The sequence below is a fragment of the Lawsonibacter faecis genome, from assembly GCF_014287675.1.
Classification (GTDB): domain Bacteria; phylum Bacillota; class Clostridia; order Oscillospirales; family Oscillospiraceae; genus Pseudoflavonifractor; species Pseudoflavonifractor faecis.
In genome coordinates this window covers 57,672-115,342 of sequence record NZ_JACOPQ010000003.1, presented here as the reverse complement: position 1 = coordinate 115,342, position 57,671 = coordinate 57,672, and the positions used below count along the sequence as shown (strand labels likewise).

Here is a 57,671-nt window from a genome sequence, read left to right as displayed (position 1 = left end):
GGGCCGAAGCAGGTGAAGCCGGTAAAGTAGGCGTAGAACAGTCCGGCGGAGCCTCTGCTCTGATTCTCATAGCCCATGGTGTCGCTGATCTGCTTGGCAATGGGCCCCATGATGGCCGCCTTGGCGGCCGTGCTGGGCACAAGGGGGGAGATGATCAGGCCAGAGGTCAGCAGCGCCAGCACCTGACCTTGAAAATTTGAGGGAAAGACCCGAAGGACCGCCAGGGCAATCCGCATCAGCAGGCCGCTCTTGCTCCCCGCGACACCGATGACCATGGCGCCCAGCAGCAACCAGAAGGACGTGCCGGAAAAGGCCGAGAACGCCGTGGCAAAGGGCAGGATTTTCAGTACGACCCAGGCCGCCAGCATGGCGATCATCACTGCAAAGTCGGGAAATACCGCTCCGACCATCCAGATGATGCCGCACAGAAGAATGCCGATGCCCTGCATTGCCTCCGCGGTCAGCCCCGCGGGGGGCGGGATAAGAAAGAACGCGATTGCGGCGATCACGCCGAGCGCCAGGCAGGCGATGCGCTTTTTGCTCATGTTGTACCTCCTTACCAATCCTTATAAAACCGCTCCGTCTCTCTGCATAGACTGGATCTCTGCTTTTGAATAGCCGTACTCTTCCAGTACCTCACAGGTGTCCCTGCCGACGGCGCCGGACATACGCATCCCGGAGACCGGATATTCGGAGAAGCGCACAGGCACTGTGGGGAAGGCGGCACTCATGCCGGACGCGGGGTAGTCCACCCGGTGGAGGCACCCGTTGTCCCAGGCCTGCCGGTCGTCCACCACGTCTCTCTGGTGCAGCAGCCGCTCGCAGGCGATGTCCGCCCGGGCAAAGGTCTCCATCCACTCATCGCGGCTCTTTTCCATAAAGCGGACATTCAGGATGGAGATGAAGTCACGCAGGTTGTCTCCGGCGAAAAGCCCCTGAGGCGTTCGCCTGCAGTACCTGGGGTCGTCACAGTACTGCTCCAGGCCCATGGCCTCCATCACCCGGTTGAAATTCGCGTCGTAATTGGGCACCGTGGTGATGAGGTACTCGCCGTCCCCGCACTGATAGATATGCGTAAAGGGGTTGCGGGCCTCCTTGGGGGAGGGCGGGTATTGATTGCCGTACTGCGCGGAGAGAATGCCGGTCTGGTTGTACCAGAGGCCGCAGGCGTGCAGCGAGGAGGTGACGAAGGTTCCCTTGCCGGAGTTCTGACGGCCGATGATGGCCGCCAGAATCCCTGTGGTAAAGGCGGCGCTGGTGGCGGCATCCCCGAAGCCCCCGGGGGGCTTGAAGGGGAAGCCCTCCGGATCCGACCAGTCCCGCATGGCTCCGCAGCGGGCCCAGAAGGAGGACATGTCGAAGCCGGGCTTGGAGGCCTCTGCCCCCTCGGTGCCATAGCCGGTAAAGTGGGCGTAGATCAGGGTGGGGTTGAGCTGCCTGAGGGTCTCGTAATCCAGCCCCATCTTGGTGAGAGAGCGCATCCGCACGTTGCTCATAAATACGTCCGCCTTAGCCACCATACGCAGGAATACGGCCTTGCCCTCCCCGGACTTCAGGTTCAGTGCGATAAGGCGCTTGTTGGCGTTCTGCTCCTGAAACAGAGGGTTTTCCTCGTCCGTCATGGGCGTGCAGTAGGACGGGCCCACCTTTCTCCACTCCTCGCCCGCGGGAGCCTCGACCTTGATTACATCGGCGCCCCAGTCGGCCAGAAAACGGCCCGCGTTGGGTACGACCACGTGGGTACCCAGTTCAATGACAGTAAAGCCTTCCAATGGCAGTTTCACGATTTTCACCTCTTCTCCTTTTGATTTGTCTCAGCGCCGCTCAAAGATGGTTGCCAGGCCCTGGCCGCCGCCGATACACATGGTCACCAGACCCAGCTCATAGTCCCTGCGGAGCATCTCGTAGAGGAGCTTCACCGTCAGGATGACACCGGTGCCGCCCAGAGGATGGCCGAAAGCGATGGCGCCGCCGTTGGGATTGGTGCGCTCCGGGTCCAGGCCCAGGTCCCGCACACAGGGCACCACCTGGGGCGCGAAGGCCTCGTTCAGCTCGACCACGTCCAGGTCCTTCACCGTCAGCCCCGCCCGCTGCAGGGCCTTCCGGGTGGAGGGGACGGGGCCGTAGCCCATAATGTTGGGGTCCAGGCCGGCCGCCGCGAAGGTCTTGAAATACCCCAGCGGCTCCAGACCCAGGGCCTTGGCCCGCTCCTCCGACATCAGGACCACCGCGGCCGCTCCGTCCGACCGGGGACAGGCGTTCCCGGCGGTGGTGAGTCCACCCTCGAACAGGGGCGGCAGCTGAGCCATCTTCTCCAGGGAGGCGTCCATGCGGACGCACTCGTCCGTGACGATGCTTTTCAACCCTGCCTTGGTCTTGACCTCGACGGGGACAATCTGCTCCTTGAACAGCCCCTCGGAGATGGCCCTGGCTGCCCGCTGCTGGGAGTGGAAGGCCCACTCGTCACAGGCTTGGCGGGTAATGCCCAGCCGCTTGCCCAGTATATCCGCCGTCATGGCGAAGGGCGGGTTGCCCGCCTCATCGGTGGAGACACGGTTGGTCAGGAACTGGGGCGGCGCGTAGCTGTAGTTGGGGACCTTCGTCACCTGGTAGGGATTGAGCGTCATGTGCTCCACACCGCAGGCAACCATGACGTCCCCATAACCGGCGGCGATGTTCAGCGCCGCATAGATGATAGCCTGGGAGCCGGAGCCGCACTGTCGGTCCACGGTGACGGCTCCCGCCTCCAGGGGGAGTCCTGCCGTCAGGGAGGCGATCCTGGCGTGGTTGCCGTGGTGGGCGTGGAGGTTGCCCATCACCACATCCTCTATCTCCGCCGGGTCGACGCCTGCCCGGGCCACAGCCTCCTTGATGACCGCCGCCGCCAGCTGCTCGGAGGGGGTCCTCACCCACTGCCCGCCGTATTTTCCAATGCCCGTCCTCACTGCGGACACGATTGCGACACGTCTCATTTCACTCGTTCCTTTCTGTTTGGTTTTTCGGCCGGAGGGCTTGTCCCGGTCATAGGCCGTAGATCACAGGGATTGCCGCGGCAGCGAAGAGCACCGTAACCACATTCAATACGCCTCCCACCTTTGAGTAGTCAAGAAAGCGATATCCCGCGCAGAGGGTCATGGTCAAGGGCGGTGTGGCAATGGGGGTGGCGAAGGCCAGGTTGGAGCCGATGACTACCCCAATGACATAGGTGATAGGCTGGGTTGAGAGGGCCGCCGCCAGGGAGAGGGCGATGGGAGTCAGTACCGCCACCGTGGCCGTGTGAGACATCACATTTCCCAAAATGCTGGCCAGTATGATAAGTGCGGCGCACATCAGCGCCGGATTGGCCTCCGGGCCGCCGAAAAGCGCCAGCATGCGTTCTGCGATTAAATCCACCGCGCCGCTCTTTTGAAGCCCCTTGGAAAACCCCATCGCTCCGGCCAGGACCGTAATGGTGGACCAGTCCATGGACTGGAACGCCCTCCTGCATGTGATACACCCCGTCAGGATGCACAGGCAGGCCCCCAAGAGGGCCACTGTGCCCAAGGAAAACACGCCCGCAGCGAAAGCCGCCATGCAGGCGAGCAGGATTATGCCTGAGAGCAGGGCCTTGTTTCCCGCGTCACGATTTTCCCTTATCTCCCGGCCCGGCCCCTCGTCCACGGGTTCCGGGAAGAGGAAGACCTTCTCCTGCAGCGTGGCGCCCACCGTGGCGTAGTAGAAAAGCATCAGCAGCACCAGGGGCACGCCTATATAGGCCAGCTCGAAAAAGGTGAGCGTCCGCACGCCCGGAGTGTTCTCCAGGATGCCCTGGGCGGTAAGCTGCGGGGTGGAGCCGGCCAGCGTACAGTTTCCGCCCAGGATGGAGGCGATACCCATGGCCATGAACAGGTTTTTCTTTTTAATCCTCCCGTTGGACGCCCGGGCCACAGAGGAGACCAGCGGCATGAACATGGCCACGGCGGCGGTGTTGCTCATAAAAGCGGAGAGAAAGGCAATCAGCGCCAGGATGATTACCATAAAGCAGCGTTCACTCCGGGCTGCGGGTCTGAACCGGAGAATGGCGTCCCCCAGCCTCTCAGCCAGCCCCGACTCAAAGACGGCGTTCCCGATGACCATTACTCCCGCTACCATGATTACCGCATCCGACCCGAACGAGGAAATTGCCTCAGAGGGTGTGAGAATGCCAAAGGCCATCATGGCCAGAGCGCCCAGCAAAGCCGCTACAGAGACGGGCAATTTCTGTGAAACAAAGGCGCAGACAACAATGAGCAGAATAAGGATTGCAAGGACGGAATGGGGCATTGAATCACCTCCTATCCCAAATTGTGTAGTAAAGTCGCCTGCTGTCGATTTCTGCCTGTTGGTCCCTGCACTTGTGATATTACCGTAGGCTGGCTTGAATTACGAGAACAGATTTGGGCAATGTGTTTAATGTTTGACACATCCCGCCAACTTGTTTAACTCATCCAAAGCTTTCAACTTGCGCCAGAATCCAAGGGTTGTTATAATGGCCTCAGCAGCCGGACGGCAAGGGGGGATTATTGTGGAGCAGACAAACGTTCCCGAAAGCGGGAGCCGGGCCAAAATCCGTGAATCATTTCTTCAGCTCCTGTCAGACAAAAAGCTGGAGGCCATCACGGTGAAGGATATCTGTGGCCGGGCCAACGTGAGCCGGGGCATTTTCTATATCTATTACGACAGTAAGTACGAGCTTTTGGAGGAAATCGAGCGCCATCTTACGGATGGATTTATTGAAATCATGCTGGAACTGCGCAGTGCAGGAATTTACGAGTTCCGCGACAGTGTCCGCCACAGTAACAATGTCTACTTTGAAAAGTATTTTCGCTATATCCGTGCAAATGAGACCGAATTCCGGGCGCTGCTCTGCTCCAAATATCAAAACGGCTTCTCCTCCCGCTTTGCAAGAGCAATTATGAAGACCCGGCTGGAGACCTTCCGCCTCTGGAATTATCCTACTATTAACAGTCCCGTGGAGATGTACCGGGAGGAGGTCCTCAGCTCACTGTACGTCAGTCTCTTTACCAGCTGGCTGAACAACGGCATGAATCTCTCCGAGATGGAGATGGCCAGGCTGCTGGTTGCACTCTGGCGCCCCCTCTCGAATTTTGTCAGCAAGCCCGGCGGCGGCCATGATAAGTAAAACATAAAATTTGCTTCTTTCATTTTCATATGGTTCGGGCGTCAATTGCTGAAGACGGTGCAATCTGAGTGGAATGCTCCATGAGCAGCAGCTCAGCGTGCCGCCATCCCCTGCCATTGGAGGCCGGAGCGCGCGGCGGGGGTCCGAAGGACGCCGCGCGGCGGGCGGGAGCGCGGCCCCACGCACGGGTGCGCCCCAAAGCGGTCTCTCTTGCCCTTTGGGGCAATTCACCTCCCAGTATCCCCATTAATAGGAGTATCAGCCCCAAAGCACCTGTAAGCCTTAATTGAATGATATTGGGCCGCTCCTTGTGGATTTTCACAAGGAGCGGCCTTTCTCTGAAAGAATACTATTGACTTTTACCAAACAACATGGTACAGTAAAAGCAAGAAAAAAATGTTAACGTTACCATCGGCCTGCGGGCCGTTCTTTTGTCCCGGGGATGTTAACGTTAACATAGAAATGGGAGGAAAGCCCATGGCCACGGTCAAGGATGTCGCCAGAGCGGCGGGGGTCTCCGCCATCACGGTCTCACGGGTGGTCAATACGCCGGAGAGCGTCAGCCCCCGGACGAGGGCACGGGTGGAGCAGGCGATGGCGGAGCTGCACTACGTGCCCAACGCGGCGGCCAAGAATCTGGTGACCAACCGCTCCGGCGTGGTGGACGTATACGTTCCGGAGAGCATCGACCTCTCCAACCCCTTCGTGATGCATCTCATCGCAGGCATCAGCAAGGTGCTCAGCGAGCATATGTACTCCTTCCTCATTCTGCGCAGCCGCAGGCGGGAGCACCGGTGCGACGGGTACATCGTCACCGGCCTTCTGAAGGACGAGATCAACGAGTTCGCCCGCTACGCGTCGGAGCGGGGACGGCCGGTGGTGCTCTTCGGCCACACGGAGCTCCCCGGCGTGGACTGCATCGACGTGGACAACGTGGCGGGGGCCAAGATGGGCGTGGAGCACCTCATCACCCTGGGGCACCGGAACATCGCCATGATCAACGTGGACGAGGACAAGGACTACACCACCGACCGTCTGGACGGCTACCGCCTGGCCCTGCTGGAGCACGGTCTTTCCCCGGAGGATGGGCGGGTGATCTACGCCCCCAACAGCGTGGATGGGGGGGCGGGGGCCGTCCGGCGCATCCTGGAGCTGGAGGGCTGTACGGCGGCCTTCTGCGCCACGGACACCATTGCCATCGGCGCCGCCTCCGAGCTGGCTCGGGCGGGCCGGACCGTCCCGGAGGACTTCTCCCTGGTGGGCTTCGACGGCCTGGGGCACCAGCTCCTCGCGACTCCGCCGCTGACCAGCGTGCAGCAGCCTGTCTATGAGATCGGCGAGCAGCTGGCCCGGGCCCTGCTGGACCGGCTGGACGGCCGTGGGGAAACATGCAAGCGACTGGTGGAGCCCGCCCTGCTCCAGGGCCGGTCCGCCGCCGCGCCCAGGTAACCGCCCACCCCTTTCCCGCGCGCAAACCCAAGGAAGATCAGGGTCAATATAGAAGTGGAGGTTCCTCATGAAAAAGAAACTGTTAGCCATGCTCCTGGCGCTTTCCGTGGTCCTGGCCCTCTGCGCCTGCGGCGACGCCGACGGCACGCCCTCCGGCTCTCCCGCCGCGTCCCCAGCGTCCTCTCCGGCCGCCGCCCCCAGCGGCGAGCCCGTCCCCTCCGAACCAACTCCCTCTGATTCAGCCGGGCTGTCCGGCACCCTGGAGGTCTGGTCCTCCGGAGAGGAGCTGGGCCGCTTTGTGGAGGGCTTCAACCAGGTCCACCCCGACGTGACGGTGAACATCACCGTGGTGCCCAACGCCGACTTCATCGCCAAGCTGACCCCCACCCTGGCCAGCGGCCAGGGCGCGCCGGACATCTTCACCGGCGAGTCCGACTACGTGAAGTATCTGGTTGACTCCGGTTTCTGGGACGACCTGCGGCAGGCGCCGTACAGCGCCGACACCTCCGACGTGTGGGACTATGTGGCCAGCGTGGGCACCGACGCCTCCGGCGCCCTCCGTGCCCTGAGCTGGCAGGCCAGTCCCGGCTCGATCATGTACCGCCGGGACATGGCGAAGGAGGTGCTGGGCACCGACGATCCCACCGAGGTGGCAGCCCTGCTCTCCAGCAATGACGCCATGCTGGACGTGGCCGCCAAGCTGAAGGACAAGGGCATCAAGATGTTCGCCAGCTGGCAGGACATTATGAACATGCAGTTCTCCAACCGGGCCCAGCCCTGGGTGGTGGACGACAGGCTGGTCATCGACGAATCCATGCTGGACTTCATGGATATGGCCAAGACCATCGCCGAAAATGGCTACGACCTGAATGTGGACCCCTGGGCCCCGGAGTGGAGCGCCGCCGTGGAGAGCACCGACACCTTCTGCTACGTGCTCCCCTCCTGGGGCTACCAGTTCGTGGTGAAGCCCGCCGCCGACACCACCAAGGGCCAGTGGGCCATGTGTCAGGGCAGTGTGCCCTATGTCAAGGGCGGCACCTGGCTGGGCATCTACAAGGACAGCCCCAACAAAGACCTGGCCTGGGCATTCCTGGAGTACTGCTGCCTGAACAGCGAGGCCCAGCAGGCCTACGCCGCCGAGTACGGCGAGTACGTCTCCCTCAAGTCCGCCGACCAGGCCCTGGCCGCCGGCGCGGGGGAGGAGGTCCTGGGCGGACAGAACCCCTTCGCCTTCTACAACGAGCAGATGGAGAAGATCCCCAGCGACCTGATGACCGCCTATGACGGCACCATCAACACCGCCTTCCTCTCCGCCGCCAAGGCATACGCCACCGGCGTGCTGTCCAAGGATGACGCGCTGCAGCAGTTCAAGGACGACGTAGCCAACGCCTACCCGGAGCTCACTATCGATTAAACGACTGAGATGGCCGGCGGACACACCGTGCCCGCCGGCCATTTTCATGGGAGGGATCGCCATGGCGAAGCCAGGGCCCAACAAATTGAACAAAAGCCGGTATGGCTACCTCTTCATCGCGCCCTTCTTCGTGGTGTTCGCCATATTCGGCCTCTATCCCATCCTCTACACCGTCTTCCTCAGCTTCCAGAAGTGGGACGGCCTGGCCCCCCTGGCGGGAATAGGGCTGAAAAACTTTCAGCGGCTGGTGACGGACAAGGTGTTTTACCTCTCGCTGTGGAACACCTTTCGAATCTGGCTGATGAACTTCCTGCCCCAGATGGGCGCCGCTCTCATCCTGTCCGCCCTCTTTACCTTCAACAAAATCAAGGGTATGAAGTTTTTCCGTGCGGCCTTCTACCTGCCAAACCTCATCACCGCCGCCTCGGTGGGCCTGCTCTTCAACCTGCTATTCAACGGCGACAAGTCGGTGGCCAACTACATCCTTACCGGCCTGGGCGTGCCCGGGGCCCCTTTCAGCTTCTTCAACAGCGGGCCCTTCACCTCGGGCCTGGTGTCCTACATCCAGTGGTGGATGTGGTTTGGGTATACCACGGTCATCATCATGGCGGGCATCACCACCATCGACTCCGGCGTCTACGACGCCGCACTGGTGGACGGAGCCACCAAGCTGCAGACCTATACCAAAATTACCCTGCCCCTCATCAGGCCCACCCTCATCTATATGACCATCACCTCCATCATCGGCGGGATGCAGCTCTTCGACGTGCCGGCCACCCTCACCAACGTCCAGGGCGACCCCCGGAAATCCATCCTCACCACGTCCATGTACCTCTACAACCAGGGCTTCAAGAACCACAACTACGGCTACGCCTCGGCCATTTCGGTGGGGCTGTTCCTCCTCATCGCCGTCCTCAGTGTGCTGGCACTGAAGGCCATGCGGAAGAAGGGGGGCATGTACGATGACTAAGGTCCGCCGGGCGGCGCCCAGGGCGCTGATGTACGCCTTCCTCATCCTGCTGCTGCTGCTGTCCGTGGTGCCCTTCTATCTGGTGGTGGTCAACGCCACCCACTCCAGCTTCGATATCGTCACCAAGCTCAATCTGCTGCCCGGCGCGGCCACGGCGGAGAATTACGCCACGATGCAGTCCCATGTGAACATCTGGCGGGGCTTTGCCAACAGCCTGCTCATCGCCGTCCCCTACACCGCCTTCACGGGATACTTCGGCGCCCTCACCGCCTACGGCTTCGCCAAATACAGCTTCAAAGGGAAGAACGTGCTCTTCGGCATCGTCCTGTGTTCCATGATGATCCCCTCCCAGGTGAGCATCATCGGCTTCTACCAGCTCAACCTGAAGCTGCACCTGCTGAACACCTACTGGCCCTTCATCCTGCCGGGCATCGCCAACGCCACCTCCGTCTTCTTCCTGCGGGGCATTATCTCCCAGAGCATCCCCACCTCCATGATGGAGGCCGCCCGGCTGGAGGGCTGCTCGGAGTTCAAAATCTTCAACCGCATCGTCTTCCCCTGCGTCATCCCGGGCGTGGTGACCATGTGCATCTTCAACTTTGTGGCCTGCTGGAACAACTACATGGGCCCCCTCATCATCATGTCCAAAACGGAGATGTACACCATGCCCGTGATGATCGCCATGATCAAGGGCCTCTACCTCACCAACTACGGCGCCATGTACCTGGCCATCGCCATCTCGGTGGTGCCCATCATCGTGGTGTTCTGCTTTCTCTCCCGGTATATCATCAACGGCCTCACCGTGGGCTCGGACAAGTAGGTGCAGCATATGAAAAAAATCGATTGGCGCTGGTCCAATGAGAGCGCCCAGTGGGCCGCCAAGGCCCCCTCGCCCTCCGGCGCGGACGCCGCCCTCGCCCTGGACGGGCGGGAGTACCAGACCATGCATGGATTCGGCGGCTGCTTCAACGAGCTGGGCTGGAGGGCCCTCCAGTCCCTCACGGCGGCGGACCGCTCCGCCGTGCTGAAGACCCTCTTCTCCCCGGCGGGGGCGGGGCTGAACTTCTGCCGCCTGCCCATCGGCGCCAACGACTACTCCTTCGACTGGTACAGCCTGGACGAGACGCCGGGGGACTACGCCCTGGAGCACTTCTCCCTGGAGCGGGACCGACAGGCCCTCATCCCCTATATCAAGGAGGCCCTTGCCCTGAATCCGGACCTGCGGCTCTTCGCCTCCCCCTGGTCGCCCCCCACCTGGATGAAGGACCCGCCGGTCTATAACTGGGGCAAGCTCATCCCCGCGCCGGAGAACCTCCGGGCCTACGCAAATTATTTTGTAAAGTTCATTCAGGGCTACGCCGCCCTGGGCATCCCCGTTGAGCAGGTCCACGTCCAGAACGAGCCGGTGGCCAACCAGAAGTTCCCCTCCTGCATGTGGACGGGGGAGGAGCTGCGGGACTTCATCCGGGACTACCTGGGCCCCGCCCTGGCGCGCTCGGGCCTGGACACCGAGCTGTGGCTGGGCACCATCAACGCCCCCGGCTGCGACTATATCCGCCTCATCTTTGACAAGTGGGCCACAGAGGACTACGACTACTTTGCAAACACCGTCCTCTCCGACCCGGAGGCCCTCAGATACCTCTCCGGCGTGAGCTACCAGTGGGGCGGCAAAATCGCCATCCAGCGGACCTTTGAGAGCTGGTGGCCGCGCCTTCGGCTCATGCAGTCGGAGAACGAGTGCGGCTTCGGGGACAACACCTGGGAATACGCCCGGTATATGTGGACCATGCTCAAGCACTATATCTCCAACGGCGCGGAGAGCTACCTCTACTGGAACCTGGTCCTGGAGCCCATGGGCCGCAGCACCTGGGGGGACCCCCAGAACGCCATGGTCACTGTGGACCCCGCCGCCGGAGCCGCAGTCTGCAACCCGGACTTCTACGTGATGAAGCACTTCTCCGCCCCCATCCGCCGGGGGGCCGTGCGGCTGGGGGCCCGGGGCAGCTTCGCCGGGGACAGCCTGGTCTTCCGCAACCCGGACGGCTCGGTGGTGCTGGAGCTCTTCAACCCCTTCGACCGGGTCTTCACCGTGGGGGTGGAGCTGGAAGGGGAGACCTATCACTTCCCGCTGGAGCCCAGATCGGTCAACAGCATCGTCCTGGCGGACGGGGGAAGGGGGGGCTGCGCGTGAGAGCCACCGTCCACACCACCGCCTTTGACGGCGCGGAGGCAATCGCCCGGGAGCAGTCCGTCTCCTTCCGCCCGGACACGGGGGGACAGGAGCTGGGGCTGGTGAACCTCTACCCGGAGATGGGATACCAGGAGGTCTCCTTCTTCGGCGGCGCCATCACCGACGCGGTGGGCGCCGTCCTGGAGGGGATGCCGCCGGAGAAGGCCCGGGAGGTCATCGACGCCTGCTTCGGACCCAGGGGGCTGGGCTACCGGGCCATCCGTACCCATATCGACAGCTGTGACTTTGCCACCGGACAGTACTCCGCCGTCACCGACCCGGGGGATAAAAGCCTGCGCACCTTTTCCCTGGCACGGGACGAGCGGCGGATCCTCCCCTGGATCCGGGCGGCCTGCGACGCGGCGGGGGAGAATCTCCCCGTCATGCTCTCCCCCTGGTCTCCACCCCCCTTTATGAAGACCAACGGCAGCCGAAACGGGGGAGGGCACCTGAAAAAAGAGTGCTACCCCCTCTGGGCCAGGTATTTGTGCCGTTACATCCGGGAGTACCGGGACCGGGGGATTAACGTCACCGCCCTCAGCGTGCAGAACGAGCCTAATGCCGCCCAGACCTGGGACAGCTGCCTCTACACGCCGGAGGAGGAACGGACGTTTTTGGCGGAATACCTCTACCCCCGGCTGCGCCGGGCAGGCCTGGGGGATGTGGACGTGTACATCTGGGACCACAATAAGGAGCGGCTCTTCGACCGGGCCTGCGCCGAGATCGACCGCCGCACCGACCACATGGTGGCCGGCCTGGCCTTCCACTGGTACAGCGGCGACCACTTCGACGCCCTGCGCCTGGTGCGCGAGAAGTTCCCCGGGAAAAAGCTGCTCTTCTCCGAGGGGTGTATTGAGTATAGCCGCTTCGGCAGGGACCAGCTGGCCAACGCCCAGATGTACGCCCACGATATGCTGGGCAACTTCCGCGCGGGCATGAACGGCTTTCTGGACTGGAATATTGTCCTCAACGAGGAGGGGGGACCCAACCACGTGGGGAACTACTGCGAGGCCCCCCTCATCTGGAACGCCGGCACCGGCGAAGTGGAGGTCAAGCTCTCCTACCACTATATCGGCCATTTCAGCCGGTACGTCAGGCCCGGCGCCCAGCGCGTCGCCACCACCAACTTCTCCGACCGGCTGGAGGTAGCCGCCTTCCGGAATCCGGACGGTACCCTGGCGGTCATCTTTCTCAACCGCACGCAGCGGCCCTTCCCGGTGGCCCTGCGCCTGGACGGGCACATCCTCCCCATTGACCTGGAGGGGAACTCCATCGCCACTGCGGTGTTTTAGGAGACGTATAGGGGGCTGTTGCAGACTGCGGTCTGCAACAGCCTCTTTCGAGTAGAAAAAAAGTTGATACCAAGTAACTAGTTATACTAACTCCTTGGCATTAACTTATTTTGGTCCCAGTGGCGCGGAATGAACGCGCGGCCTCCTGGTCCCAAAGAATTTTAGAAAACTTTTTCGACTTGTTTGTGGTGGTTTTTAGTGGCTTTCGCTCGGTTTTACTTCCTCTTTGGAGGTCTTACATCCACTGTTTCCGCGTGCTCCGCACCCGTCTGTGGTAATGAATGTGGTCAAAAACGCTTCCTGCCCAAGGTCAGCACACATTGCTGGCCCCAGGTGAGAAGCGTTTTTGCAGTTCGGGTTGGTTGGATTGTAACTCTGCTCGGAGAGTTAAGCAAGGGCTATCTGCCGGGATAGCAGCTCAATATTTGCGGGGCTATAAACAAAGAATTGATGAGTGTTTATTCCGCCCATGCAAACTTTACATTATGGGTTGTAATCAGAGCAGAGCAAAGAAAGAAGTCGCCGCTTAGTTTCCGGCAGGTTCTTCTTTTTGAGTTCGCATTCCCAAATGCGAACTACTGTCCATCCTCGTTTTTCAAATCTTTCTGTTGTTTCCTTATCACGTTGTATGTTCCGCTCCCGTTTTTTGGCCCAGTATTCTGCGTTGTCCGCAGGACGTGTGTTTCTGCAATCATGGCCATGCCAAAAGCAGCCGTCAACAAAAATAGCAATGCGCTTTTTTAGAAAAACAAAGTCAGGATGTCCTTTTACATTGTAGCTATGACGCCAACCTGTGATATGGTTTTCTTTAAATAGAGCGATCATTGCTAGCTCAGTGCTTCTGGTATTTTTACTTTTTACAGCACGCATTATTTCTGACCGCGCTTTTTTATCAAACACATCACTCATAGCAGTTTATAGTCCTTTTAAGGCGTGATGTCGAGCAATCATATCGAATTTATACTCAATATACAAAGAAACTGCCTTTTTTATCTGGCTTCTAACCGAGGAATCAATATTTAAAAATGCATCCGTTCGTTCAAGTATAAATAAATATGTTGGATTCGGATCGTCCTCAATAATTTTATATGCACGTTTTAGACGACTAATAATATCACTGATTACCCTGTCTGAATAATTTGTTTTGTGTAGCCAAGACTCAAACCCAGAATAATCGGGGACTTCTACAACATATTGGGCCATGCAAGTTGCAACATATTCTGCAAGCTTAACGGGAACGGCGTTACCAATCATTTGCTCTATATCAGTTTTACTTCCTACCCATTTATATCCAGCTGGAAACGTTTGAATCAACGAACGCTCTAATGTAGTTAATGCTCGTATTGTATTATCAACAGGGTGTGGATCAAGAGGATGTCCAGGGTATCCTTGGGGGACGGGACGATTTACGCCCCGCATCGTAGGCGCGGGTTCATCTATGCTGTATATTGCTCTACGATTATAATTTCTTGGGTGCCTATAGTAATAGTCAAATCCAAGCACATTGCTGCCAAAATAATCTCTAATCGTTGTTTCCTTTTGAGTCTGATGTTCATTAAGCCAAGTTGTTGCAAATCCATCATCCCCACCAAGTATACCTAAAACAAAGAATCTTTTTCTTTTCTGTGGGACACCGCAATGAGCCGCGTTAAGCGTCATTTCAGTAATACCATAGCCAGCTTTCTTAAATACATTTTTTGCATAGGCGTATGCAATAGAGTCTTTCGCCCTATCGACATTCTCCATTACAAAATATCGAGGTTTTATTTTAGCAACTATTTCTGCAAAGACTCCTGTCAATCCAGCGCGCTCAGCTTCTATACGTTTTCCTGCATGACTGAAATCTTGACACGGCGGCCCTCCTATTATCATATCTGGCAACAATGGTTGAATTAAGTTTATAGATGAAGAAAAATTTGATAAATCCTGTTTGTATATTGGATGCTTAAAGTTCACTCTATATGTTTCAAGCGCGACATCCCAGAATTCAACGGCACCGACAATTTCAAACCCAGCATTTTGGAAACCAAGTGAAAGGCCACCACACCCAGCAAATAAATCAACAACTCGCATATGGACAACCACTTTCTGTCATGTTATTATTAATTATAATAGAGTTTAACATGATTAGCCGGAGACGTCAAGAGCTGACGTCACTTTTTGAACAATTTTACGGCGGGGGTAGATGATATGCCTACTGGTTTGTACGGAATTGAACATTCAAATAGAGCTACGGAGGATCATTGGGGAAAGAATTGTTTTAACTCAAGTTTTCCTGCAGCCATGGCGAGCTACATGATGGAACATGATATCCCGGCAGTTTATATTAAATTGGAGGATTACAATGGTGAGTTAAGAACTGTTCCTACAGAAATTTCATTCAGAGATGTATTCTGTTGCGGGGCAAAATCCGCAGCAGAACTCTCCTTTAATTTTGAAACTGTTTTTGCTCCATACCAGCAGTACTCTTTTGATGCAATTGATGGAATTGATTTGGTAATAAAAGATTTGGACGGTAATTTCTTATCTCCATTAGAAGTAAAGTTGACCGTATTGCCCACTGACTCTACAAGCAGGCAACCTGAAGCCAAATGGGGCTGTGAACTGGTCGTAAGATCTGCAACTACGTCTTATTGCGCTTTGGGTATGTATAATACAGTTAAAGATAAAGCCCTGGAAGTTAGAGATATTTTTGAAGATGCCTGTTCTTCGATCCAAATGTGGGATAACGATTATGAGATGACCCATAAAATTTTGCGTATTAGCCAAAGCATTGATGCGTTCGAACGTAGATATCTCAATAGACAAAAGCCATTACTTATGCAGACCATTTGGAAAACACAAGGCAAATCCCCGCTTCTGGCTGAACAGGCCTTTGATATTGTAATATGGAGTGATTATGCATTTTCTCGTTTGTTTGTAGATGCGTCTTACGAAGTTACATCGACTATGAGTCGCCCAATGAGAGCCTCTGCCCGCCTTGCACGGTGTTTGTGGGAGCTAAGCAAGTCTGGGAAAATTCGCGTAGTGGATATCTATCGCCAGATGGCATTCGGAAATCAAACAGACAAAGAGTTTGCTATTGGCGGTTCTAAGTGGCGTCAATATGTTACGGCAGAACGTATAACACGACCCATACTTCACAAAAGTGTTATTAACGATATAATTCAGCCTGGCTATATTGAGAAACTGAGTCCTGAACGACGATTTGACCAAACATTGTATTTTACAGCAAGAGAGGTATGATTCCGATTTTAGATTATACTTAAAGAAGGTGATAATATGTGCGCAAAACTACTGGGAATTGAACATTCAAATCACTCAAACGTAAAGTTGTGGAGTAAAAATGTATTTAACTCTACATTCCCTGTTGCATTTGCAAATTATTTATGGAAATGCAATCCGCCTCAAAAAGTCAAATATGTGACAACTGATGCAAACTTTAATATTGTCATTGATGAGATTGGTGTAGACGAGCTATTCAATTGCAGCGGATTGAAAGCTGAAGATCTCTACTTCTCATTTGAGGATGTATTTAGTCCGTATGAGAGATTTCTCGAAGGCGGTTTTGGAACAACAAAACGACTACGCCGTGCCAAAAAGATTGACTTAGTGGTGAAACACTTTGAGGAAGGAAAGGAGCCAAGCAACTACGAAAATTTGCGTGCTCTTGAAATTAAAATGACGGTTGTTCCGGACAATTCTACAATTAATACGCCAAATGATCCAGGTAGCGAAATCGTAATTCGCCCTACAACTACGCTATACGCCGCACTTGGCCTTCTTGATCAATGCAAATTTCCGAAGCAATTCGCGGATATTAAAGGAACTCTTCATGATATATGGATTACCTTAAACGACGAAAATGGTTGGACACGTAATGCGGCTTTAACAGAAAATTCAAGTAAAATGAAAGATGCAACTGAACAAATATGTAAAAAATACTTTAAAAAGCAAATTCCTCTTTTATTGCAGCCCATTTGGAAGACTAATGGTCAAGACCATGAATTGGACAAAGAACATGCTCTTGATTTAATTGCTTGGAGCAATTTAGCTTATGTTAAATTATTCTTAACGAAAGTGCCGAATGCACAGACTGATGACCCCACGGCATGTCGAGCTGCACGATGCTTATCAAAGTTTATTCAATATTTATATGCAGGGAGCGGTAATAGCGATATTGACAGACGCATTAATTTAAAATTTATTAAAGTTCCTGACGGATACCAGACCGATAAAGAGCTGTCAGTAAATGGAGCTGGTACGAGAGAGTTTATTAAGGCGCGGAAAAAGCATGGTGGGTATAACAATACATATCTTATTCCTCGCTTCCCACGTAAAATTTTGCACTCCATTATTTTGGAAGATGGACAAAAAAAGTTAAAACCTGAACGTAGATTTGATCAAAGTATATACATCATGGACAAAACAGGACTATATGACTCTACTTCTTTTTAATACTGTTTTAGCATAAATGTAAGTATTCCCGGTTGCTTTATCATAGTGCCGAAGAACGGTGTGATGATGAAAACAAAGATATGCCTACGACTCCAGGTATTCGTTCCTCAACGTGGGAGTATTCCTATATTGTTGCCAGTGCCGGTAGCTGCGAAACTGTTGAGATGCGCTCCGCGAATCAGGACATCTGATAATGCGAAAGATGATGGGGTACTTTATTGTGTAGGCATTGCACGATCAATGAAGAACGTCTAAAAAGTCTATGCTGAAAGCGATTTGCAGAAAGAAGCAACTATCCGGAAATTCCGTACAGTTCAAATCGACGGTAGTTGTCAAGTCAACCGTGAGGTTATGTAGGCGCTGGAGCGAATCGTCTCCATGTATTTGGATTATGCGGAGTATCAGGCAGGACGCCATATTCCGATGACTATGGATGATTGGGCGGTGCGCCTCGACCGCTTCCTGGAATTCAACGAGCATGAAATTTTGCAGGACAGTGGTCGGGTAACACACGAAATTGCGAAATCATTCGCGGAGAGCCAGTTTGAGAAATACCGCATCGTACAGGACAAGCTGTTTCAAAGCGACTTTGATCGTTTTCTGGAGCTGGCCGAAGATGTGGACAAGCTAAAATAGCAGAGCAAAATTGCGTCACATGAAACAAAGAAACACGGCGGACTGAATGTTAAAACTCAGTCCGCCGTGTTCTTTTGCTCACAGGGCCTCCAACTGCCTGCGCAGTTCCTCATCGCTCAGTTCGCCACGCTCGGACTGCTCCTTCAAGTCCTGGGCCTTGCCCACTGCCTCGTTCCATTCATCGACGCTAATCTTCCCTCTCTGCTTCCGCATTTTTAATCGGTTATACACCTTTGTGTATTCCTTCTGGGCAGGTGTGGCGGAGGCACGCTCCTTCGCCTCTTTCCGGTGGGCGCCCACCTTGCGGCAGGTGCGTTCGGTTTCGCCCGGCGCAATATTGTTGCAGTAGCAGGTGTTGTAGCCCTCAGTCAGCAGAAAATACCTCCCGCAGTTGTGACAGCGGCGGGGCGCGTTGCCCGCCGTCAGGCCGCGGTAAAAATCCGTATAGAGGAAGTGGGACAGATAGGTAAACTCCGCCTGTTCCGCCAGGATGACCTTGCCGCTCCCGGCCGGATGTTTCATTATTGGGACGAACTTTACCTGAACGGGAAAACTCTGCTCAAAGTCATTCATGTCGGGGAGTATAGCTCCCGCCGCTCTCATGTCTGAAAAGTATTGTGCGTAGGCCATGGCGTAAGCGTCTGCACCCCTGCGCTTGATCGGATCAAAGTAAAGCTCCAGCATCCCCATCACCTGTCCCCGGAAGTTGCGGAGGCTTTCCGGAAAATACTCCAGACCGTCCATCAGCCGCCGAAACATTTGATGCGCCTCGGAGTGTTCATCCAAAGCAGCGGCCAGCTTTTCCTGGTCGGCGAGCAAAAGTGGGAAGAGGTTGTACGCCGACCACTTATCCAGTTCCAGATCTCGATAAACCGGCAGATCAAATATCAGATCCCAGACAGCGTTCAGCCGCTCCTGTGCGGAGCGGGCGGCGCTGTCTGTTTTTTCGCCAAACAAATTTTTAGCCGCCGGTATCAGCCCACCAACTCGCCGGTCAAGCTCTGTCAACACAGCACTGTCCAGGTTCAGAATGTCCGTGGCGCACTGCCCCAGCGGAAATGGCTCGCCGCCGATATACAGTTCACCCCGTCCAAACAGGACCGAAAAGCAGTCAAAATGATCCGCCATGTTTGCGCCCCCCCTTGTATCCGATTGAGATTTGGCATTTACCCATTCAACGGCTAATCTATTGAAAGCTGTATCTCTGTATGTTACCCTCATTGTAGCAGATGGAAAAAGTAAAATCAATCGCAAGGAGGTAACGCTGTGAAAGAATCCGTCTACAAAAACTACGACGAGCTGCCGCTGTTCCTGAACGCCGAGACGGTGGCGAAGGTGCTGGGGGTATCGCCGTCAACGGGATACGAACTGATGCACGAAAAGGATTTTCCTATCCTGAAAATCGGGAACCGCATTGTCGTTCCCAAGGAGAAGTTTATCGCATGGGTGGAACAGAACACGGGAGGTGCCGTTTGAAGTACAACCGGTATCCTAAACGTGATCCCATCAAAAATTACTTCCCACTGCCCAATGAAATTTTTATACTTGGCCTCAACTCAGGTGAGATTGCGGTCTACACTTATCTGCTCTATCTGGAGAACCGGAAAACCTTTCAGTGCTGGCCCAGCTACAAGACCATCGGCAGGGCGGTGGATATGAGCCAGAACACGGTACGGAAGTATGTGATGGCCCTGGAGGAGAAGGCACTGATTTCTACCGAGCCGACCAGCGTCTGTACCCGATCCGGCCAGAAGCGCAACGGCAGTCTGCTCTACACCATCCGTCCCGTTCAGGAGGCGCTGGATTTATTTTATGAGCGGCAGTTAGCTCGGGCTGATTTGACTGCACAGCATCAACGGGCTGCGGAGCGACTGGTAATGCCCGCCCCTGTCGGCCCCTGTGAGCCGCTGTGTGGGGCTTTGGAGGGTGAAGCAAGCACCTACCCCTCCGAGGACAAAACAAGCGAATTTGAGCCGCTGTTGGACGAGGTGCGAGGGACGAAAGAAAAAGCAGGATAAAGGGCAGGCGTCGCAAGCGCGCCGGCCCGGTCACAACTGCCCGCAGTGCGGGCAGTTTCGGGGGGTACGGAACGGGGGTCTTGAAACGGAAGATATGTGCCGCAGAGGTCTGAAATTCAGAGAAACCCCATGTGGACAGCCTTTCCGCAGGGGTCTTGCGGAGAAACGGAGAAAATATGAGCGAAAGAGAAAAATTGGCGATTCGGTTGGAGCCGGAGCTGCGGGAGCGGCTGGAACGCTGTTATACAATGGACGGGAGCCGAAGCCGGCGGGAGTATATCGAAAACGCGATTCGCTTTTATACGGACTACCAAGAAGTACAGGGCGCCCAATCCCTGTTGCCAAAGGAGATCATCACAGCCATTGACGGCCGGCTGGGGATGCTGGAGGATCGCATGGCGAGCCTGATGTTCAAACACTCAGTGGAGCTGGACATGGTGTACGGCCTCCTGTCCAGTGCCTTTGAAATCGACGAGGAGTCTCTGCGCCGACTGCGGGCGGAGAGCGTCAAAAACGTGAAACAGACCAACGGACGCATTTCACTGGAACAGCGGATGCGCCGTGAGGGTGACCTGTGATGGCAAGGCTGATCGTCAAAAGTCCCTACATCAAGTGCACTGGCAGCGGCAACGCTGCCGGCGTCGGGGGCTATCTGCGCTATATCGGTACCCGTGAGCATGTGCAGAAGGTGGCGGATGACCGCCCGCCCACGCGGAAGCAGGAGCAGCTCGTCGCAAAAATGCTGAGAGATTTTCCCGCCGTGAAGGATCTGGATGAGTACAGCGACTACTTCGAACACAAAACGAAAGCCAACGCCTCAGCGCTCATTACCATGGCACTGGAGGAAAACTGGTCTGCGGTCAGTCAAATGGACGGCTATATGAAGTACATCGCCACCCGTCCCCGCGCGGAGCGGCTCGGTTCCCATGGTCTGTTCGGTGACGAGGACAGCGTCGACCTAAAGGAAGCGATGGCGGAGCTCAACTCCTATACCGGAAACGTCTGGACGCATATCATCTCCCTGCACCAGGAGGACGCCGCCCGACTGGGCTATGATAGCGCCCAGGCGTGGCGCAACCTTATCCGCGCCCACCGCAATGACATCGCGGCGGCGATGAAGATTCCGCCGAAGGACTTCCGTTGGTACGCCGCATTCCACGATGAGGGCGGCCATCCTCACATCCACATGATGGCGTGGTCGGCAAAACCGGGGCAGGCTTATCTCACCCGTGCAGGCATCCGCCAAATCAAATCCGTCCTCACGAATGATATTTTCAAACAGGAGCTGTTGCACATTTACGAGCAGAAGTCCGCCAGCCGGGACGAGTTGGTACGGCAGACGCGGCAGGAAATGCTGGAGTTGATACGCACCATGCAGACAGGTCTGTGCGACCATCCCGAAGTGGAAACGCTGATGTTGCAGTTGGCGCAAGGACTGGAAACGGTGCGCGGTAAGAAAAGTTACGGTTACCTGCCGAAGCCCCTGAAAGCCCTCGCCGACCAAATCGTGGACCAGATGGAACGCATCCCGGCGGTGGCACAGTGCTATGAAAAATGGCTGAAGCTCCAAGGGCAGGTGGACAGTTACTATGGAGGAGACGAGCGCAAGCGGCAGAAATTATTCCAGCAGAAGGAATTCCGCGCCATCAAGAACGCGGTCATCCAGGAGGCCGAGCGCATCCGTTTGGGAGAGATCACCTTTGAGGATGAAGACTTATCGGCGGCGGACGAGCCGGAGAGCGCCCGCTACAACGCAGTGTTCTACTGTCAGTATCGGGATAAAATCTACGACACCGACCTGCCGCTGGACGAACGGGACTACGCCGTGGAGCAGATGACCACAGCCGCCCAGGCGGGCAACCCCTACGCCCAGCACCTGCTGGGCAAGCTCTACCGTGACGGCACAGTGGTCATTCCCGATGCGGAGCAGGCGCGGGATTGGTTTCAGCGGGCGGCGGAGCAGGGACTGAATGTCGCCCGGTACGCTTTGGGCAAGCTGTTACTCACCGATGATCCGCTGGTGAGGAACATCCCGGCAGGGCTATATTGGCTGGAGCAGGCACAACAAAACGGCAGTTCCTACGCCGGGTACCGGCTGGGCAAGGAGTATCTGCGGGGCGAAATCGTCCCGAAGGATGTGCCAAAGGCGCTGGAATATTTGAATGATTCGGCGCAGCGGGGCAACCAGTTCGCCCAGTACACGTTGGGCAAGCTCTATCTGCTGGGGCGCGTGGTGCCGCAGGATAGGAGACTGGCGGAACGATGGCTGAAGCTGTCCGCAGAACAGGGCAACGAGTACGCACAATTCTTCCTCGACCGGCTTGACCAGTTCCGCACGCCCTCTGCACTGTTGGCGGCAACCCATCTGCTGCGGCAGATCGGCAGTATGTTTCATGACAACTCCCTGCCCAAGTCCGGTCCGACGGGCATCCGCTACACCGACCACAAGCTCCGTCAGCGGGAGCGGGAGAAGAAAATCGCCCTGGGCCACAAGGCGGATGACCATGAGGAATATCAGGGCCCCACCATGTCCATGTAAAAAGAAAAGCGCCTCCCGTTAGCGGGAGACGCGGGCATCCGCTTCCGCCACAGACGATATGGGCGGGAGCAGCGCATAGTCATTAAACAGAAAGCGGAGCTTATCAATCTGCTTTTCAATGTGGTAGTGGCCGCAGTACCACTGCTCATAGTGAAGACGGCGCTCAATTTCTCCGAGCCACTGCTCAGTGGATTTGTCCACTGTGGACTGGTCAATCGAGGGAAGGAAAGCTTCCACCGGCTCGTAGCGCAGCGGGCAGGTATGAGAGAGAACGATGTCCACCCGCCAATCGCGTTCAGACAGAACGCACTCCACCTTGGCCATAATCTCCTGTGACGGCTGCTCATCCGCCCACCAGTGCCAGCCTCTGGCCAGTCTGTAGTACTTGTCTACACTGTATGTGCCGCCGATGACAAGACAGGCATGGCCGCAGAAATCATAGATCTCGCCATCAACAGCGAACATGATATTGGGATACGCAGGCTGGACCCAGACCTGCCCACGATGATAGTGCCGCAGTTCATAGCCGAGCTCGGGGCCGGGGCGCATCTCATGGTTCCCGTGAATACAGAAGAAGGTGATTGGCAATTCGGAAAGGACTTGCTTATTCAGCGTGTCCCGTCCGTCGCCGAAATAATTTAGACCGGCATCACCGAGAATGATGAACGTGTTTTCTTGGGTGACCCCTTTTAGCAAACAGAAGTCTATCACACGGTCAAAGCGCCCATGGGTGTCGCCAGTCAGGTATACGATGTTCTGTGCTTGCTCCATTTGAGCACGCCTCCTTGTGTTGGCCGATGCGTCAAGTATAGCTTGAAAACACTGATATTGCAAGGAATGATCTTCGGGCGGTATTTCCCGAACGAGAGTTGTAAGCAGCAAAAATTTAGTGCTGAATTTGATAGCTTTCCGAGACGGAATGTGGTATGTGTTGTGTTGCGCAAACCCGAAGCGAGGTGAAATCGATGGCAAAAAGAAGACCGTCCGGAGACGGCATGGTGCGCAAGCGGGAGGACGGCCGCTGGGAGGGCCGCATCGTTATTGGTCACAAGCAAAACGGTGACTCCATCTTCCGCCATGTCTACGCCAAGACGCAGAAGGAGCTGCTGGACAAGCTCCACCGAAATATCGAGGACTACCGCGACGTAGACCTGACTGAGGACAGCCGCATGACGCTGGGGGAATGGCTGGACCGCTGGCTGACGGCGTACAAAGCGGACACCGTCCGCCCCGGCACCCTGCGGGGTTACCGGACCCATATCGAACAATACATCAAGCCCCAGCTGGGCGGTAAGCAGGTGTCCCTGATCACCACACAAGACGTCCAGCGGATGTACCGCCGCCTAAAGAAAGAGGGGCGCGTGAAGGAGCACCCGGAGTTGGGCAGTCAGCTGGCCGACTCCACCATCCGGCGCATCCACGCCATGCTCCATCAGGCGATGAAGGATGCCCAGCAGGCCCACATCATCGCCAGGAATCCCACGGAGGGAGCCACCGTCCCCAAACAGAGCGGCAGCGCAAAGCGGGTGCTGAACGACCGGGAGCTGGACGCGTTCCTTGCCGTCATTGAGGAGGACGAAATCTGGCACGATTTCTTCTACACCGAGCTGACCACCGGCCTGCGGCGGGGTGAGATTTGCGGCCTGATGTGGCAGGACTTCGACGAAAAGAACAACACGCTGAAGGTATGCCGCACCCTCCACAGCAAGAAGCTGGGTGTATTCTCCCTGGGCGACACCAAGACGGGAACGGGCATGCGCACCATCGTCCTGCCCCAGAGCACGGCGGAGCTTCTGCGGCGGCGCAGGGAGAGGTCCGTCAGCCGGTGGATCTTCCCCAACCCCGTCATGCCGGAGTTGCCCGTATCCCCCGGAACGGCTTATAACCATTTAAAGACCTTGCTGAAGCGGGCGGATCTGCCCAGCATCCGTTTCCACGATCTGCGGCATACCTTCGCCACCCACGCCCTCGCCAGCGGCGTGGACGCCAAGACGCTCTCCGGTATCCTGGGCCACACCAACGCCAGCTTCACCCTGGACACCTACACCCATGTGACGGCGGATATGCAAAAGACCGCCAGCGGCATCGTAGGCGGCTTTATGGAGGACCTCTTCGGAAAGGAGCTGAAACCGTGGCAAAAAAATGAAAAAACGGAGATGGAACCGTAAGACTGCGCAAAGATGGGCGCTGGGAAGGGCGGATCGTCGTCGACTACGATGACAACGGTTATCCCAGGACCAAGAACGTCCTCGCCAAAACAAAAAAGGAGTGCCTGGAAAAGCTCCAGGCGCTCAAGGAATCCTGCGGTGGAACAGCGTCGGCAAAGGTGCAGCCCGAGATGCTTTTCGGAGACTGGCTGGGCTACTGGTTTGAGCATCACTCCAAGCCCAAGCTCCGCCCCACCACAGAGGCGGGCTACGAGAGCCGCATCCACCTGCACATCATCCCTGCGCTGGGGAATATCCCGCTGAACAAGCTAACACAAAACGATTTGCAACAGTTCTACGCGCAGCTTAAAAAGACGGGGCGTAAACGCTTTACCGACCTTTACGGCGAGGGGCTGTCCGACAGGATGGTCAGAATGTGCCACGCCACCTGCCGCACCGCGCTGGAAAAAGCGGTGCAGGAAGGGCTGATCCGCACCAACCCCGCCATCGGCTGTAAGTTGCCGCCCAAGAAGGCACGGGTGATGCAGGTGCTGGACCGGGAGGAACTCCAAAGGTTTCTCATCCAGGCCAAGGCGGAGGGCTACTATGAGCTGTTCCTCCTGGACTTGGCCACCGGTCTTCGGCGTGGCGAGCTGATGGCGCTCCAATGGGACGACCTAGACTTCAAGACCGGCGTGCTGAATGTGAATAAGCAGATTTACGATGTGAAAGGTGAACTCCAGCTCAGCACGCCGAAAACTAAGACCTCCATCCGCAAACTGACTCTGCCGCCCGCAGTGGTAGAGGTGCTGAAGGAGTACCGGGAGACGGTGGACTCCCGGTGGATGTTTCCTTCCCCGGTGAAGGAGGACTGCCCCATGACCCCCTGTGCGGTACGCAGGCGGCTCCAGCTCATTCTGGAGCACGCTGAATGCAAGCATGTGCGCTTCCATGATTTAAGACACACGTTCGCAACCCTGTCCCTGCAAAACGGCATGGACGTGAAGACACTCTCGGCCATGTTGGGCCATGTGTCCGCAGCCACCACGCTGGACATCTACACCCACATCACGGACGATATGCGGCACACAGCCGCCGTCAACATTGACCGTGGAATCGGTAAGGGGGTGGCATCAGAGGAGGAAGTGGAGCCATCCACAGCCCAACCGGAAGCACCGCGAATGACCGACTTCAAGCCCTATATAGGGAAAAAGCGCAAGCCCGGCACCGGCTGCGTCAGCGAGATCAACGACCACCTATATGAGGGAAGGTACTCTCCCATGTGGCCCGACGGTAAGAAGCACGCCCAGAACGTCTACGCCAAGACCCGTGAGGAATGCGAGGAAAAGCTAAAAGAACTGATTGTGCAGATGAAGGCGGAGATCGCTGAAGCAAAGAAAAAGGCGGCGGAAGGGAAATAAGAAAAACACGCGGCGATGATAGTTTAAATCATCGCCGCGCGCCTCTCTTTAAATTACGATTGCCTGTCCATCAGGAGCTGGAATATCTGCTTGTTGGTCTCACTGTCCCGGTAGAACAGACAGTAGGGCAAGTCGTTCGTGGCCCCCTGCACAAAGACGGAGACGAAAATAGATACGGTTTTGTTGATGATTGTGATTGTGGACATAGTACTTCCTGCTTTCTGTATCGGACTAATTTTATCGTACCGCAGAAAACGTGCGTTTGACAATCTAAATGGTCTCACATGCAGAAGCGCGGCAGAACAAAAAAGCCCCCCAGGAAACTCCCGTGTTTTTCCTGCAAACAGCTTGCCTCAGGGCACGGCAGCGGATATACTGGTAGTAAATCGGAAACGAGAGAGAAGGTCCTGCCATGCTCCACCCCGGCCTCTACGAACAGGTCATTAACAACGCCCTGAACCGCGAGCTTGCGGGGATCCCGGAGGCTCGCAAGGCCGTCGCACCCATTGACAAGGCAGAGGCGTCCAAGGTGCTGGCCCAGTACCTCGCGGACGTAGTGCAGAAGGGCCTGGACAATGTGCTGGACAACGGCGGGGACCTCCCCACCCAAATAAGCTTGGCGAACCAAATCGTTGACCTGATACAAAATACCACGCAGGAAGTTAACTTTGCCGCGCTGGGCGTTGACCAGCGGGCAGAGCAGCTTTTAGCCCTTTTGCGGGAGCAGGATCCTCGGCTGGCAGTAGGCAAAACCGCTGCCGACCTGAGCCGCCCGGAGACCTCCATCGCCCAGAGCAGTCTATTCACTGGAGCCATCCACGAGCCCCAGATGTATACCGAGCTGAAAAAGGAGATCGTCTCCGCCGACCGTATCGATATGCTGGTATCCTTTATCAAGTGGAGTGGCCTGCGGCTCATTATGGACGAGCTGCGGGAATTTACCCAAAACGGCGGCGAGTTGCGGATCATCACTACCTCCTACATGGGCGCCACCGATGTGAAGGCGGTGGAGGAGCTGCGTGCCTTGCCCAACGCCCGCATCAAGGTCAGCTACGACACCAAGCGCACCCGGCTCCATGCCAAGACCTATGTGTTCTACCGGGACACCGGCTTCACCACCGCCTATGTGGGCTCCTCCAACCTGTCCAACGCCGCTATCTCCAGCGGCCTGGAGTGGAACATGAAGGTCACCCGGCGGGACCTGCCCGAGACCATCAACAAAATCGCCGCCACCTTCGAGAGCTACTGGAATTCCAGCGAGTTTGAGTACTACGCCGAGGACCAGAAGGAACGGCTCGCCTGGGCACTGAAGGCTGAGAAGTACTGCGATGCCGACCACGCCGACGTCTATAATATGGACATCGCGCCCTACTCCTACCAGTGGGGAATTTTGGATAAGTTGGAGGCGGAACGAACCGTCCGGGGCTACACCCGCAACCTGGTGGTGGCGGCTACCGGAACCGGCAAGACGGTGATCTCCGCCTTGGACTACAAGCGGTTTTGTAGACAAAATCCTGGCCGACCCTGCCGCCTGCTCTTCGTGGCCCACCGGGAGAAGATTCTGCGCCAGAGCCTGTACAGCTTCCGGGCGGTTCTGAAGGATGCCAACTTCGGGGAGCTGTTCGTGGGCAGCTACAAACCGGAGAGCATTGACTATCTGTTTCTCTCCATCCAAACCCTCAATTCCCAGGACTTCACCGCAAAGACTGCCCAGGACTTCTACGACTATATCGTGGTGGACGAGTTCCACCACACGGCGGCGCCGACCTATCAGAAGCTGCTGGACTACTACCAGCCCATGCTTCTCCTGGGTCTCACCGCCACCCCGGAGCGCATGGATGGCAAGAGCGTCCTGCCCTATTTCCACAACCGCATCGCCGCCGAGATACGCCTGCCGGAAGCCATCGACCGCAAGCTGCTGTGCCCCTTTCAGTACTTCGGCGTCACAGACACAGTGGACCTGGACGCCCTAAAATGGAGTACGACAAGGGGGAGCTGTCCAACCTCTATACCCTCAGCGGAGCCGTGTCAGAGCGCCGGGCGGACCTGGTGGTATCCTCCCTGCTGAAATACGTCACCGACCTGAACGAGGTGAAGGGCCTGGGCTTCTGTGTGTCCATTGCGCACGCGGAATTCATGTGCCGCTATTTCAATGAGCACGGCATCCTCTCCATCTTCCTCAGTGGGAAGTCCTCCGATGAGGAAAGAAAGACCGCCAAGGGGCGGCTGGTGGGCGGCGAGGTCCACTTTATCTTCGTGGTGGACATCTACAACGAGGGCGTGGACATCCCGGAAGTGAACACGGTGCTGTTCCTGCATCCCACCGAGTCCCTGACCATCTTCCTCCAGCAGCTGGGTCGCGGCTTGCGGCTCAGCGAGGGCAAGGACTGCCTGACGGTGCTGGACTTTATCGGTCAGGCCAACAAGCGCTACAACTTTGAGGATAAGTTCGCCGCCCTACTCAGCAACACCACCCGCAGCGTAACCCGAGAGAGCAAGGACGGCTTCGTCTCCGCCCCGAAGGGCTGCTACATCCAGATGGAGAAAAAGGCGGCCAAGTACATTTTAAACAATATCCGGACCTCCTATGGCAACACCGCCGGGCTGGTGGCCCGAGCGGCCAACTTTACAGAGGACAGCGGTCAGGCACTCACCCTGTCCAATTTCCTGGACTACTACCACCTGGACCCACGGTCCCTCTATAAATTCGCCACCTTCTCCCGCATCTGTGCCCGGGCGGACGCGTGGGAGGACTTTGCGGAGCCGTTGGAGGACACCTTGACCAAGGCGTTCTCCAAGTTGGGCGTCATTGACTCACGTCGATGGATCGCCTTCTTACTGGACTTACTGCCCCGGCTGGGCGACGTGGATTTCTCCAAATTGAGCGAGGTGGAGAAGCGGATGCTCCAGATGTTTTATGTCACCACCTGGGGGAAACCGGTGGAGGATTGGGCGAACGATGAGGTGCTGGGTAATCTGCACGCCCTCTCCCACAATCCGGTGTTGCTGGGCGAGCTGCTGGACCTGCTCCGCTACCAGTATGAGCAGAGCGACTTCATCGACGAGCCGGTTGAGCTGGGCTTCGACTGCCCCTTGGATCTCCACTGTACCTATACCCGGGATCAGCAACTGGTGGCGTTGGACTTTATGAAACCTACCACCGTCCGGGAGGGTGTGAAGTGGCTGCCAGAGAAAGGCCTGGATGTGTTTTTTGTGACGTTGAACAAGGCGGACAAGGACTATTCGCCCACCACCATGTACAAGGACTACTCCGTCAACGAGAGTCTGTTCCACTGGCAGAGCCAGAGCACCACGGCGGTAGACTCACCCACTGGACAGCGGTATATTCACCACCGGGAGCGGGGGAGTAAGGTACTGCTGTTCGTCCGGGAGTTCAAGTCTGACCGGATTACCGGCGGCGCGGCGGCTTACACCTTCTTGGGAACGGCGAACTATGTGAAGCACGAGGGCAGCCGTCCTATGAATATCACCTGGAGGCTGGACCGGCCCATTCCGGCGAAGTTCTTGAAGAAGACAAATAAATTGGTGGTGGGATGAGGAGATATTAAGGAGGATGAAGGATGCCTGCTAAAAGCTATCATAAGCTGGTTCGTGACCGCATCCCCGAGATCATTGAGGCAGACGGCAAGACCTGTATCTGCAAAACGCTCTCCGACGAAGACTATCTGCACCTGCTGGATGAGAAATTGAATGAGGAACTTGCCGAGTACCAGGAGAGCAAATCCCTGGAGGAGCTGGCCGACCTGCTGGAGGTCATGTGGGCCGTAGTGAAGGCCCGGGGTTGGACGCTGGAAGACCTGGAGCGAGTTAGGGCAGAGAAGGCCGCCAAACGGGGCGGATTTGAGAAGAAGATTCTGCTGAAAGAAGTATTGGAGTGCTGAGATGCCAAGCGCAAACGAACAAAATTTTCATCAAACAAAGCTGAGGTGACCCCCATGCCCGCCTACCGCTCCGCCTCGGGCAGCAGCGCCGAGGATCTGTTTATTGAGCTGTTCTGCGATGCCTTCGGCGCCGAGAAAGCCGGCTATCTCTACTCCCAGTATCCCTTCTCCGACATCTACCAGAACAGCCGGTTCGCCGATTTCCTGATCGAGACTGGTGGGCGGAAGGTGGCTATCGAGATTGACGACGAGGCCTCCCACAACCCTAAACTTGTTTCTCAGAACAAATTCTACGACGACCTGCTCAAGCAGAACAGCATGGTTTACCTGGGCTGGGATGTGTACCGCTGGGCGGTGCGGCAGATGCAGCGGCAGCCGGAGACGGTGAAGGACGAGCTGCGGGTATTCCTGGGTCAGCACCCCAGCTTCCGCGAGATCGAGGACTATCTTCCCACCCAGCGGGGTAAGGCCCTGGACGGCTCCCGGCTGGAGCTGAAGGAGCACCAGAAGGAGGCGCTGCACTCCCTGGAGGAGATGCGCTGCCGCTTTGAGACCATCGCCCTGCTGTACCACGCCACCGGCACCGGCAAAACAGTGACCGCTGTTATGGACGCCAAGCGGTTTAATAAGCGAACCCTATTCCTGGCCCATACGGTGGAGCTGGTAGACCAGGCGACGAAAACCTTCCGGACACTGTGGCCCCAGGCCTCCGTGGGCCGCTATGTGGAGAGCGTGAAGCAGGGGAATGCCTTTGTGGTCTGCGGCAGCATCCAGAGCGTGGCCCTGAATTTGGACAAGTTCAAGCTGGATGACTTCGGCTACATCATCGTGGATGAGGCCCACCACGCTTCCGCGGATACATACCAGAAGGTTCTGGCCTACTTCACGCCGGAGTTCACCCTTGGCCTTACCGCTACCCCGGAGCGGGCCGATGACAAGAACATCCTGGACATTTTCAAAAACACCGCCCACAAGCTGGACATCCAGACCGCTGTGGAGATTGGGGAGCTGGTGCCGGTGCGGTGTATCTGCATCCACACCAATATCGATCTTACCAAAGTCCGCTTTAACAGTGTCCAGTATAACATTCGGGATCTGGAGAGCAAGATCTACGTCCCCGAGCGTAACCAGCTCATTGTGGACACCTGGCTCCAATATGTGAAGGACAAGCGGACGGTAATTTTCTGTGCCTCTGTGAAACATGCCCAGGAGATCGCCGGGCGGCTCCACGACGCGGGGGTGACCGCTGAGGCCGTGTCCGGCGAAATCAAAGCCAGCGACCGCCAGGAGGTGCTGGCCCGGTTTGAACAGGGCGAGACCAAGGTCCTGTGCGCTTGCGACCTGCTGAACGAGGGCTGGGACTGCCCGGCCACCGAGGTACTGTTCATGGCCCGGCCCACCTTGTCCAAGGTCCTCTACACCCAGCAGTTAGGCCGGGGGATGCGGTTATCCCCGGGCAAGGAGAGCCTGATGGTGTTCGACTTTGTGGACAACGCCAATCAGTACAACATGCCCTATTCTATGCATCGGCTGTTCCGGCTGAAGGACTACCAGCCCGGGGCGCTGGTGCTGGGCAAAAAGGGGCAGAAGATGGCGGAACAGGGACTCTATGACCGTGGCGAGCGTCCCGACGCCCTCATCGATTGGCCGGTGGATGCCCTGGACTATGAGTTGGTGGATATTTTCAACTGGCAGGAGGAGGCCGCTGGAATGCTCTCTCAGCTGGAGTTTGTCCGCCGGGTGGATGTGCAGACGGAGACTATTGAGCGCTATGTCCGGGAGGACCTACTGGTGCCCGACCTGGTGGTGCCCATGAGCGAGCACCGGACCTTCAAGTATTTCAGGGAGGAGACACTCCAGAAATGTGCGGAACAGTACGGCTGGACCCTTATCGACGACTCCAACCGCAAAGATCTGTTCCTGGACATGGCTCGGCAGATGGACATGAGCTACTCCTATAAGCCGGTACTGCTGAAGTCCGTGCTGATCTTCGCCGACGAGAAGGGCCGGGTGAAGCTGAGCGACATCGTCACCTACTTCCGGGAGTTCTACGAGGCCCGCCGGGCCGCCGGCCTGGTGGTGGAAAAAGCCAATAGCATCTACGCCAAGGGCGGCTACACCGACGCCCAGGTCCAACGGAACATCCTGTCAAACCCATTCAAGCGTTTTGAGGACATGCAGATGCTCTACCACACCAAAACCCTGGGTGTAATTCAGGTGGACGAGTCGGTGTGGAAGAAGCTGACCCAGGAGGAAAAGCAGGAGATCGAACGTATCTGTGATGAAAAGTTAGAAGAGTACTACCAACGATTTAACACCGTGGGATCATAATAAAGTGTATGGGAAGGGAAACGGCGATGGAGGATACGCGGCATCTGATTCTGATTAACGGCCAAGATAAGACAGATTCTGTCGCCAGCTACCGTTTCCAGGACGGCATATGCGAGGTGGTTTTTACCGGCTCCCCCAAGCCCTACCACTACCGCGGAGGCAAGGTGCAGGTGTTGGCGGTACAGCGGCGGATCGACCCGGCGGGTCAGATTATTGTTGTGAACGGAGCAGCCATTCCGCAGGTGGAGGAAATTTTGGACTTTGGCCCCTTTTACCGGCTCCGCCTTAACGGGAGAAAATCCCTCACCTATCCCAAAGCCCAAGTGGAGCTCCAGAAAAACTGCCTGGCGGACGTGGAGCAGAAGGAAATCTTTGATTATTTCAAAGAGACGGCGGCGACAGTCAGCCTGGTGTCGGAAAATGGACAGAACATTTTACAGATGCAGTATGAGCGTTGCAAGGACGTCCTCGACACTACCGTGCTCTCCTGCTATCTGGATTTACAAAAACCTCCGGCAGAGCGCACCCCGCCAGAGGTCGTAATCTACCCCTTTGGCCTAAACCAGAGCCAGAAAACCGCTGTGGAAAGTGCTCTCTCCTCCCAGGTCAGTATCATCCAGGGCCCGCCGGGCACCGGCAAGACTCAGACCATTTTGAATATCATTGCCAACGTGGTCCGCGCGGGCCAGACGGTGGCGGTGGTCTCAAACAATAACTCCGCTACCCTGAATGTAGCGGAAAAGCTGGAGAAGAAGGGACTCTCCTTCCTAACTGCGTTTTTGGGGAGCCGCGCCAACAAGGACCGCTTTCTGGAGGGTCAAACCGGCCGATATCCCGACATGGCGGAGTGGGTGCTGGAGCCGGAGGAGCAGGCGGCGCTGGACCAGGAGGTCACCGCCCTATCAAAAGAGCTGAGCGAGATGCTGAGCGCCAAAAACCGCATCGCCGCCATAGAGCAGGAGCTGCTGGAGCTGACCCCGGAGCAGCACTACTTCGGCGAATACTATGCCACCTATGGACAGACGCCGCTGGAACAGGTCCAGGGTCTTTCTAGCCAGAAAATTTTATCCCTCTGGCTGGAGTATGAGCAGCATGCGGAGCGGGAGAGCAGGCTGGGACTGCTGCAAAAACTCTCCATCCTGTTCCGCTTCAACCGCTCCGCGCTGAAGGTTTTTCTGCAGCGGCCAGAGCTGGTGATCCCCTATCTCCAGCGGCAGTTCTATGTGGTCCGGCGGCAGGAGCTGACCCAGGAGCGGGCCCGGTTGGGGCGGAAGCTGGCCGACTACGCCTTCGACGCCAAAATGGAGGAGCTGACTGAGAAGTCCCTGCGGTTGTTCCAAGGCGAGGTGAGCGGCGCCTTTCCGTGGCGGGAGGCGCGCCGCCGTTTTGAGCTGCGGGATTTCCGCGGTCATTCGGGGGACTTCAACCGGGAGTACCCGGTAATCCTCAGCACCACCTATTCCATCCGGGGAACCCTGAGCTTTGAACACGTCTATGACTATCTCATTGTGGATGAGGCCTCCCAGGTGGACCTGGCCACTGGCGTGCTGGCTTTTTCTTGTGCAAAGAATATTGTCATTGTCGGAGACCTCCAGCAGCTTCCTAACGTGCTGGACGGACAGAACCTCCGGGACAGCGAGGGCGTCTGGACACACTATGACCTCCCCGAGGCCTACCACTTCTCCGTCCACAGCCTGCTTTCCTCGGCACTGGCGGCCTGGCCGTATGTGCCCACCATTCTTCTGCGAGAGCACTACCGTTGCCACCCCAAGATTATCAATTTCTGCAACCAGAAGTTCTACGGCGGCAAGCTAATCGTCATGACCAAGGACAGCGGGGAGCCGGACGTACTGACCATGTATCACACCGCCCCCGGAAACCACGCCCGGGGCCACCTGAACCAGCGGCAGATCGATGTTATCCGGCAGGAGGTTCTGCCCCGCCTGGCGGAAAGGGGCTATGAGAGCAGCGGGATCATCACTCCCTACAAAGACCAGGCTGCAGCCATCCACGCCCAGCTGGGGGATTTGGAGGTGGCCACCGTCCATAAGTTTCAGGGCCGGGAGAAGGACGCCATCGTCCTGACCTCGGTAGACAATGTGATCGGTGAGTTCGTGGATGACCCCCGGATGCTGAATGTGGCGGTGTCCCGGGCGGTCAAGTCCCTGACCGTGGTCACCTCCCAGGACCCACGCAACGACGGGACAAACTACGGCGATCTGGCCCGGTACATTCAATACAACAACTGTGCTGTGGTGGAGAGTGCTGTCTACTCTGTTTTCGATCTGCTCTACCAGGGCTACGCCCAGCAGCGGCGGGAATTTCTGCAAAAGCACCGCCGGATTTCGGAATATGATTCAGAAAATCTCCTCTATACCGTAATCGAGGGGGTCCTCCAGGAGATAGAGTTTACCTCCGTAGCCTGCGCTGTCCATGTTGCGCTGGTGAATTTGGTGAAGGACTACTCTGGGCTGACGAAAGATGAGGCCGACTATGCCCGTAACCCATTGACCCATGTGGATTTTCTGCTTTTCCGCAGGATGGACAAGTCACCTCTGCTGGCGGTGGAGGTGGACGGCACAGCCTTCCACGCTGCAGGCTCACGGCAGGCAGGGCGAGACCAGAAAAAGGATCGGATTTTTGGTGTGTGCGGCATCCCGCTTTTGCGCCTGCGGACGGACGGGAGCGGAGAGAAGGCCAAAATCGAGCAGGGGCTGCGCTCGGCATTATCGGCAGGACACTGAGCGGAGAAAGGAATAATACTGCTTTATATAAGACAGAGGGCGTACCGTATGCCACAAATGGATTAAATCCACGCATGCACTGTCAAAGGGCGTAATCAATTCTGAGATTAAACCATCTATTACATAGGATGGATAGATTAATACAAAGGCCTACTGGACAATTTCGGATGCTGGTATGTTTAAAGAATAAGGACTGTGCCATTACCGTTGTTGTTAAACAGTTGACCAATTGCACAAGATCTGCATCTCTATCGTCAAGTTAGGGCCACCAGTTATGCGGATGGCCCTAACTCTTAAAGTTTATGATCGCGTCTCCATTAGAAGCTGGAGTATTTGCTTGTTAGGCTCGCTGTCCCGGTGGAGCAGGCAGTAGAGCAAGTCGTTTGTGGCCCCCTGCACAAAGATGGGAACCAGCTGAGCGGTGAGAAACCGCTGTTTCAGACGCAGGTTGAGCGTCTCCATGTATGTTTCCCCGGCCGCCAATGCGCCGGTATAGGTCCGTCAGCTAAGGGATGTCGCAGTTATCACCAATCCTGCTCTCCGTCGCCCACAGAAAGTGTTTTACCGCAAGGCCCCCTCCAGGAAAAGGGAGAGATAGCTGCCCAGTAAGTACCCCTGTCTGCCCAACTTCAAGCGGATGTCCCCCGCCAGCATGAGAAGGGACTGGAGCGTCTCGCCGGCGGCGGCCGGGGCGAAGCGCCCGGAGAACCCTTCGTGTGTCTCAAAAATGTTCATCGTATCCCGACCTTTCAGAAAGAGTCGGGAATTTCCCGTATCGTCAAAAGCGTATGCAAAGGCGAGGGCCTTACGCCCCGGAACCCATGCACGCGCAAAGGTTTATACTTGTGCCGCCGCGACAAAAGCGGTATATTGACCATGTCGTGGCCGTTTTGCGGTTGTGCTGGGTGGGTAGAACACCTTAGCGCGGGGCTGGTGTGCTGGAACACATCAGCCTGCCATGACGTTTTTTTATGTCGGGGAAAATCTCGCAACTCTGAACAGGCAGCAAGTCAAGTCATCTTTCCAGATGAAAATCTGCGCAGCAATAAACAAAGAGGTGAGGAAGGATCTTGTGCTAAACCGTTTTTATGTGTTAAACTCCGTTTCATTTGCTCTTTAAAACTCTTTGATCACAGTGTTTTCGTTTGTTCCAAACGGTACTGTGGCTATTTATGTGGTCAAAATGCTTCTCGCTCAGCGGACAGCATCGCAGAGCAAGGAGCATTTTGCATTCCACCACATCACTTTTTTAACTCTGAAATGTTGAATGCCTGCCTGATGGATTTTGAGATGCTATGCTCTAAATTTGCTGGAGTGAAACAAAGAAAGAGCTGGGAGCTTGGTGTATTGATATGCTCCCCTTGAAGTAGACAGTAGAAAGAACAAAACCACTGAAAACGGAGAGGGGAGTTTTTTCATGCCACAAAAGTCGAAGTATTCTCCAGAAGAAAAAATTAGAATTGTTGAGGCCTACCTAAATCAGGGAATAAGCACTGCGGCCCAAGCGGCTGTACCTCAACGACGGCGGGCTATTCTGGGAATACTGGGCAGACAGACGGGACTGTGCCTGCTGTCCGCTGCGGGAAAAGTGCCTGAGCAAGACGGACAAGGCAGGGGCGCGGAAGGTGCAGGACAGCTATTTCAAGCACTCCGTTCAGCGGCATTTCTACAGGCGATGGGAGCCGGAGTACCGGGAGGCGCTGAAGAAGCGGCAGATTTGGTGCGAGGGCACCTTTGCCGCCCAGAAATGGGGGCAGAACTTAACACGCGTCTTGCGACGAAGCTTTAAGGCAGCGGAGGATCACTGTCTCTTGTCTGCGACCGCTTTGAACCTAAAAAAGGATGATAAGATGCTTAGCTTGACGCATAGGGGCGTCTTTTTTGTTGCCCTTACAATCCTATCGCTGCTGATTCGCCGCTTTGTCAACAGCCCCACCATGGCCAGAAGTGCCGACAGGTTTGGGGACACCCCAACAAACATTTTCGCGGCGCGAAAATAGCAAGTGTATAGACACTCCCCTGCTTGCCGATCCAGTCCGGAATGACTACTCATGCGTTCCTTGCTAATGGAAATAATTGAATAATACCTTTACTAGGGATTGAAACTAAATGAAATGTCTGCTAATATATATAACCGATATATTTAGTATGGATTTAAAATAAACGAGGTGGCCATTTATGTTGATTTATTTTCAAATGATAGACAGCACAGAAAATTGACTTAAGTTTGAACAAATTTACACTACCTATCGGCCTCTCATGTTCCGCATTGCCAATGATATACTCCACAATGAACAGGATGCTGAGGATACTGTTCATAGCGCATTTATCAAAATCGCAGAAAACATTGCAAGAGTCGGAGAGCCTCTGTGTCCAAAAACGAAAAGCTACGTCGTTATTATAGTTGAGCGAAAAGCAATCGACTTGTACCGGCAGCGGCAAAGACATGGAACCATAAATTTTGATGATGAAATCAGTGGGATATCCGTCACGTATGAGGGTGACAACGCTTTGACGGAGTGCATTTTAAAGCTCCCGGCCAGATATCGACAGTTCATTCTTCTGAAATACCATCATGGCTATACCGTTCATGAAATTGCGAAGATATTTGGTATTTCCCATTCAGCCGCAAGTAAGCTTGACCAACGCGCAAAAAGTAGACTGCTTGACAGTTATATGGAGGCGGTTAAATGATCCCCGATGAAATACTATGCCGGGCAGCGGCAGAGGCGGATATGGCCCTGCTGGAAAGTTTGCCGGATGTGAAAGCAAATGACTATGTCTTTTCCATCGGATTTGAACGCAAGATGAAAAGAATATTACGCAGGGAGGCACATCCCACCCGGTATAGACTCTTAAAGATGGCGGCTTGCCTGATATTGACTGTTTTCCTGAGCGGAAGCGTCGTACTGCTCGTCAGCGCGGAGGCGCGGGCAGCGGTTTTCGGATGGGTGCGGGATATATATGAATCCTATTTCGTTTATTCCTACACAGGATCGGAAACGGAGCTTCCAGATGGCGTGGTCTACCATCCGGGCTGGCTTCCGGACGAGTACCATGCAATCGTGATGTCTGAACCCGATGGTCAGGTCATCAATGTTTATGAAAATAACGAAGGTGCTTTCATCGTCTTTACCTATTCATTTAATATCGAATCGTCAGCCGTATATGTGGAACGGGAGTATTCAGACGTTCTGCAGGTTGTTGTCGGAGAAATACCCGCCGACCTCTATTTGGATCGCGAGGCTGAAAATTCGGATGTCCTCGTTTGGACGGATGAGGATAGAGGCGCTATCTTTAGTATCTCAGGCCATCTTACCCAGGACGAATTCATCAGAATGGCGGAAAATATACAAGCGGTTCAGGCAGGGAAACAAAACCACCCGTTCAATCAAGGCAGCTAAATAATTTTTTAAGAATATTTTTTTAGCAAGTGTCCAAATTTGCCATCCCCCATCGTTATAGTGAGTATAAAAGACGAGGGGGTGATTGAGGTGAAAAAACAATTCTTTATTTTGGCACTTGTCTTGGCGGCGCTCCTGGCGCTTCCGGCTTTTGCGCTCTCTCCGCGCGTTGTGCAGACTTCTCCGAGGATCTCATTCAATGGTACGATGGCGAGCTGCTCTGTTGTCGTGACAGGAAATCAGTCGAAGGATAACATTTCCATCGTGATGAAGCTTTGGAACGGCGGTACCTGTGTCAAGACGTGGGAAGCGAAAGCAACCGGCTATCTGTATGCCAAGGAATCCGCTGCGGTTGTCAGCGGAAAGACCTACTCGCTGACAGTAGATGTCACAATCGACGGGAAAGCTCTGCCGACTGTGACGACTTCCGGCACATGTAAATAGGGATCAATTACAAATTTGAAAAAGTGAGGGACATGAAAATGTGTAAAAGAATGATTGGTATCGCGTTGATTCTTATTATGCTCACAAGCACATCCGTTTTTGCCATCGACGTTCCCCCGCAGGATTCTGCCTCGTTCCGGCAGGAAGAAAGTATGCGCTACTCCGACGGCGAGGGGCGTATCTACACCAACATTGATGGTGAAGTTTATCAAGTCATCGAGGTGACGGATGAAAATTCCTTTGTGGTGACCGACCCCGCACTCATCGCCCAACTCAATGGCTGGAGCTTTGGCGGAGCAACCGTGTACTCTCCTTCCTATGGTCACGATTTGACAAGAGGCAGTTATACCTCGTTTGTCAATCTGGCTCTTGGCGACTGGAGTTCTCCCACTTTGAAAAGAGACGGCTTTGCCAACACCTTAATCAAGACATCTCTGACGAAAACCTACAACGTTACCTATTTTTATTACAACGAGATTGACCAGGTTTGGAGAGGAATTGGAGTACCAAGTGTAAATATTAGCAATACAACTGGGCGTTTGTTTGCGCACGGAAGCGCAGGCAAAGGCGGCATAATCAGCCGTTGCATAGTGACCTTTGTGGCAATGAACCCGTGGAACTTCTCTGTTACGATTTCGGGGGACAATTCCTATACCAGTCAGCCTCCGCTTACCTAATAGGAGAGTGAATCATCGTGCCTGGAATACACAAGAAAAAGTGGCTGCTTGCCGTTTTAACCACTGTGCTTGTCCTGCTTGTCGGCGCGGCTATCTTTGTTGGATACCGTTATAACAATCCAAAGACGATCCTCTACACAGAGCAGTACACCTATACGATGAAGGATGACCAGGAGGTTTATTTGTCACGCATCCCGCAAGTATATGTGGAATCGCTCATTCCAAACGTTAGATTTTATCCAAAGTCGTTGCACGAGGTTTTTGCAAGGCTTACGGACGATTCTATGCAGCATTGGGCCGATCTCACAAGGCGGTATAATTTCCATTTGAACCTCGATTATGCACTTGAGCAGGAAGCGGGGCAATTGACCGTGACCTATATGGGCTTTGGGAAGCTGCGCGACGGCACGGTAGAGGCGATTGATATCAAAGATACCTACCCCTTGTTTCGTTATGAAGACCATACGTCCGGCGCATGGGACGCGCCAACGCCTTCTGAGGTAATCCGGATAACAGAGTGGCAAGACCCTGCCCATGTGATTGATCCGCAGTGGCCGGAGGATTCAGCCGAATAGCCCAGACGTGAAGAGAACTAAAGATGCAGTACTCCCTTAAACAGGAGCGTCGGTTTTAACTGGCGCTCCTGTTTTTATCCCCCCATCTTCTGTCCACCGTATCCAGAGGTGCGCTTCGGCTGCCCCGGGTGCCGCTCCCCGCCTCCATTTCTGATTTCTCCGGTCCCCCGCGCAAATCAGAAATGGAGGCTGCACCAATGACCATTATCTACTTGAAACGGTATTACCCCCACCTGGGGAGAGCACCCCTGTCAAAGTCCCGGACGAGATTGCCGACCCCCTCTCAGACCAAGAGAGGGTCATACCCAATGATCAGACCATGACTACTTTCCAGGACAGAAACGCTGGAGCCGCAAGGCGACTTAAGAAAGAAACCAGGTCAGTCGTGGCAAGAGCCTCGGCTGACCTGGTTTCGCTGTCTATGGGCAACATTTGGTCATAACGTATCTACCCAAAATCTGCGTGTTAAGTTTGTTCTGTAAATGAACCTGTTTACGGGATAATTGGCAACTTTCAACCGGAGTAATCAGCGGCTGCCTCTCCAATATGGTGTTGCGCTGACACAAACAAAGAAAAGGCTGGATTTAACAACCTTCAAAAATGCGGGCAGACGATAATATAAAACAGAACTATTTATGATAAAATCCCTCTGAAAACAACGGTTTCAGAGGGATTTTGGTCCGAGTAGAGAGACTTGAACTCTCGGCCTCACGCTCCCAAAGCGCGCGCGCTACCAACTGCGCTATACCCGGATATTTATTTTTTTAGTTTTCGATTTTTTGCTGTCTGTGGTCAAAGCTGTGGTCAGATGCAATTTTGAGGCGCTTTTCAAGCAACGGTTAAATCCCGCAAGTGACCGTGTCCCAAAGGCTTCCGGCATTTCGGCTCCGCCCGCCCCGGATAGCGGCACGGCACTCCCAAACCAGGCGCGATACCAACTTCGCTATACCCGGATATTTGCCGGGCGGGGCGCGCCCCGACAACGGCTTTCCTAGTATATGATAGATGGCGGGAAATTGCAAGTGCTCTTTACACAAAAGGTGCGTATATGGTATGATACTAACGATTTTTAAGCGAGGTGCGAAACTATGAGAATGCGGAAAAAGCCCAACCTGATTCCCCGGATGGAGCGCTGCGAGGCCTGCCTCATCCGGGATGCGGAAACGCACCGCGGCCGCTGGCGGGAGTTGAAGCCGGACGCGGCGCAGCTGCGGCTGGAGCTGGGCTGCGGCAAGGGCCGCTTCACCGCCGAGACGGCGCAGCAGCACCCGGACGTCCTCTTTGTTGCGGTGGAGCGGGTGCCCGACGCCATGGTGATCGCCATGGAGCGGGTGATGAAGCTGGGGCTGACCAACGTCTTTTTCGTGGACGGGGACGCGGCCAGGCTGTCCGACTACTTCGGGAGCGGCGAGGTGGATCTCATCTATATCAACTTTTGCGACCCCTGGCCCACCAACCGCCACGCCAAGCGGCGGCTGACCCACGTAAACTTCCTCAAGAGTTACCGCGCCGTTCTGCACGAGGGGGGGCAGATCCACTTCAAGACCGACAACAGCGGCCTATTTGAGTGGTCCCTCACCCAGTTCCCGCCCGCCGGGTTCGCGCTGAGCGAGGTGACCCGGAACCTGCATGAGCACGGCGTCCGGGGGATTATGACCGACTACGAGGAGAAATTCCACAACCTGGGCACGCCCATCAACCGCTGCGTGGGCACCATGGGGGAGCTGCCGCCGGAGGAAGAGACGGCGAAGGCTCCCCGGGAGGAAACGTAAAAAAGTCCGGGACCGCCAGTGGGCGGTCCCGGACTTTTTTACGTTTTCCAGGTTATGCCGCGGCCTGCTCCAGGCACTTCACCACGGCGTCGCGCAGGCGGTTGGTGGTGAGGGTGGCGCCGGAGACGGCCTCCACGTCGGGGGAATTGCCGGCTACCATCTCGTCGGGCAGGGTCTCCAGGGCCTTGCCGCCGATGGAGGGGGTCTCGTGGCTGTCCACGACGTCCACCGCCGCGAGCCTGCCGCCGGCGATGGTGACGGAGACGGTGAGCTCGCCCTCCTGGCCGTCCACGGTGGCCTCGTAGGCGCCGTCCTTCAGGGGGGTGCTCATGTCGAAGGAGGGGGCGGAGGGGGCGGCGCTCTTGGTCTCGAAGAGGGAGGCGTCCAGCAGACTCGCGGCGGGGGCCACGGTGTAGCCGGAGGCCAGGGGAGTGGTCATGGCGCTGCGCCCGGCCAGGCGGCCGAAGGTGATGGCGCCCATGACGCCGGTGCCGCCGGAGACGAATTTGCCCCAGACGCCGCCCACCACCTCGCCGGAGGCGAAGAGGCCGGGGATGGGGGTGCCGGACTGGTCGAGGACCTGCATATCGGTGTTGGTGGTGATGCCGCCCAGGGTCATGACGCAGAGGGCGCGCAGGGGGATGGCGTAGAAGCGGTCGCCCTCAATCTTGTTGACCGCCAGCTTGAAGGTATTCATCTGATCGTCGTAGGTGCGGCCGAACTCGTCGGTCCCGCCGGCGTCGACCTGGGCGTTGTAGGCCTCCACGGTGGCCTTGAGCTTGTCGGCGGGGAGGCCGGCCTTCTCGGCCAGTTCCTCCAGAGAGCCGGCCTCCACCACCACGTGGCGGCCCATGGAGTCCTCGCCGCCGAACATGAGGTCGTACATCATGGAGCCGCCCGCGGCGCGCAGATCCTCCACAATCTTGTCGGTAAAGACGTCGTACTGGATGGCGTCGGGCTGGAGGGTGAGGGCCTCCTCACGGGCGGCGTTGTTGGGGTCCTGCTCGTTCTCAAAGCGCTCGCCGTTCTTGTTCACGGTGATGCCGCCGGCCTTCCAGGTGTAGGTGGAGGCGATGGTGCCGGTGGTGGGGTCGCTCTTGCTGACAAGGCCCATGGGGAAGATGGGAATGGCGCTCATGGAGTCCTCGTTCAGCGCGCCGCCCACCTTCTGCATCATCAGAAGGCCGTTGCCGTCGGCGGTGGAGGGGCCGCCCACCAGATAGGAGCCGCCGTACTCGGCGTACTGGGCCATCATGGCCTGGTTGCCGGAGTAGCCGCCGGTGGCGACGATGACGCCCCTGGCCGCGTCGTACCGGGTGCCCGCGCCGCCGTCGTGCACGCCGACGACGGTGAGGACCTGGCCCTGGTCGTTGGCGGCGAGCTCCACGGCCATGGTGTTGAAGACAACCTGGATCTTGGGCTCGGCCTTCACCATGCCGTCCAGAATCTCGTGGGCGGCGGACTTGTAGTTCTCGGCATCCTCGGGCTTATATTTGTAGGTGCGCTGGACGGAGTAGAGGTCGTGCTCGGGGGCGAAAACGGCCCGGCGGCCCTCCTTGTCCGTGTTGCACTTGTTGTCGGAGAGGCCGTTGGCGTAGAGCCACTCGAAGGCGGCGGTGTCCTCCTCGACGAAGGCGCGGATCATTGCCTCGTCCACCTTGCCGCCGAACTTGGTGCCGTTGCGGATGATGTCCTGGACGAAGAGCTCCTTGGAGTCCTCGATGCCGTCCTCCTTCTGGATGGTGGTCTCGGCGGCGGACATGGAGCCGTTGGTGTAGTTGAGGGAGCCGCCTGTGCGGGCGGTGCGCTCCAGAATAATGACGCTCTCGGCGCCGTTCTCCACGGCCGTCAGGGCAGCGGCCAGGCCGCTGCCGCCCGCGCCGATCACCACCACGTCGGCAGTCTGGGTGTCGTCATAGGCGGTCTGGATGGGGGAGGCGGCGGACGCGGTGGGAGTGGCGGAGGGCGCGGCAGGCGCCGGGGAGGGGGAGATGGAGGGCGCGGGGGCGGCGCCGCAGCCGGCCAGCAGGGACAGGGCCAGCGCGCCGGAGAGGGCCAGAGACAGGGGCTTTTTCCAATTCATAGCGTACGCTCATCCTTTCGGGCTGTCTTTTTCCTTCTGTACGTTACCAGTATAATGTTAATTAATAAATTAACAATTGGGATATCAGGACTGTTTTTGTGATTTTCAGAACCGGGCGCTTGTTTATTTCCGGACAGGCCGGTATAATCAGACTAGAAAAACAGCGCCGGGGCCCAATGCCATTCAGTTAAGTGTACCGCCTCCTTTCGTTTTTCAATAGGAGTATCAGCCCCTGAACAGGGGATTCTTTGTCGGCGTACCCGCAAGGGGCATGCCGCATCCGTAAGGCGGCAAAGCCGCCGACGGCTGTGCTGTGCACACCGGCGAAGAATGACAGATTCAGGTAGAACGTATGCGGAAGGCCTTTACTGAATGACGTTGGGGCGGGGAGCCGGCAGAAAGCGGAGGAGGGTGCGCGATGGCGGAGAGACGGCCCATTCAGCTCCTGGAGCGGGACCTGCTCAGCCAGCGGCTGGAGCAGTTTGACTATACCATTCTGGCCTTCAACCATTGGAAGCAGTGGAAGCCCCGACTGACCCGGGACAACGTGCTGAGCAATTTCAAGCTGGTCATCATGGCGGCGGGCCGCAGCCGGGTGACGGCGGGGGACGTGGTGCGGGAGGCGGGCAGGGGGGATGTGCTGCTCTTCGCGCCCTTCGTGCGCAACCGGGTGGAGTGCGTCAGCGAGGAGAATGTGGAGCTCTACTACCTCTATTTCGACCTGCTGCCGATGGAGAAGCGGTCGGACTTCACGGCCCTTTTCCAGTGCCGGGAGCTGAACTGCTGCCCGGGACTGATTCCGGAGCACGTCTTTCCCCAGCTGGAGCGGAGCCTGAGCGCGGCGCGGGGGGAGCGGCCCGGCGGGTATTTCTCCGCGAAGCTCCTGCTGCTGCACACGCTCCTCAATCTGCTCCAGGCGGAGGCGGAGCGGGGCGTGGCGGTGCCGGAGCGCGCCGCCGCCACCGCCGCCGGAGAGGCGCTGGTCAGCCGCTGCATCGGCTACCTGGACGCGCACATGTCGGAGAATGTGTCGGTGGGCGACCTGTGCGGGGAATTCGGCGTATCCCAGAGCTATTTGAGCAAGTGCTTCACCAGGGCGGTGGGGAAGTCCACCAAGGAGTTTATTGTCGCCTACAAGCTCCGGCGGCTGGAGCAGGAGCTGAGGTACGGGGAGTCGTCCATGAAGGCCCTGGCCGCCCAGTACGGCTTCCCCTCCGAGTACGCCTTCAGCGTGGCCTTTAAGAAGTACTACGGCGTGTCCCCCCTGGGGTACCGCCGGGGACAGCGGGGCGGAGAATAGAATCTGACGGGGACAAAAACCCCGGGGGTATCCCAGAATTGGGATACCCCCGGGGTTTGGTTTGCTCAAAGAAAGCAGATGACCCGGTACATGAGGAAGAAGTGGCAGACGCTGCCCAGGACGATGAACACGTGGAAAATCTCGTGGCAGCCGAAGCGGGGATTGTCCCGGCCCGGCCACTTGAGGGCGTAGAGCACACCGCCCACGGTGTACAGCACGCCGCCGGCCAGAAGCCAGAAGAGGCCCTTCCAGCCCACCACGCGGTAGAGCGGGTAGACGGCGATGACGGCCATCCAGCCCATAAAGATATAGATGGCGGCGGTGAGCTGCCGGGGCATATTGATCCAGCCCATCGTCAGGGCGCTGCCCGCGATGGCCAGGGCCCAAATAACCCCGAAGAGGACCCAGCCCCAGGCCCCCTGGGTGCGCAGGGCCCCCAGGCAGATGGGGGTGTAGGTGCCCGCGATCAGCAGATAGATGGAGGTGTGGTCATACTTGCGCAGGGCGATGCGGCCGTGGACCCCGGTACGCAGGCAGTGGTAGAGGGTGCTGGCGGTGTAGAGACCGATCATGGACGCGCCGTAGACGGCGAAGGAGACGATGCGCCAGGCGTCCAGCCCCAGGGAGACCGCCCGCACCAGCAGCAGGACGGCGCCCAGCGCACCCAGGACCGCGCCCGCGCCGTGGGTGATGGCGGACCAGGGCCGCAGGCCGTCGTAGGGGTCCCGGCCCTTCTCCTGGGGGCGGCGCTCCGCCCGGGCCCCGGCGCGGAGGCGGTGGTCGGAACGGGGGTAACGCATCATGCTCTCATCCATTAAAAATCACCTTGTTCATTGTTTTCGGTGTGGTCAGTATACCACCTAGTATCGGAAGAAGTCAATATAAAAATGATAAAATATAATATCAAAAATTAGATTCAAATTATTTCCTGTCCGCCGCGTATGGGACAATGCCGTGGGCGCATAGGGTAGGGTGAAAAACCAACCTGTCAAGGAGGGCGGAACATGGAAGAGGAGAGATGCGGCTTCACGGCCTACCACGCGCAGGCGCCGTACCCGGCGGTGCAGGCGATGGGCCGCAACCAGAGGTATGCCGAGGCGATGCTGGGCAACATCGGCAGCGCCAATTCCGAGATGTCGGCGGTGGGACTGTACTTTTACGACCATCTGGTGACGGCGGAGATCCCCGAGGTGTCGGAGGTCTTCCACAAGGTCTCCATGGTGGAGATGCGCCACCTGGAGATTTTCGGCACCCTGGCCCGGCAGCTTGGAGCGGACCCACGGCTCTGGTGCAGGCAGGGGGGGCGGTATACCTGGTGGACGCCCGGCTTTCTGCATTATTCCCAGAAGCTGGGGCCTTTACTCCAGGTGGCCATCCGGGATGAACAGGCGACCGTCCGCAAATACCAGGAGCAGTGCCGCTGGATCGGGGACCAGAACGTGGTGGAGAATTTGCAGCGGATTATTCAGGACGAGCGGGTTCACCTGGAGATTTTCCACTGCCTGATGGAGAGTTACGGCGGCATAGAGACGAAGCGGAGGCCGTAGGGGGAACGCGCCGGGTAGAGCTAGCTGCAAAATACGCGCAAAACCATCATGACTGTCATTCCCATGCAAAAACGCCGCCCAGGGGCGGCGTTTTTGCATGGGAATCCGCCCTTTTCATGGAGGAACGGATTGCCACGCCAGTGTGTGTACTGGCGCGCAATGACTGCGTGACGGGATCTGTCCATTCTGCCTCGCGCCCTTTGATGTTATGCATTGTTTCTCTCACGCTCCAACAGGGGTGGTGTGATTGAGACGCCCCATATTGGTATTCTCAATCCGTGGTCATTTGAGCCTTGATATCGTACAATAGTAGGCGATTATGAGGTGGTTGAATGGATGCGAGGCAGAGAAAGAAATACCGCATTCTTGGCCTGAATGTTGCCTATTACCGCAATTTAAGAGGACTATCTCAAGAACAACTGGCCGAGCGGTGCGGCCTGGAACGAACTACGATCAGCAAAGTTGAGCAGGCCGCGGTCGGCGCGTCTTTAGACACGATATTTTCCATTTCAGACGCGCTGGATGTAAAGCCGGAGGATCTCTTCTTTTTCAGGGAAGGGATAAAAGAGGGGAAGTAACCAGTGTCATTCAGTGAAGCAATTCCCATCGCCCTGTTATTCAGAACCGGTCCGCGCAGCGGCGGCCCCTCAGACTGGCGCGCCCCAGGGCGGTCTCTCTTGCCCCTTCGGGACAATTCACCTCCAGGAAACCCCTTCAATAGGAGCATCAGCCCCTGAATGGGGGATTCTTCACCGGTGTATCCGCAAGGGGTACGCCGCATCCGTAAGGCGGCAAAGCCGCCGACGGCTGCGCTGTGCGCACCGGCTCTGAATGACAGCTTTCGGGTAAAAGGCACGCTGAAAGCCTTCACTGAATGACATGGGGGGAAGTGACACGTTAAATGGACGACTTCTATATTGATTTTGACCGCGTCGGCCTGGAAATGGAGGCCCTGACCCTGGATTTGTGGGGGTACTGGGCCGCCCGCTACGGGGAACTGCTCGGCGGGGTCCTGGTGGTGCTGGTATTTCTGCTGACTGTGGCCCATATGGACGGCAGCCTCCCCTGGGATAAGGGCTCCTACATTCTGACGGGGGCCGCCTTCGCCGGGTGGCTCGCCACCGTGCTGCTGGCCCGGCGGCGCAGAAACCGGGTACTGGAGCGGGCCGAGCGGCTGATGGGCGAGTGGACGGAGGAGGCGAAGCGGGCCTACTGCTGCCTGCTGTGGAAGCTGGCCGTGCTGCTGCTGACCGGCCACCGGAGAAGACGGTATTCCCCGCGGTGACGCGGACGAAACCCTATATTTTCGGCGCGGGCGTGAGATGCGCAGGCAGGCAGCGTCAGCCGCGTAAGGCTGCTTTACAGTCATACCGGGCCTGGCGCGGCATTCCGTACTTGATCCTCCCCGCCCCTCTCCTGTCCATCGCCTGGGGCAGTGCGGCAACCGGCATAACAAAGCCGGCCCGGTGCGCGACCGGGCCGGCTTTGTTATGACACGCCAACGATTTTTGCCTGGACAGACAGGCGGCAACCGTTTCAGTAAGCGAGAGGGGACAGGCAAAGGCCGTTCTGGAACAAATGCGACAAATCAAAAATGATTACAAAATAGGCTGTCACACAGGCCCGCAGCTAATACCAGTCGTGCTTTTCACCCCGGTCCAAGGCGTTGATCCTCGCCATCTCCTCGTCACTCAGTTCAAAGTCATAAAGCTCCGTGTTCTCCTGGATGTGGTCGGGGTTGCCGGAGCCGGGGATAACCACCACGCCCTTTTGCAAATTCCAGCGCAGAATGACCTGGGCTGGGGATTTATCGTGGGCCGCGGCGATTTCGGAGATGATCCCGTCTCCCAGCAGCTCCGCCGTGTGTCCACGGCCGCCCAGGGGATACCAGCCCTGTACCACGATGCCCAGGCCCTGAATATATGGAATTACGTCGTTTTCCTGGTAGTAGGGGTGTATCTCGTTCTGCACCAGGGCGGGCGTTACAGTCACCTGGGGCAGAAATTCCTCCAGCTCCCGCACATACCAGTTGGACAGCCCGATGGAGCGGACTTTGCCCGCCTCCACAGCCCGTTCCATCGCCCGGTACGCCTCCACGTCGCCCGTTCCAGGGTGGTGGAGCAGCAGCAGGTCGATATATCCGATGTCCAGCTTACGGAGCGCCTCGTCAATGGCGTCCTCCGCATTGGCAAACTGGCTGGGATAGAGCTTGGTGATGATGAAAATTTCCTCCCGTGGAATGCCGGACTCCCGCACCGCCTGTCCGACCTCCGCCTCGTTGCCGTAGATATGGGCCGTGTCGATGAGCCGGACGCCGCGCTCCAGCGCCGCAGTGACGGAGGCGACACAGGTCTCGCCGGTCAGGGAGTAGGTCCCCAGTCCGTTGATGGGCATTTCGTAGCCGCTGTTCAACGTAACGGCCTTCCTTTCAAAGTCGAACGCGATGCCGCCGTCAGGCGGGAGCGTGGGTTCGGGAGAGGGCGCCGCCGTTGGCGCGCCGCTCTTTGGATTCTCCATCCAGCGATATAGCATTACACATACCTCCGCACGCGTGACGGCTTCTCTGGCTGCAAAGCGGTTTCCCGCCCGCCCGGCCGCGATCCCCTGGACCCAGGCCCAGTTTACCGCCGGACGCGCCCAGGCTGAGAGTTCGCCGGTATCGGCAAAGTCCGCCGCCGTCTCGGTCTCAGGGGAGTATGCGTACCGCCAAAGTGCGGTCACAGCCTGCTCGCGGTTGACGGGGTCGCCCGTTCCAAACAGGCCGTTTCCGTAACCGGAGACAACACCCCTCTCCGCAGCCCAGGCGACGGCGTCGGCGTACCAGGCTCCGGCCCGGGTATCCGAAAAGCCGGGGGCGGCAGAGACGGCGGGGCTGCCGGCCAGCCTGTACAGCACGGCGGCAAGCATGGAACGGGTCATGGAGCGGTCGGGGGAAAACGTGTGGTCCGCCGTTCCGCGGACCAGCCCCTGCTCCCGGCAGTACAGGACGGCCTGCGCATACCAGGCGTCGGCGGGAACGTCCGTAAAGGCCGGCGCCGCGGCCACGCCATCTGATTTCAGGGGAGGGGCGGACGGGGAGGCACAGGCGGCCGTTTGCAGCAGCAGGACCGCCAGCAGGCCCATGGACCAAAGTTGATATCCTTTCATATCAGCGCCATCCTTTCTTGAAATGGAGTGCTCTCCGAAAGCCGGGGTGCCGCCCTTTCGGTGAAACACGCCAACAAATTACAGGACTTCCGCCCACTGGCGCAGGGATGCCTCGGAAAGCCTTCCGTTTAGCAGCTTCCCGGTTTTCATGACTGCGCCGGGACAGCTGGGGGACAGGTCGAAGGCTGTCCCACCCAGCCCGCTGCCGCCTGAGGTGGCAAAGAGCACGATGGTCTTTCCGGCAAAGTCATAGGCTTCCAAAAAGGTATTGATGATGGTGGGTGCGGTGTACCACCAGATGGGAAACCCCAAATAGATGGTCTTATACCCATCCACTGGCGCGTCGTGATCGGCCAGCTCCGGGCGGAAGGATTTGTCCTTCCTCTCCAGCGAGCTGCGGGATTTGGGGTCGTTCCAGTTCAGGTCAGCCGGGGTATAGGGGACCACGGGCCTGATTTCATACAGATCCGCCCCGACCGCTTCGGCAAGGTCCTTTGCTGCCCTGGCGGTGACGCCGCCGGCAGAAAAATAGGCGACCAAAGATTTGCTCATATTCATGCTCCTTTTCTGTGTTTCGGATGGTATGCGGCGCTCCAGCCGCACGGACTGTTCAGATAACTCCTATGCTCCAAAGTACTGTTTGATTTCCGCCATCCGCTCCTGCTGGGCCACCTGGAACGGACACCTGCTGTTGCAGCGGCCGCACTTGATGCAGTCCGCCGCCGTCTTTTCCAGCGTCAGGTAGTGCTCCCCCGCCAGTGTGTCGCCCTGCCGGGCCAGGTCGTAATACTTGTTGATAAGGCCGATGTCCAGTCCCGCGGGGCAGGGGTGGCAGTGCTTGCAGTAGACGCACCTGCCCACGGACTCGTCCGGCGTGAAGGAGCCGATGACAGAGTAGTCACGCTGGGCTTCTGTGGTATCGAGGTAGGAGAGGATTTCCTTGAGCTGCGCGGTATTGGCCGGGCCGCCCAGCACCGTGAGCACGCCGGGGCGGTCCAGGGCATACTGGATGCACTGGGCGGTGGTCAGCGCCCGGCGGAAGGGGGACTTTTTGGCGTCCAGAAGCTGGCCGGCGTTGAAGGGCTTCATCACTGAGATGCCCACCCCCTCCTTTTCACAGCGGCAGTACAGGTCCTGCCGCTCGTGATTGCTGCCGTTGGCGTAATCCCCTTGACCGTAGTCGTACATGGGGTTGATGGAAAACATGAGCATATCCAGAATGCCCATGTCCAGCACCAGATTCGCAAGCTCCGGCGTATGGGTGGACAGGCCGATATGCCGGACGACGCCCTGGGCCTTCATATCCAGCACGAATTGCAGCACCCCGTTTTTCTCATAGGCGGCCAGATCTCTCTGCTCGTCCAGGCAGTGGATGAAGCCAAAGTCGATGTAATCGGTCTTGAGATGGGTGAGCTGCCAGTCGATGGAGCGCTTGACGGTCTCCAGACGGGTGCTCCACCCGTAAGCCCCGGTGGTGTAGTCCGCGCCAAAGTGGATCTGCAGCATGGCGTCCCGCCGCCGCCCCTCCAGCGCTTTCCCGCAGGCGGAAAAGATGGATGCGTGTCCGCCCGCCAGGTCAATGTAGTTGACCCCGGAGTCCAGCGCATACCGGATGGTATCGACAATTTCTTTCTCCGCCTGCTCGCCCACAACGGACGTGCCCATACCGATGACGCTGATTTTTTCCCCGCCGTGGGGCAGGTTCCGATATTCCATAGGGAGATTCCCCGCTTTCTGTCCTTTTTTCGCTCTTAAGCGTCGCGTTGCCCCCGTCCACGGGAGCGGAAAAGCCCTGCCGCCGCAGCAGCTCCGGCACCTCCGGGTAGTGGCCGTAGGGCGGACGGTAGAAGTCGGCGGCTAACTGTGTCCAGGTCCCAACACGGCTGTTCCAAGGCCGTTCCTTTAAGTAGGCGGCGTAGATCTCGTCGTATTGCGCCAAGAGAGGCTCAAGCGCCTGATCGTAGCGCTCCTCAAAGCAGACCGCATCCCTGGGCAGGCGGGGCTTCCGGCCGGGCCGCTCCGCCGGATAGCCCACGCACAGCCCCAGCAGGGGGAGTACATATTTGGGCAGACCCAGCTCCGCGGCCGCCTCCAATGCGTGGAGGCGGATGTCCCCAATGGGCACCGTGCCCAGACCGAAGGATTCCGCCGCAGCCACGGCGGTGCCCAGGGCGATGCCCACCTCATGGGCCCCGACGATGAGGTTGTCAATCTGTCCCACCACCTCGTCAAAGGGCTGTCCCTTGGCTCGGCAGGCGAGCCAGGTGCGGTAGTAGTCCGCGCAGAATACCAAAAAGACCGGGGCCTGGGCGATGTGCGGCTGCTCTCCGCAGAGCGCGGCAAATTTCTTGCGGCGCTCTGGGTCTTTTACCACGATCACGGAGACGTGCTGCAGGTTGACCCAGTTGGGGGCTGCCTGCACCGCCTGAATAATCTGGTCCAACACATCCTCCTCCACCGGATGGTCCCCGTAGGCGCGGATGGAGCGGTGGGAGAGCAGGGATTTGATTACCTCATTCACGGAAAGTCCCCCTTTACATCAGGCCATTTTTCTTCAGCCAGTCAGCAATTTTTGCCTTGGCTCCAGCGCCGCCGTCCTCGTAGAGGTTCAGACTGTCCAGCAGCTTGGCGTCCCTGCGCAGCGCCTTGACGTCGGCTGGGATATGGCCCAGGCCGCCGCCCCCGTTGGTGCAGAACAGGGCGATGGGCTTGCCCCCGAAGTCGTTCTCCGCCAGGAACGTGGCCACCGGGGGCGCCGCGGTGTTAAACCAGTTGGGGGTTCCCAGCAGAAGGGCGTCGTAGCCGGATAGGTCGGGCGACGGTTCCGCCAGGGGCGGGTGGTAGCCGTCTCGGGTCTCCCTGCGGCCCTGCCGCTCGGCGGTGTCGTAGTCCTGGGGATAGGGTATGGCGGGACGAATCTCAAACAGGTCCCCGCCGGTCAGCGCCTGGATCTGCCGGGCAATCCCCTTTGTGTGCCCGGTGTAGGAAAAGTAAGCAATCAGTATGTTCATAAAAGCCCCTCCTGATCAGCGGTAAGATGCTTCAAAGATGCCCGCGCAGTCCACGTCGGTCAGCTCGCAGGGGTTGGCGGCGAACAGGCCGCCCTGCATGGCGCGCGCGCCCTTGGCCAGCGTCATGAACTCGTCGGGCGTGAAGCCGTAGTCGCTCATTTTCAAATCGGCCACGCCGCAGTCCCGCTGGAGCTTCTGAAGGGCGGTGATAAAGTCCTCCGGCTTGTGGGCTTCGGGGATACCCATCACCCGCGCCATTTTGATGAACTGCCTGTCGCAAGCGTGTCGCTCAATGAAGAACCGGGCAAACGCCTCGGAGATTATGATGAGGCCCGCGCCGTGAGGCAGGTTGTGGTGGTAGGCGCTCATGGCGTGCTCCATGGAGTGCTGGGCGGTGGTGGAGGTGAGCTGCATGGTCATGCCCGCCAGTGTGCTGCCGTAGGCAACGTGCTCCCGGGCCTCCAGGTCGTTCCCATCCCGCACGGCCCGGGGCAGGTACCCCGCGATGTGCTCAATGGCGGAGAGGGCCAGGGTCTCGCTCATCAGATTTACACCCTTGCTCATTATGACCTCGGTGTTGTGGAACAGAGCGTCGAAGCCCTGATAGGCGGTGTATTTGGGCGGCACGGTGCGCATGAGCTCCGGGTCCACCACAGCCAGCACGGGAATCAGGGAGGGGTGCCCGCCAAAGCCGATTTTCTCCTTGGTGTCCGGGTTGGAGATGACGCCCCAGAAGTTGATCTCCGAGCCGGTGCCGGCGGTGAGGGTCACGGTGACGATGGGCAGGCCGGGGTTCTGAAGCGGCAGACCCTTGCCGGTGCCGCCCTGGACGTAGTCCCAAAGGTCGCCGGGGTTGGTCATCATGGCGGAGACGGCCACGGAGGCGTCCAGTACCGCGCCGCCGCCCAGTGCCAGGATGAAATCGCAGCCGTTCTCCTTGGCGAAGGCCGCGCCCTCCATGACGGCGCTCTTGAGGGGGTTCTCCATAATCTTGGCAAACTCGGCCCACTCCACGCCCGCCTCCTTAAGCTGGGCCGTCACCTTGTCGTAGGCGCCGCTTATCTTGGCGGATTTGCCGCCGGACATCAGCAGCAGTGCCTTTTTGCCGGGGAGCTCCTGCTTGCCAAGCCGGGAGATGGAGCCGCTTCCAAAGATGAGGTGGGTGGGATTGTTAAAATCAAAGTGCATCATGATTCATTCCTCCATATGTTGTTCTTTTTCCAATTTGTAAACAAGGTAGTCCAGACAGTCGATCTGCTTTTCTCCCTGGTGAACCGTGTCCAGCAGAGTCCGCCTGTGGCGGGAGAGGATACGTAGCACCTCCGCCGTCCGCTCCCCCTGGGTCAATGCGACGCACCGCTGGACCAGCTCCTGGTCACAGCCCGCGTCAATCAGGTTTTGACGCAGGATGCCTTGGGTATCCGACGCTTCCGGCACGGTTTCACCTCCCTGTGTCTTGATTATACGGACCTTTCTTTGATATAGCAAATACCAGTTTTCTATTTCGTGTTATTCTTGAATAGAATAACATTCCCTGCTATACTGTCTGTGGGGGTGTTACGATGGAAATTCGTGTTTTGCGTTATTTTTTGGAGGTGGCCCGGGAGGGGAGCGTGACCCACGCAGCCCAACGGCTGCATATCTCCCAGCCCACGCTGTCCAAGCAGCTCAAGGACTTGGAGGGAGAGCTGGGGAAAAAGCTCTTCGTCCGCAGCAGCTTCAGCGTCCGCCTCACCGACGAGGGGATGCTGCTGCGCAAGCGGGCGGAGGACATTCTGGACATGGTGGACAAGACCGAGGAGGAGTTCAAGGCCCTGGGGGAGTTCAACGGCGGCGACATCCGGGTGGGCTGCGCCGAGTCCGACGGCATCAAGCACCTGGCCCGCTGCGCCAAAACCCTGCAGGAGCAGTACCCCCGCATCCGTCTGCATGTATACAGCGGCAATACGGAGGACCTGTCGGAGCGGCTGGACAGGGGGCTGCTGGACTTCGCAGTGATCGCCCAGGCGGTGGACCTCTCCAAATACAATTATCTGGAGATGCCCTCCTCCGACACCTGGGGGGTGGTCATGCGAAAGGACAGCCCCCTTGCTCAAAAGGAGGCTGTCCGGATGGAAGATCTATTACATTTGCCGCTCATCTGTTCCCGCCAGGGGATCACGGAGGACTTTCCCAAGTGGTTCGGGGAAAAGGTGGATACCCTGAACATCGTGGCCACCTTTAATTTGGCCTATAACGCGGGCGTTTTGGCGCGGGAGGGCCTGGGCTATGTCCTCACCTTCGACAAGCTCATTCACGCCGGTGCTGACAGTGAGTTGTGCTTCCGGCCGCTGACGCCTGCGCTGGAAACAAAACTGTATGTCGTCTGGAAAAAGTACCAGGTGTTTACGAGGGCGGCGGAGGTGCTTCTGGCCCAATTGCAGCGGGGCCTGCTTTCGGCCGCAACCGGCATCTAGCGCCGGGTAAGGTACAGGGGCGGCTCTCGCGAGCTTCTCTGCGCGGCTGTGAGCGTTCGGGTCCTGCTTTGCACGAAAACGGGGCAAAAATATCGACTGAAAAGGGTGAGCTTTGGGGTGTAAAAAACCCGCAAAGCATGATGCCGGCTGGATTTTCCCAGTCGGCATCTGTTTTGGTATGCAATGAATTCTTTTTTACTGGATTAGATATTTGTTAACAGCCAAGAGATAATCAATGGCGGGGAAGCGCGTGCAGTATCTCTTTTCCACAGTCCGGGCGGCTGATGCCATGGGCGAGCCGCGGGGGAGGCTTACCTCAATCGACCGCGTCGACATCGCTTGGGCTGGCCCACGGGGTCAGAGGAGCAAGGGCCTGGAAAGACAGCGCTTTGGGGGGCGCGCAGGACCGGCGTGATATAGGAACTGAAGGTACGGTTGTGGAGCCCGGCGGCCGCATACAGCAGGGGGCCTGAGATGAGGGGGCCCATGAAGCCCAGAAAGTAGACTGCCAGCAGGGCGGCGGTCCACAGACCCAGCAGGGCCAGGGTGCGCAGGGGGTGCCGGAGGGTCAGGACCACCAAATTGCGGAGGATCTGGCGGGCGCTGACTTGGAACCTGGCCAGGAGAGGGAAGAGGTGGACCCAGGCGCAGGCGACGGAGAGGGACAAAAGCAGAGTAGCGCTCCAGAGCAGGATGCCGGAGGCCCCCCCTGGGGCGGACAACAGGCAGATTTTGGCGTCCATGACCGCCAGAGCGCCCAGGGCCAGGAGTACCAGGCCGGCGGGCAGACTCTGCCGCCACTCTCTCTGCCAGGCGGCGAAGAAGCTGCGGGTGATGCCGCTTCCCGCCGTGTCCGAGGCCAGGCGCAGCAGCACCGACATCAGGGCGGTGGTGGAGGGGCCCAGGGTCACCAGGGGCAGGCTGGTGAGGAGCCAGAGGATCGTCAGCCAGACAAGGTCGAAGTATTTTGACAGGGCCTGGAGCACCTTGTTGTCCGGGTTGTAAGTAAACATGGGCGTCCCCCTATGGGCGGTCGTTGCCGCTGTTCATAATTTCACGAATGGCCTGGGCCACGCCCCGTCCCAAGCGCGGGTGGCTTTCAAGAGTGAAGTGAATCCCGTCCGCGGGACTGGCCTGGGCGTAGTCCGCGGCGTTGAGGAACCAACAGCCGGTCTCTCCGGCAATCTGACGGTAGACCTTCGGAAAGGCCAGACTGAGCGCCCGGCCCTGATCTCCGAGGAATTTGTCGTACACCAGTGTCCGGCCGTCCGGGGCGGAGGGGCAGATGGGGATGGGGGACAGGAGCAGGACCCTGGGTGGACGGTTGCCCCGGCCGCACTTGGGGGTGGACTGGACCATTCCGACGAGGCGGCGGATGCCGTCCCCCAGGCGGGTCCGGTCCGGCTGAATGCCCCGGTGCAGGTCATTGGTGCCCAGCATGAGGACCACCAGATCCAGGGGGCGGTGGCTGAGCAGACAGGGCAGCAGATAGGCCTCCCCGTTGCGCCCCGGCTCCTCGGGTCGATCGTAGATAGTGGTGCGGCCGCCCAGCCCCTCTTCGATGATATGGTAGTCCGGCCCCAGGAGCTCCGCCGCCGCCCTGGGCCAGCGGGTGCGGGCGTCATACCGCTCCGAGGGCAGATCGGACTCCTCCCACCGGGGGATGCAGCCCCAGGTATTGGAATCGCCATAGCACAGGACTTCTTTTTGTTCCATGGCTGACCTACCCCTTCACGCCGCTGGTGGCGATGCCCTCTACAAAATACTTCTGGCAGGTGATAAAGAGGATCACCACCGGGAGTATTGCGCTGGTGGAGGCCGCCATGACCAGCTCGTACCGCTTTAAATCGTCCTGGAGGTACCAGCGGATGGCCTGGGAGACCGTGAACAGCTTCTCCTTGGTGAGGAAGATGAGGGGGGAGAGGTACTCGTTCCAGGAGGCGATGAAGGCCAATACCACCAACGTTATCATGGCCGACTTGGTCAGAGGCATCATAATCTGCAGGAAAATGCGGAAATGGCCCGCGCCGTCTATCTTGGCCGCCTCCATCAGGTCGTTGGGCAGGCCCATATAGAACTGCCGCAGCATGAAGATGGAGGTGGCGCCAAATAGGGTGGGCAGGATGATGGACCAGTGGGTGTTATAGAGATTCATGGTCTTGAAGAGCATGAACCGGGGGATGATGGTCACCTGGGTGGGAATCATCATGGACGACAGGAAGAGCAGGAAAATAATGTTCTTTCCCCGGAAGTCTACCTTGGCGAAGGCGTAGGCCGCCATGGAGGCGATGACGATTTGTCCGAAGGTGGCGATGATGACGATTTTGAAGGTGTTGAAGTAGGCCTGGATCATGCTTACGGTGTCGTCGGTCCACACTGTGACATAATTGCTCCACTTAACCGTTTCGGGGATTAAGTGGAAGGGGGTGGCGAAAACCTCGGAGGCGGGCTTCAGCGAGGAGGACACCATCCAGAGCAGCGGGGACACGAACAGCAGGGCCAGCAGGGTAAGAATGACCGTTTTAAGGATGGCGATCCTGATA

The 57,671-nt window shown here is 57.5% G+C and carries 53 protein-coding genes, 1 tRNA gene and 2 pseudogenes (2 of these 56 cut by a window edge); 32 read left to right on the top strand and 24 right to left on the bottom strand.

All coding sequences use genetic code 11. The annotated features are described in order from the left end of the window. The 4 genes in view from H8S62_RS04950 to H8S62_RS04935 are tightly spaced (at most 49 nt apart) and all read right to left on the bottom strand, a layout consistent with a single transcriptional unit that may run on beyond the window. On the bottom strand, nt 1-545 hold the beginning of the coding sequence (locus H8S62_RS04950) for an SLC13 family permease (RefSeq protein ID WP_186918679.1). The gene continues 853 nt to the left of window position 1, outside the view; the window shows 545 of its 1,398 coding nt (coding positions 1-545); its start codon is at nt 543-545; the stop codon falls past the left edge of the window. A gap of 21 nt (nt 546-566) precedes the next feature. Continuing rightward, complete coding sequence (locus H8S62_RS04945; RefSeq protein WP_155147911.1) at nt 567-1,784, bottom strand: CoA transferase; 1,218 nt, start codon at nt 1,782-1,784, stop codon at nt 567-569. Nucleotides 1,785-1,814: 30 nt separating this feature from the next. Then, nucleotides 1,815-2,972, bottom strand: a complete 1,158-nt coding sequence (locus tag H8S62_RS04940; RefSeq protein WP_155147909.1) for a thiolase family protein — start codon at nt 2,970-2,972, stop codon at nt 1,815-1,817. Nucleotides 2,973-3,021: 49 nt separating this feature from the next. Continuing rightward, the gene (locus H8S62_RS04935; protein ID WP_186918678.1) at nt 3,022-4,302 is read right to left on the bottom strand and encodes an SLC13 family permease; all 1,281 of its coding nucleotides are present in this window, start codon (nt 4,300-4,302) and stop codon (nt 3,022-3,024) included. Between the two features lie 241 nt (nt 4,303-4,543). Between H8S62_RS04935 and H8S62_RS18300 the strand changes: the two genes are divergently transcribed. From H8S62_RS18300 to H8S62_RS04900, 7 genes are all read left to right on the top strand, one after another. Continuing rightward, the gene (locus H8S62_RS18300) at nt 4,544-5,161 is read left to right on the top strand and encodes a TetR/AcrR family transcriptional regulator C-terminal domain-containing protein (RefSeq protein WP_173023493.1); all 618 of its coding nucleotides are present in this window, start codon (nt 4,544-4,546) and stop codon (nt 5,159-5,161) included. A gap of 477 nt (nt 5,162-5,638) precedes the next feature. Next, entirely contained in the window at nt 5,639-6,610 is a 972-nt protein-coding gene (locus tag H8S62_RS04925) for a LacI family DNA-binding transcriptional regulator (protein WP_186918677.1), read from the top strand. Nucleotides 6,611-6,677: 67 nt separating this feature from the next. Then, nucleotides 6,678-8,024, top strand: a complete 1,347-nt coding sequence (locus H8S62_RS04920; RefSeq protein ID WP_186918676.1) for an ABC transporter substrate-binding protein — start codon at nt 6,678-6,680, stop codon at nt 8,022-8,024. 61 nt (nt 8,025-8,085) lie between these two features. Next, the gene (locus H8S62_RS04915) at nt 8,086-8,994 is read left to right on the top strand and encodes a carbohydrate ABC transporter permease (protein WP_186918675.1); all 909 of its coding nucleotides are present in this window, start codon (nt 8,086-8,088) and stop codon (nt 8,992-8,994) included. Next, complete coding sequence (locus H8S62_RS04910; RefSeq protein ID WP_186918674.1) at nt 8,987-9,814, top strand: carbohydrate ABC transporter permease; 828 nt, start codon at nt 8,987-8,989, stop codon at nt 9,812-9,814. Before H8S62_RS04915 ends, H8S62_RS04910 begins: the two co-directional genes overlap by 8 nt. 9 nt (nt 9,815-9,823) lie before the next feature. Beyond that, nucleotides 9,824-11,185, top strand: coding sequence for a glycoside hydrolase family 30 protein (locus tag H8S62_RS04905; protein ID WP_186918673.1), 1,362 nt, complete (start codon nt 9,824-9,826; stop codon nt 11,183-11,185). Then, nucleotides 11,182-12,516: a glycoside hydrolase family 30 protein gene (locus H8S62_RS04900; protein WP_341481016.1), complete on the top strand. Its 1,335-nt coding sequence runs from the start codon at nt 11,182-11,184 to the stop codon at nt 12,514-12,516. Before H8S62_RS04905 ends, H8S62_RS04900 begins: the two co-directional genes overlap by 4 nt. 483 nt (nt 12,517-12,999) lie before the next feature. Here H8S62_RS04900 and H8S62_RS04895 read toward each other — a convergent pair whose 3' ends face one another. Next, entirely contained in the window at nt 13,000-13,425 is a 426-nt protein-coding gene (locus H8S62_RS04895; RefSeq protein ID WP_186918672.1) for a very short patch repair endonuclease, read from the bottom strand. 6 nt (nt 13,426-13,431) lie between these two features. Continuing rightward, nucleotides 13,432-14,589 (bottom strand): DNA cytosine methyltransferase, encoded by a 1,158-nt coding sequence (locus H8S62_RS04890; protein WP_186918671.1) that lies wholly within the window; start codon nt 14,587-14,589, stop codon nt 13,432-13,434. Between the two features lie 117 nt (nt 14,590-14,706). On the opposite strand from H8S62_RS04890, the gene H8S62_RS04885 reads away from it, so the two are divergent. The 3 genes and pseudogenes from H8S62_RS04885 to rhuM all read left to right on the top strand — a co-directional run. Beyond that, the gene (locus tag H8S62_RS04885) at nt 14,707-15,762 is read left to right on the top strand and encodes a HindVP family restriction endonuclease (RefSeq protein ID WP_186918670.1); all 1,056 of its coding nucleotides are present in this window, start codon (nt 14,707-14,709) and stop codon (nt 15,760-15,762) included. 36 nt (nt 15,763-15,798) lie between these two features. Then, a complete protein-coding gene (locus H8S62_RS04880) occupies nt 15,799-16,974 on the top strand; it encodes a HindVP family restriction endonuclease (RefSeq protein ID WP_186918669.1) in 1,176 nt (391 codons plus the stop codon). A 357-nt stretch (nt 16,975-17,331) separates the two neighbouring features. Next, a pseudogene (gene rhuM / locus H8S62_RS04875) lies at nt 17,332-17,610 on the top strand (RhuM family protein); the annotation flags it as partial. Nucleotides 17,611-17,688: 78 nt separating this feature from the next. Here the strand turns inward: rhuM and H8S62_RS04870 are convergent. Further along, nucleotides 17,689-18,738, bottom strand: coding sequence for a DUF6076 domain-containing protein (locus H8S62_RS04870; RefSeq protein ID WP_186918668.1), 1,050 nt, complete (start codon nt 18,736-18,738; stop codon nt 17,689-17,691). 138 nt (nt 18,739-18,876) lie between these two features. On the opposite strand from H8S62_RS04870, the gene H8S62_RS04865 reads away from it, so the two are divergent. The 4 genes from H8S62_RS04865 to mobP3 all read left to right on the top strand — a co-directional run bounded on the left by H8S62_RS04865 (nt 18,877) and on the right by mobP3 (nt 22,167). Beyond that, a complete protein-coding gene (locus tag H8S62_RS04865) occupies nt 18,877-19,086 on the top strand; it encodes a helix-turn-helix domain-containing protein (RefSeq protein ID WP_186918667.1) in 210 nt (69 codons plus the stop codon). Beyond that, nucleotides 19,083-19,628 carry a helix-turn-helix domain-containing protein gene (locus H8S62_RS04860; RefSeq protein ID WP_186918666.1) on the top strand — a complete coding sequence of 182 codons (546 nt, stop codon included), beginning with the start codon at nt 19,083-19,085 and terminating at the stop codon, nt 19,626-19,628. The genes H8S62_RS04865 and H8S62_RS04860 overlap by 4 nt, the downstream gene beginning before the upstream one ends. Nucleotides 19,629-19,804: 176 nt before the next feature. After that, on the top strand, nt 19,805-20,206 hold the full coding sequence (locus tag H8S62_RS04855; protein WP_186918665.1) for a hypothetical protein: 402 nt from the start codon (nt 19,805-19,807) through the stop codon (nt 20,204-20,206). Next, nucleotides 20,206-22,167, top strand: a complete 1,962-nt coding sequence (gene mobP3, locus H8S62_RS04850; protein ID WP_186918760.1) for a MobP3 family relaxase — start codon at nt 20,206-20,208, stop codon at nt 22,165-22,167. The genes H8S62_RS04855 and mobP3 overlap by 1 nt, the downstream gene beginning before the upstream one ends. 18 nt (nt 22,168-22,185) lie before the next feature. Here mobP3 and H8S62_RS04845 read toward each other — a convergent pair whose 3' ends face one another. Next, complete coding sequence (locus tag H8S62_RS04845; RefSeq protein WP_186918664.1) at nt 22,186-22,938, bottom strand: metallophosphoesterase; 753 nt, start codon at nt 22,936-22,938, stop codon at nt 22,186-22,188. A 194-nt stretch (nt 22,939-23,132) separates the two neighbouring features. Here H8S62_RS04845 and H8S62_RS04840 point away from each other — a divergent pair, with 194 nt between their 5' ends. After that, nucleotides 23,133-24,335 (top strand): tyrosine-type recombinase/integrase, encoded by a 1,203-nt coding sequence (locus H8S62_RS04840; protein WP_186918663.1) that lies wholly within the window; start codon nt 23,133-23,135, stop codon nt 24,333-24,335. Nucleotides 24,336-24,337: 2 nt separating this feature from the next. Further along, complete coding sequence (locus H8S62_RS04835; protein ID WP_207723469.1) at nt 24,338-25,735, top strand: tyrosine-type recombinase/integrase; 1,398 nt, start codon at nt 24,338-24,340, stop codon at nt 25,733-25,735. Between the two features lie 53 nt (nt 25,736-25,788). Here H8S62_RS04835 and H8S62_RS04830 read toward each other — a convergent pair whose 3' ends face one another. Beyond that, on the bottom strand, nt 25,789-25,941 hold the full coding sequence (locus tag H8S62_RS04830) for a hypothetical protein (protein ID WP_186918661.1): 153 nt from the start codon (nt 25,939-25,941) through the stop codon (nt 25,789-25,791). 206 nt (nt 25,942-26,147) lie between these two features. On the opposite strand from H8S62_RS04830, the pseudogene H8S62_RS04825 reads away from it, so the two are divergent. The 4 genes and pseudogenes from H8S62_RS04825 (at nt 26,148) to H8S62_RS04810 (ending at nt 34,712) form a co-directional block, all read left to right on the top strand. Continuing rightward, a pseudogene (locus tag H8S62_RS04825) lies at nt 26,148-29,293 on the top strand (DEAD/DEAH box helicase). A gap of 23 nt (nt 29,294-29,316) precedes the next feature. Further along, complete coding sequence (locus H8S62_RS04820; RefSeq protein WP_186918660.1) at nt 29,317-29,637, top strand: nucleoside triphosphate pyrophosphohydrolase; 321 nt, start codon at nt 29,317-29,319, stop codon at nt 29,635-29,637. Nucleotides 29,638-29,691: 54 nt separating this feature from the next. Next, on the top strand, nt 29,692-31,968 hold the full coding sequence (locus H8S62_RS04815) for a DEAD/DEAH box helicase (RefSeq protein WP_186918659.1): 2,277 nt from the start codon (nt 29,692-29,694) through the stop codon (nt 31,966-31,968). Nucleotides 31,969-31,994: 26 nt separating this feature from the next. Beyond that, entirely contained in the window at nt 31,995-34,712 is a 2,718-nt protein-coding gene (locus H8S62_RS04810) for an AAA domain-containing protein (protein ID WP_186918658.1), read from the top strand. 300 nt (nt 34,713-35,012) lie between these two features. Here H8S62_RS04810 and H8S62_RS04805 read toward each other — a convergent pair whose 3' ends face one another. Together H8S62_RS04805 and H8S62_RS04800 are read right to left on the bottom strand one after the other, a co-directional pair. Further along, nucleotides 35,013-35,174, bottom strand: coding sequence for a hypothetical protein (locus H8S62_RS04805; protein ID WP_186918657.1), 162 nt, complete (start codon nt 35,172-35,174; stop codon nt 35,013-35,015). A 99-nt stretch (nt 35,175-35,273) separates the two neighbouring features. After that, a complete protein-coding gene (locus tag H8S62_RS04800; RefSeq protein WP_186918656.1) occupies nt 35,274-35,447 on the bottom strand; it encodes a hypothetical protein in 174 nt (57 codons plus the stop codon). A gap of 758 nt (nt 35,448-36,205) precedes the next feature. On the opposite strand from H8S62_RS04800, the gene H8S62_RS18655 reads away from it, so the two are divergent. From H8S62_RS18655 to H8S62_RS04770, 6 genes are all read left to right on the top strand, one after another. Continuing rightward, entirely contained in the window at nt 36,206-36,712 is a 507-nt protein-coding gene (locus H8S62_RS18655) for a transposase (protein ID WP_186918759.1), read from the top strand. Between the two features lie 235 nt (nt 36,713-36,947). After that, a complete protein-coding gene (locus H8S62_RS18650) occupies nt 36,948-37,406 on the top strand; it encodes an RNA polymerase sigma factor (protein WP_423788661.1) in 459 nt (152 codons plus the stop codon). Beyond that, complete coding sequence (locus tag H8S62_RS04785; protein ID WP_186918654.1) at nt 37,403-38,116, top strand: DUF4367 domain-containing protein; 714 nt, start codon at nt 37,403-37,405, stop codon at nt 38,114-38,116. The genes H8S62_RS18650 and H8S62_RS04785 overlap by 4 nt, the downstream gene beginning before the upstream one ends. Before the next feature lie 90 nt (nt 38,117-38,206). Beyond that, entirely contained in the window at nt 38,207-38,560 is a 354-nt protein-coding gene (locus tag H8S62_RS04780) for a hypothetical protein (RefSeq protein ID WP_186918653.1), read from the top strand. Between the two features lie 32 nt (nt 38,561-38,592). Then, the gene (locus tag H8S62_RS17920; protein ID WP_243255354.1) at nt 38,593-39,237 is read left to right on the top strand and encodes a hypothetical protein; all 645 of its coding nucleotides are present in this window, start codon (nt 38,593-38,595) and stop codon (nt 39,235-39,237) included. Between the two features lie 17 nt (nt 39,238-39,254). Further along, nucleotides 39,255-39,812, top strand: coding sequence for a hypothetical protein (locus tag H8S62_RS04770; protein ID WP_186918652.1), 558 nt, complete (start codon nt 39,255-39,257; stop codon nt 39,810-39,812). Nucleotides 39,813-40,488: 676 nt separating this feature from the next. Here H8S62_RS04770 and H8S62_RS04765 read toward each other — a convergent pair. After that, a tRNA-Pro gene (locus tag H8S62_RS04765) sits at nt 40,489-40,564 on the bottom strand. A 336-nt stretch (nt 40,565-40,900) separates the two neighbouring features. On the opposite strand from H8S62_RS04765, the gene trmB reads away from it, so the two are divergent. Further along, entirely contained in the window at nt 40,901-41,584 is a 684-nt protein-coding gene (trmB, locus tag H8S62_RS04760; RefSeq protein WP_186918651.1) for a tRNA (guanosine(46)-N7)-methyltransferase TrmB, read from the top strand. A gap of 52 nt (nt 41,585-41,636) precedes the next feature. On the opposite strand, the gene H8S62_RS18295 is transcribed toward trmB, so the two are convergent. Further along, a complete protein-coding gene (locus H8S62_RS18295; protein WP_186918650.1) occupies nt 41,637-43,667 on the bottom strand; it encodes an FAD-dependent oxidoreductase in 2,031 nt (676 codons plus the stop codon). 418 nt (nt 43,668-44,085) lie between these two features. Here H8S62_RS18295 and H8S62_RS04750 point away from each other — a divergent pair, with 418 nt between their 5' ends. Further along, on the top strand, nt 44,086-44,967 hold the full coding sequence (locus tag H8S62_RS04750) for an AraC family transcriptional regulator (protein ID WP_186918649.1): 882 nt from the start codon (nt 44,086-44,088) through the stop codon (nt 44,965-44,967). A 65-nt stretch (nt 44,968-45,032) separates the two neighbouring features. Here the strand turns inward: H8S62_RS04750 and trhA are convergent, their stop codons facing one another. Beyond that, the gene (trhA, locus tag H8S62_RS04745; RefSeq protein ID WP_243255352.1) at nt 45,033-45,782 is read right to left on the bottom strand and encodes a PAQR family membrane homeostasis protein TrhA; all 750 of its coding nucleotides are present in this window, start codon (nt 45,780-45,782) and stop codon (nt 45,033-45,035) included. Nucleotides 45,783-45,971: 189 nt separating this feature from the next. Between trhA and H8S62_RS04740 the strand changes: the two genes are divergently transcribed. The 3 genes from H8S62_RS04740 (at nt 45,972) to H8S62_RS04730 (ending at nt 47,799) form a co-directional block, all read left to right on the top strand. Beyond that, a complete protein-coding gene (locus H8S62_RS04740) occupies nt 45,972-46,514 on the top strand; it encodes a ferritin-like domain-containing protein (protein WP_155147860.1) in 543 nt (180 codons plus the stop codon). 332 nt (nt 46,515-46,846) lie between these two features. Next, on the top strand, nt 46,847-47,092 hold the full coding sequence (locus H8S62_RS04735) for a helix-turn-helix transcriptional regulator (RefSeq protein ID WP_186918648.1): 246 nt from the start codon (nt 46,847-46,849) through the stop codon (nt 47,090-47,092). Between the two features lie 323 nt (nt 47,093-47,415). Beyond that, entirely contained in the window at nt 47,416-47,799 is a 384-nt protein-coding gene (locus tag H8S62_RS04730; protein ID WP_186918647.1) for a hypothetical protein, read from the top strand. A gap of 344 nt (nt 47,800-48,143) precedes the next feature. Here the strand turns inward: H8S62_RS04730 and H8S62_RS04725 are convergent, their stop codons facing one another. The 7 genes from H8S62_RS04725 to H8S62_RS04695 all read right to left on the bottom strand — a co-directional run bounded on the left by H8S62_RS04725 (nt 48,144) and on the right by H8S62_RS04695 (nt 54,109). After that, nucleotides 48,144-49,661 carry an aldo/keto reductase gene (locus H8S62_RS04725; RefSeq protein ID WP_186918646.1) on the bottom strand — a complete coding sequence of 506 codons (1,518 nt, stop codon included), beginning with the start codon at nt 49,659-49,661 and terminating at the stop codon, nt 48,144-48,146. A 78-nt stretch (nt 49,662-49,739) separates the two neighbouring features. Next, nucleotides 49,740-50,213: a flavodoxin gene (locus H8S62_RS04720; protein WP_186918645.1), complete on the bottom strand. Its 474-nt coding sequence runs from the start codon at nt 50,211-50,213 to the stop codon at nt 49,740-49,742. A gap of 69 nt (nt 50,214-50,282) precedes the next feature. Next, nucleotides 50,283-51,326, bottom strand: coding sequence for an aldo/keto reductase (locus H8S62_RS04715; protein ID WP_243255416.1), 1,044 nt, complete (start codon nt 51,324-51,326; stop codon nt 50,283-50,285). Further along, nucleotides 51,238-52,182, bottom strand: a complete 945-nt coding sequence (locus H8S62_RS17905; protein ID WP_341481015.1) for an NADPH-dependent oxidoreductase — start codon at nt 52,180-52,182, stop codon at nt 51,238-51,240. The genes H8S62_RS04715 and H8S62_RS17905 overlap by 89 nt, the downstream gene beginning before the upstream one ends. A 13-nt stretch (nt 52,183-52,195) precedes the next feature. Continuing rightward, complete coding sequence (locus H8S62_RS04705) at nt 52,196-52,672, bottom strand: flavodoxin (RefSeq protein ID WP_155147849.1); 477 nt, start codon at nt 52,670-52,672, stop codon at nt 52,196-52,198. Between the two features lie 15 nt (nt 52,673-52,687). Next, nucleotides 52,688-53,860, bottom strand: coding sequence for an iron-containing alcohol dehydrogenase (locus tag H8S62_RS04700; RefSeq protein ID WP_207723468.1), 1,173 nt, complete (start codon nt 53,858-53,860; stop codon nt 52,688-52,690). Nucleotides 53,861-53,866: 6 nt separating this feature from the next. Continuing rightward, the gene (locus H8S62_RS04695; RefSeq protein ID WP_173023803.1) at nt 53,867-54,109 is read right to left on the bottom strand and encodes a hypothetical protein; all 243 of its coding nucleotides are present in this window, start codon (nt 54,107-54,109) and stop codon (nt 53,867-53,869) included. Nucleotides 54,110-54,234: 125 nt separating this feature from the next. Here H8S62_RS04695 and H8S62_RS04690 point away from each other — a divergent pair, with 125 nt between their 5' ends. Then, nucleotides 54,235-55,128, top strand: coding sequence for a LysR family transcriptional regulator (locus H8S62_RS04690; protein WP_155147845.1), 894 nt, complete (start codon nt 54,235-54,237; stop codon nt 55,126-55,128). 311 nt (nt 55,129-55,439) lie between these two features. Here H8S62_RS04690 and H8S62_RS04685 read toward each other — a convergent pair whose 3' ends face one another. The 3 genes in view from H8S62_RS04685 to H8S62_RS04675 are tightly spaced (at most 10 nt apart) and all read right to left on the bottom strand, a layout consistent with a single transcriptional unit that may run on beyond the window. Next, a complete protein-coding gene (locus H8S62_RS04685; protein WP_186918642.1) occupies nt 55,440-56,141 on the bottom strand; it encodes a YesL family protein in 702 nt (233 codons plus the stop codon). 10 nt (nt 56,142-56,151) lie between these two features. Continuing rightward, complete coding sequence (locus H8S62_RS04680) at nt 56,152-56,844, bottom strand: GDSL-type esterase/lipase family protein (protein WP_186918641.1); 693 nt, start codon at nt 56,842-56,844, stop codon at nt 56,152-56,154. Between the two features lie 7 nt (nt 56,845-56,851). Then, nucleotides 56,852-57,671: the 3' portion of a carbohydrate ABC transporter permease gene (locus tag H8S62_RS04675; protein ID WP_186918640.1), read on the bottom strand. The gene runs 14 nt beyond the window's last position; only the last 820 of its 834 coding nucleotides appear in the window; the start codon falls outside the window, past its right edge — the gene reads right to left on this strand; the stop codon is at nt 56,852-56,854.

Coding starts and splice junctions, on each gene's coding strand:
- trhA (WP_243255352.1), bottom strand. CDS start 45,782: ATGGATGAGAGCATGATGCGTTACCCCCGTTCCGACCACCGCCTCCGC.
- H8S62_RS04740 (WP_155147860.1), top strand. CDS start 45,972: ATGGAAGAGGAGAGATGCGGCTTCACGGCCTACCACGCGCAGGCGCCG.
- H8S62_RS04690 (WP_155147845.1), top strand. CDS start 54,235: ATGGAAATTCGTGTTTTGCGTTATTTTTTGGAGGTGGCCCGGGAGGGG.
- H8S62_RS04830 (WP_186918661.1), bottom strand. CDS start 25,941: ATGTCCACAATCACAATCATCAACAAAACCGTATCTATTTTCGTCTCC.
- H8S62_RS04870 (WP_186918668.1), bottom strand. CDS start 18,738: ATGGCGGATCATTTTGACTGCTTTTCGGTCCTGTTTGGACGGGGTGAA.
- H8S62_RS04940 (WP_155147909.1), bottom strand. CDS start 2,972: ATGAGACGTGTCGCAATCGTGTCCGCAGTGAGGACGGGCATTGGAAAA.
- H8S62_RS04750 (WP_186918649.1), top strand. CDS start 44,086: ATGGCGGAGAGACGGCCCATTCAGCTCCTGGAGCGGGACCTGCTCAGC.
- H8S62_RS04890 (WP_186918671.1), bottom strand. CDS start 14,589: ATGCGAGTTGTTGATTTATTTGCTGGGTGTGGTGGCCTTTCACTTGGT.
- H8S62_RS04845 (WP_186918664.1), bottom strand. CDS start 22,938: ATGGAGCAAGCACAGAACATCGTATACCTGACTGGCGACACCCATGGG.
- H8S62_RS04820 (WP_186918660.1), top strand. CDS start 29,317: ATGCCTGCTAAAAGCTATCATAAGCTGGTTCGTGACCGCATCCCCGAG.
- H8S62_RS17920 (WP_243255354.1), top strand. CDS start 38,593: ATGAAAATGTGTAAAAGAATGATTGGTATCGCGTTGATTCTTATTATG.
- H8S62_RS04705 (WP_155147849.1), bottom strand. CDS start 52,672: ATGAACATACTGATTGCTTACTTTTCCTACACCGGGCACACAAAGGGG.
- H8S62_RS04920 (WP_186918676.1), top strand. CDS start 6,678: ATGAAAAAGAAACTGTTAGCCATGCTCCTGGCGCTTTCCGTGGTCCTG.
- H8S62_RS04855 (WP_186918665.1), top strand. CDS start 19,805: ATGAGCGAAAGAGAAAAATTGGCGATTCGGTTGGAGCCGGAGCTGCGG.
- H8S62_RS04915 (WP_186918675.1), top strand. CDS start 8,086: ATGGCGAAGCCAGGGCCCAACAAATTGAACAAAAGCCGGTATGGCTAC.
- H8S62_RS04685 (WP_186918642.1), bottom strand. CDS start 56,141: ATGTTTACTTACAACCCGGACAACAAGGTGCTCCAGGCCCTGTCAAAA.
- H8S62_RS04680 (WP_186918641.1), bottom strand. CDS start 56,844: ATGGAACAAAAAGAAGTCCTGTGCTATGGCGATTCCAATACCTGGGGC.
- H8S62_RS04725 (WP_186918646.1), bottom strand. CDS start 49,661: ATGAAAGGATATCAACTTTGGTCCATGGGCCTGCTGGCGGTCCTGCTG.
- H8S62_RS04735 (WP_186918648.1), top strand. CDS start 46,847: ATGGATGCGAGGCAGAGAAAGAAATACCGCATTCTTGGCCTGAATGTT.
- H8S62_RS04935 (WP_186918678.1), bottom strand. CDS start 4,302: ATGCCCCATTCCGTCCTTGCAATCCTTATTCTGCTCATTGTTGTCTGC.
- H8S62_RS04800 (WP_186918656.1), bottom strand. CDS start 35,447: ATGAACATTTTTGAGACACACGAAGGGTTCTCCGGGCGCTTCGCCCCG.
- H8S62_RS04885 (WP_186918670.1), top strand. CDS start 14,707: ATGCCTACTGGTTTGTACGGAATTGAACATTCAAATAGAGCTACGGAG.
- H8S62_RS04895 (WP_186918672.1), bottom strand. CDS start 13,425: ATGAGTGATGTGTTTGATAAAAAAGCGCGGTCAGAAATAATGCGTGCT.
- H8S62_RS04720 (WP_186918645.1), bottom strand. CDS start 50,213: ATGAGCAAATCTTTGGTCGCCTATTTTTCTGCCGGCGGCGTCACCGCC.
- H8S62_RS04925 (WP_186918677.1), top strand. CDS start 5,639: ATGGCCACGGTCAAGGATGTCGCCAGAGCGGCGGGGGTCTCCGCCATC.
- H8S62_RS04840 (WP_186918663.1), top strand. CDS start 23,133: ATGGCAAAAAGAAGACCGTCCGGAGACGGCATGGTGCGCAAGCGGGAG.
- H8S62_RS04880 (WP_186918669.1), top strand. CDS start 15,799: ATGTGCGCAAAACTACTGGGAATTGAACATTCAAATCACTCAAACGTA.
- H8S62_RS04700 (WP_207723468.1), bottom strand. CDS start 53,860: ATGCACTTTGATTTTAACAATCCCACCCACCTCATCTTTGGAAGCGGC.
- trmB (WP_186918651.1), top strand. CDS start 40,901: ATGAGAATGCGGAAAAAGCCCAACCTGATTCCCCGGATGGAGCGCTGC.
- H8S62_RS04815 (WP_186918659.1), top strand. CDS start 29,692: ATGCCCGCCTACCGCTCCGCCTCGGGCAGCAGCGCCGAGGATCTGTTT.
- H8S62_RS04730 (WP_186918647.1), top strand. CDS start 47,416: ATGGACGACTTCTATATTGATTTTGACCGCGTCGGCCTGGAAATGGAG.
- H8S62_RS04810 (WP_186918658.1), top strand. CDS start 31,995: ATGGAGGATACGCGGCATCTGATTCTGATTAACGGCCAAGATAAGACA.
- H8S62_RS04785 (WP_186918654.1), top strand. CDS start 37,403: ATGATCCCCGATGAAATACTATGCCGGGCAGCGGCAGAGGCGGATATG.
- H8S62_RS04805 (WP_186918657.1), bottom strand. CDS start 35,174: ATGGAGACGCTCAACCTGCGTCTGAAACAGCGGTTTCTCACCGCTCAG.
- H8S62_RS18295 (WP_186918650.1), bottom strand. CDS start 43,667: ATGAATTGGAAAAAGCCCCTGTCTCTGGCCCTCTCCGGCGCGCTGGCC.
- H8S62_RS04905 (WP_186918673.1), top strand. CDS start 9,824: ATGAAAAAAATCGATTGGCGCTGGTCCAATGAGAGCGCCCAGTGGGCC.
- mobP3 (WP_186918760.1), top strand. CDS start 20,206: ATGGCAAGGCTGATCGTCAAAAGTCCCTACATCAAGTGCACTGGCAGC.
- H8S62_RS04910 (WP_186918674.1), top strand. CDS start 8,987: ATGACTAAGGTCCGCCGGGCGGCGCCCAGGGCGCTGATGTACGCCTTC.
- H8S62_RS04715 (WP_243255416.1), bottom strand. CDS start 51,326: ATGGGCACGTCCGTTGTGGGCGAGCAGGCGGAGAAAGAAATTGTCGAT.